This is a genomic window from Cellulosimicrobium sp. EB106-03-01-XG111 (genome assembly GCF_058792115.1).
The window spans coordinates 1-57,671 of record NZ_JBYTEQ010000021.1 but is presented as its reverse complement, the minus strand read 5'-3'; the positions used below and the strand labels follow the sequence as shown (position 1 = coordinate 57,671).

Here is a 57,671-nt window from a genome sequence, read left to right as displayed (position 1 = left end):
CGTCGAGGAGATCGCCGACGCCGCCCAGGTCAGCCGCGCCACCTTCTTCCGCCGCTACGGGTCCAAGGAGGACGTGGTCTTCGCGGACCACGAGCTCCTGCTCGACGAGGTCGTCGTCATGCTCGCCGCGACGCGGCCCGTGCCCGACGCCGAGGGTCATCTCACGCCCGACCCGACGGTCGACCCGTACCTCGAGGTGTGCCGTGCGGCGCGGCTGGTGTTCGACCACCACGTCGGGCAGCGCGAGACGTCCCTGGCCCGCTGGCAGCTCCTCCAGCAGGTGCCGGCGCTGCGCGACCGCGAGCTCGTCACGACCCACCGCTACGAGCGCGCGTTCACCGCGTACCTGCGCGACGCGCTCCCGCCGGACGAGCGTCGCTCGACGGCGTCCATCGCGTTCGCGGCGTCCGTCGTCGCGGTGCACAACGCGCTCCTGCGCCGGTGGCTGCGCTCCCCCGAGCAGGACCTGCGCCCCCAGCTCGAGGAGGCGTTCGCGGACCTGCGCCGCGCCGCCGTCGGCCGGTACGCCGCGCCGGACGGCGCCGCACCGGCCGAGCGCCGCGGCACGGGAGACGCCGCGCCCGCGGCACGCCGCGTCGTCGTGACCGTGGTGGACGCGGGCGCGGACGCGCAGGGCGTCGCGGACGACGTCGCGCGCGCCGTCCGCGACGCCCTGTCCTGAGGACCGCTCCCCGCTACCCGTCCGACCCGTCCTGGGACTCCGGCACGCCCTGCGGATCGAGCGTCCCCGCCGATCCGGGCGTGCTCGAGGGTGCGGGCGTGGGCGTGCCACCCGCGGTCGCGCCGTCCGTCGGGCTGCCCGACCGCTCCAAGATCGTCGGGACGCCCGCCAGCTCCGGGGCCGCGAGGTCGACGTGGCGGACGGTTCTCGCGAGCGCGACGAGCTGGTCGACGTCGGCCGGACCGTGCACCCGGTAGGTCAGGCCTCCGGACCGCCACTGCAGGACCCCGGCCACCTCCTCCCCGCGTGGGCCGAACGCGTGGTACACGGCGCGGGCGTCGCCGACGCGGGCGAGCACGACCGCGTCCGCGGCCCGCGAGGCCACGGCCTCGGCCGGCTCGACCGGGGCTGCCGTGGCGGTGAGCGCCACGCCCCCCTCCTCGACATCCCCGTAGAAGGTCGTCCACTCGATCACCGAGACGTCGTCCGTGCGCGGCGGGAGGTCGACCGACGCGAGCCCGACGGGCACGGACGCGGGGTCGACGTCGCCGTCGGCACCGAACGTCAACCGGTCCAGCACCTCGACGAGCTCGTGGCTCGTGAGTCCGCTGCCCTCCGCGAGCCAGCGGGTGCCGCCCACCTCCCAGGTGAGGACCGCTCCCCCGGCCTGTTCGAGCAGCGCGCCGTCGGCGCCCCGCACCGCGACCGTCACCAGCTCCTCCCCGGAGTACGGGTCCGCGACGTCGGACCAGACGGTGACACCCGCCTGCGGGTCGTCGTCGAGGAGGACCGCCACGGGGCGCACCGGCGGGCACTCTCCCCGGAACTCGTAGGCACCCGCAGCGACCACCGGCTCGCTCGCCCCGTCGAGGACCGCCACGGCGCGGGTGACCGCCGAGTCGCCCGCCCAGCTCGTCCGGTCCGGGTAGAGCCCTTCCCCGGCGCGGCAGTCCCGAGCGTCCGCGCCCTGGGCCGCCGCCGCGACGCCGAGGAACACGGCAGGTCGACCACCCGTCGCGTCGGGGCCGACGGCGGGAAGGAGCACGAGCGCCATCGTCATCGCCCCCGCGAGCCCTCCCGCGGCGACGCCGCGCCGGGCGACGCGAGCGCGGCGGATCTGGCGCGCGCGGTCCTCGATCCGCGCGAGGGAGGGGGCGGGTGCGGCGCCGTCGAGGTGGGCGAGGTGGTCGAGCAGGTCGGAGTTCATCGGACGGTCCTCTCGGCAGGGGGTGAGCTGGAGCGCGAGCTGCTTGCGCGCGCTCGACAGGGTCGCGGCGACGGTGCCGCGCGAGACGCCCATGAGGTCGGCGATCTCCGCCTCGGGCAGGTCGGCGACGTAGCGCAGCGCGACGGCGGTCCGCGCACGCAGTGCGAGCCGCGCGACGGCGCGCCACAGCGCGTCGTCGGGGTCGGGCGGTGGTCCGGTGCTCTCAGCGCGGTGCCGCGCGAGGTAGCGCCTCTCGTGCACGAGCCGACGACGCGTGTGCCGCAGCTCGTTGAGCCCGACGCCGTAGACCCAGCCCGCCGGGGACTCCATGCGCGAGACCTTGCGCCAGTCCGCGAGGGCCCGGGCGAACGCCTCCGCCGCGACCTCCTCGCCGAGCGCGACGTTCCCGGCGGCCAGCCGCAGCGCGCGGCACACCGTCGGGAAGGCACCTCGGTACCAGTCGGCGAAGTCGAGCGCCTCGCCCCGTTCTGCTCTCGTACCCCTCTATGCCCTGGGACCGCCGATGTGTTGAGGCGACTTCGCCCACCGCCCACGACGCTTCGGCACCGAAGTGCGCAGGTCGGCAGCCCAGTGTGCCGAATGCCGTTCCGGGTGCCGAACCGCGTCGGCGCTGCCGAACGGTCCGCGCCGAGCGGGGAATGCGCGAGTAGCATCGGCGGTTGCAGAACGCAGTACGCACGAACGTGCTCCGGGGTCGGTGCAATTCCGAGCCGGCGGTGACAGTCCGCGACCCGCGCCCACGCGCGGTTGACCTGGTGGAACTCCAGGACCGACGGTGACAGTCCGGATGGGAGGAAGCACGTGCGGCGCGGCCGTCCTCGGCCGGGCTCTCGCGAGCCCGCGCGACGGGGCCCGGCCTCGCCGTGGTGAGCGACGCCGTCGGGCCCCCGTGGCCCGGCCCCGCCGCCCGCCCTCACCCCGGAGCGCTCGTGCCCGGGAGGACGAGGACATCCGATGGACCTGATCCACGCGCTGTTCGACGCGCAGCTGACGATCGGCGACCAGCACCTGCTGTGGCGCGAGATCGTGGGCAACGGGTTCGGCCTGGCGTCGGCGCTGGGCGGCATGCGGCGCAAGGTGTGGGCGTGGCCGGTGGGCATCGTCGGCAACCTGCTGCTGCTCACGGTGTTCCTCGGCGCGGTGTTCGCGACGCCCAACCCCGTCAACCTGCTCGGCCAGGCCGGGCGCCAGGTCATGTTCGTCGTCGTGTCGGTGTACGGGTGGGTGCAGTGGCGCAAGACCCAGGCGCGGCTCGGTGACGCCGACGCGGACAGCCACGGCGTCGCCGTCGTGCCGCGCTGGGCGTCGTGGCGCCAGCGCGCGTTCCTCGTCGTCGCGCTCGTGGGCGGCACGGCGCTGCTGACCCCCGTGTTCCGCGCGCTCGAGTCGTACGAGCCCGTCTGGGCCGACGCGTGGATCTTCATGGGCTCGCTGCTCGCGACGTACGGCATGGCGAAGGGCTGGGTCGAGTTCTGGCTCGTCTGGGTCGCCGTGGACATCGTGGGCGTGCCCCTGCTGATCTCGGCCGGCTTCTACGCGTCCGCGTTCATGTACGTGTTCTACGGCGCGTTCACGCTCGTCGGGTTCTTCGTGTGGTGGCGCGTCAACCGCCGCGCGGCCGCCGCCGCCGAGGCGGACGCCGCGGCGGCGGGCGCGCCTGCCTGACCTCCGGCCGCCCAGACCAGCCACCCCGATACCCCGTCTCGATTGACTGAGACGGGGTATCGCTGCACTATGGGAGGGACCGCCGCCGACGCCGGGCCCGCACCCCGGGCAACCGCGTCGAGGACGGTCGACCGACCGCAGCCGCCCTCCCAGGGGAGCACCGATGCCCACCACCCCGATCATGCCCGGCGTCACCGAGCCCACCTACGACCTCGCGACCCCGCTCGACCTCGACTACGCCGGCGCGTTCGCCGACGCGACCGAGGAGGACCGCGCCCACCTGCAGCGCGTCCGGCAGTTCGTCCAGGACGAGGTGCTGCCCGTCATCGACGACTACTGGGAGCGCGCCGAGGTCCCGTTCGACCTCGTCAAGCGCATGGGCGAGCTCGACCTGCTGCGCGACGGCGTCGACGTCGAGGGTCGTCCGCACGTGAGCCAGCTCGCCGCGGGCCTCGCCGCCATGGAGATGTCGCGCGGCGACGGCTCCGTCGCGACGATCTGCGGCGTCCAGGGCGGTCTCGCGCTGCGCAGCATCCAGATGCTCGGCTCCGACGAGCAGCGGGCGAAGTACGCCGAGCCGATGGCGCGCGGGGAGATCCTCGGCGCGTTCGCGCTCACCGAGCCCACCCACGGCTCGGACTCCGTCTCGCTCGAGACGACGGCGCGCAAGGAGACGCGCGACGGCGTCGAGGGCTACGTGCTGAACGGCGAGAAGAAGTGGATCGGCAACGGGTCCTCGGGGCACATCACGGTCGTGTGGGCGCGCCTCGTCGGCAGCGACTCGGCGGACGGCGACAACCAGGTCCACGGTTTCGTCGTGCCGCAGGACACCCCCGGCTACACGGGCACGACCATCACCGGCAAGGTGTCGCTCCGCGCGATCTGGCAGGCGCACGTCGTGCTCGACGACGTGTTCGTCCCCGCCGAGAACGCCCTGCCCGGCGCGCGGTCGTTCAAGGACACCTCGCGCGTCCTCTTCGCGACGCGCCTCGGGGTGGCGTGGGCCGCCGTCGGGCACGCGGTCGCGTGCTACGAGGCCGCGGTCGCGTACGCGAAGCAGCGCGTCCAGTTCGGGCGCCCGCTCGCCGCGAACCAGATGGTGCAGGAGCGCCTCACGCGGATGCTCTCGACGATCACGCAGCTCCAGCTCCTCGTCGCGCAGATGACGCGGCTCGACGAGGCCGGGACGCTCACCGGCCCGCAGGCGTCGCTCGCGAAGTACACGTGCACCCGCGGGGCGCGCGAGGTCGCCGCGAGCGCGCGCGACCTGCTCGGCGGCAACGGGATCCTGCTCCAGAACCGCGTCGCGCGGCACTTCGCCGACATCGAGGCCCTGCACACCTACGAGGGCACCGAGTCGGTCCAGGCGCTCATCGTCGGGCGCGACATCACGGGCGTCTCCGCGTTCGTCTGACGGTCCCGAGGGCGCGCACGCCCTCCCCCCGCTCCCCGGCGCCGCTCGCCCCTCCTCGCGGCGCCGGGGCTCCTTCCTGTCCACCCCGTCTCCCCGCCCTCCCCGGATCGGAGTCCCATGAGCACCGACGCCAGCCCCCTGCCCGACGCCGCAGCCGTCACCCCCGAGGACGAGGTCACCCCGGTCCTCCTGCACGGCGCGCGCACCCCGTTCGCGCGCTTCCGCGGGGCGCTCGCCTCGCTCTCGGCGGCCGAGCTCGGCGCGCACGCGATCCGCGGCGCGCTCGCGGCCGCGGGCGTCGCGCCGGAGCAGGTCGACACGGTGATCGTGGGGCAGGTCGTGCAGGCGGGTGCCAAGCAGGGACCCGCGCGCCAGGCCGCGATCCTCGCGGGCCTCGGCTGGGACGTGCCGACCGTGACGATCAACAAGCTGTGCCTCTCGGGCCTCACCGCGATCATCGACGCGGCCCGGCTGGTCCGCACGGGCGAGGCGAGCGTCGTCGTCGCGGGTGGGCAGGAGTCGATGACGAACGCGCCGCACCTCGTCGTCGGGTCGCGCTCCGGGTTCGCGTTCGGGGACGTGACGATGGCCGACTCGCTCACGCACGACGGCCTGGACGACCCGTTCAGCGGCGAGGTCATGGGCGAGCTCACCGACCGCGGCTGCGCGACGCGCGGCATCGGCCGCCCCGAGCAGGACGCGTTCGCGCTGCGCTCGCACCAGCGCGCCGCCGCCGCGCGCGACGCCGGGCGCCTCGCGGACGAGATCGCGCCGGTCGAGGTGCCGCAGCGGCGGGGCGAGCCGGTCGTCGTCGAGCACGACGAGGGCGTGCGCGCCGACACGACGCTCGAGGCCCTGGAGCGCCTGCGCCCGGCCTTCGTCAAGGACGGGACCATCACCGCCGGGTCGAGCTCGCCGCTGTCCGACGGCGCGGCGGCGGTCGTCGTCGCGAGCCGCGCGTTCGCGAAGCGCAACGGTCTGCCGTGGCTCGCCGAGATCGGTGCGGCGGGGCAGGTCGCGGGGCCCGACAACTCGCTGCACTCCCAGCCGGCGCGGGCCATCGAGGCCGCGGTGAAGCGCGAGTGCATCGCCGCGGCGGACCTCGACCTCGTGGAGATCAACGAGGCGTTCGCCGCCGTCGCGCTGCAGTCGGTCGCGGACCTCGGCATCGACGCGGACGTCGTCAACACCGACGGCGGCGCCATCGCGCTCGGCCACCCCGTCGGCGCGTCCGGTGCCCGGCTCGCGCTGCACCTCGCGCTCGCGCTCCGTCGCCGCGGGGGCGGCGTCGGCGCCGCGGCGCTGTGCGGGGGCGGCGGTCAGGGGGACGCGCTCGTCCTGCGCGCCTGACCCTCCGGGCGGGCCCCGTCGGGGCTCCGCCGCGCGAGCCGACCAACCCTGGTGCACGATGCTGCACCAGGGTTGGCGCGTTTCGGCCGCCGCGGTGTGACGCAGATCGCGCCACGACGGCCGGGTTTCGCGTCATGGATCGCGTCTGACGTGGTCCCTCTCCCTGGAACCGCCCCCCACGAGAGGACCGTCATGACCACCGTGACCGACGCAGCCCGCCGTACCGCGAGCCGTGCGCGCCGCTCGCACCTGTCCGCCGTCGCCGTCGCGCTCGTCGGGCTCGCCGCAGGCTTCGCCGCGGCGCCCTACCTGCTCGGCTGACGCCTCCCGCTCGACGGGCCCGGGACCGCACGGTCCCGGGCTCTCGTCATCCCTCGGTCGTCGCGCTCTGCGCCGGCTCGCGCGCGAGCAGCTCCTCCAGCCGGTCGAGCAGCGGGACCTGGCCCGCGACCACGAGCCCGCGAGCCCGCGCGAGCGGGAACCAGCCGGCCCGGTCGAGCTCGGGGAACTCCTGCATCCGTCCCGAGCGCGGCGGCCACTCGAGTGCGAACGTGTTGCTGGAGATCGCGGTGACGTCGAGGTCCGCCTCCCGCGCCCACGCCGCGACGAGCTTGCCGGCACGCTGGCGCACCGTGCCGAGGTCGAGGTCGGGCGCCTCCGCCGCGGGGGCCGGGACGCCGAGCTCCTCGGCGAACTCGCGCAGCGCCGCCGCGTGCTCGTCCTCCCCCGGCTCCACCTCGCCCTTGGGGATCGTCCAGCCGCCGGCGTCCTTGCGCGCCCACAGCGGGCCGCCCATGTGCCCGAGGAGCACCTCGACGGCGTCGTCCCGGAACCGGTAGAGCACGAGCCCTGCTGACTGCTTCACCCCTCCTTCCTACACAGCCGACGGCGAGACGGCCCGTCGGGACCGGGTCGTCGCGGCGCCGCCCGGCAGGCCGCGAGCCCGGGCCGGGGCGGAGAACCGGTGCGCGCCCGGCCCGGACCGTGTGGGTGGCGCGGCGTAGCGTCGGCCGTCCCAGGACCAGAACGCAGGAGGGGACGACCATGACCACGCCGAGCGTCACGCACCTCAATCCTGCCGGGCTGCACCGCAACCCGGCGTTCTCGCAGGGCACGATCGTCGAGACCGGTCGCACGCTCTACGTCGGCGGCCAGAACGGCACCGACGCGGACGGCGCGATCGTCGAGGGCGGCATCGCGGCCCAGACGGCGCAGGCGCTGCGCAACGTCCTCGCCGTGCTGGCCGAGGCAGGCGCCGGGCCGGAGGACGTCGCGCGGCTCGCCGTCTACCTCGACCCCGAGGCCGACCTCATGGAGGGCTTCGCCGCCGTCGGCGAGGTCTGGGGCCCGCACCCCGCCGCCGTGACCGTCCTGCGGGTCGGGATCGCGCGGCCGGGCGCGCTCGTCGAGATCGAGGCGGTCGCGGCCCTCCCCGCCTGACGCGCGGCACCCGCTCCCGCGCGCGACGTCACGGGGGTGCCGCTACTGTCCGGGGGTGCCAGCCGACCGGACCCCGTACCGCGCCCTGTGGCGGGCCGCGGCGTACGGGGTCGCGGCCTCCCTCCCTGTCCTCGCGCTCGCGTGGCTCGTCCGCGCGGAGTCGGGGGTCGTCGTCGACGCGGACCGCGCCGCCGTCGCCGCGGCGACCCGGTTCGCCGGCGAGCGCCCCGCGCTCGAGCGCGCGCTCCTCGTCGGGCAGGAGGCGCTCGCCGCCCGGTGGATGAACCTCGCCGCGATGGGCGTGTGCGTCTGGGCGTGGCGGCGCCATGCCCTGGGGCCGCGTGCGGCCTGGGCGGCCGGGACCATCTGGGGCGCGTGGGCCCTCGGGCTCGGCGCGAAGGAGGTCGTCGGCCGCGCGCGGCCCGTCCTCGAGGACGCCGTGTCGACCGTGCCGGGCGCGAGCTTCCCCTCGGGTCACGCGATGAACGCGGCGGCCGTCGGGGTGACGCTCAGCGTGCTCGTCTGGCCGCTGCTCGGGCGGCGTGGCCGCGTCGCGGTGGTCGGCGGCGCGACGGCGCTCGCCCTCGTCACCACGGCCGACCGCGTGCTGCTCGGCGCGCACTACCCGTCCGACGTCGTCGGCGGGATCCTCCTCGGCGGCGCGGTCGCGGGGGCGTCCGCCGTCGGCTTCCACGGGTGGACCGCCGCGCGGTCCGGCCGTCCCTCCGGTGACACTCCCAGGAACGAGGTCTGATGCATCCCTTCGTGCACCGCTACGAGCTCGACACGACCCGCCCCACGGCGAAGGAGGTGCTGCGAGACGTCGGCCTGCGGGCGTTCCTCCCGGGAGCGGTGCTGTGGGTGGTCATCGTCGCGACGGGCTTCCTCGTCACCGGGCCGCTCGGCGACCTGCCGGGCGAGGTCGCGATCAACCGGTGGTTCGAGCAACGGCGCACGCCGTTCTGGGACACCGTCACCGACGTGCTCTCCCTCATCGGCACGACCGAGTTCATCATCGGCGGCACGCTGCTCACCGTCGCGCTCGTGTGGTGGCGCACCCGGCAGTGGTGGTTCGCCCTCGTGCCCGCGCTCGCCGTCGCGCTGCAGGCGCTGATCTTCCTCACGTCGTCGATCGTCGTGGGGCGCGAGCGGCCCGACGTCTCGCGGCTCGACGAGGCGCCCCCGACGTCCAGCTTTCCTTCGGGGCACACGGGCGCGTCGGCGGCGTTCTACCTGACCCTCGTCCTGCTCGCGCAGCGCATCACGAACCCGGTCCTGCGCGTCGTCGTGACGGTGCTGTGCTGCCTCGTCCCGCTCGGCGTCGGCCTCTCGCGGCTCTACCGCGGCGCCCACGGACCCGCGGACGTCGTCGTGGGACTCCTCAACGGCATCGTGTGCTGCGTCCTCGCGTGGCACTACCTGCGCCGCGACCTGCGCTCGAAGCGCTGAGAGCACGCGGGTCGCACTCCCGGCGCCGCGCCCACGACGCTCTTCCCCGACCACGACGACGGCGGGCCCGGTCCGAGGACCGGGCCCGCCGTCGTCGTGCGGGGGCGGTCCGGGCGTGCGCGGCGCCCGGACCAGCCGTCAGATCACTCGCACAGACCCACCGGGTCCCACGAGCCCCACGTCACGGAACCGGGGAGCTCGCCCTTCGTCCACCACTGGGCCGTGTAGTTCACGCCCGCACGGGACACGGTCTGCCCGCCGGTGTAGACGGCCTCGCGCGACCAGGACGGGGCGCAGACCGCCGCCTCGACCTCGGGCGCGGTGCCGCAGGGACCGATCTTCTTCCACGCGCCCCACGCCGACGAGCCGGGGACCTCGTTGCGGGTCCACCACTGGGCCTTGTACTCCGCGCCCTCGTGCGAGACGACGTCGCCACCCGAGTAGACGCCGGTGCCGTACCAGGGCACCGCGCACTCCTCGGCCACGCCGGGGCCCGGGGTCGCCGCGCGCAGCGTCGAGCCCAGGGCGTTGCCGAGCTCGTTGCGGTAGTCACCGGAGAGGTCCCACCACATCGCGCCGCCGTAGCCCTGCGTCGCGACGAACTCGGCCTTCGCCGTCACGGACGCCGGGTCGTCGTAGCTCCACCACTGGTCACCGTTGTACAGCCAGCTCGCGCCGATCTTCGGGTCGAAGAACTTCTTCCCGCCGAACGAGCGCAGCTCGGCGTACGTCTTGGTGCCGACGTACCCGGCGGCGGGCTGCCAGCCCTTCGTGCCGTCCTTCACGCCGTACCAGCCGTGGCCGTAGGCCGCGAGGCCCGCGTTGACCTGCGACGGGTCCGCGCCCGCCTTGACGTACATGCCGAGCGCACCGTCGAGGCCGAGGCCCCAGTTCTCCGCGCCGTCGGGGTGCAGGTTGCCCTGGTGACCCGTCTTGTCCGGGACCCAGCCGCCGTGGAAGTCGTAGCCCTGGACGTTGAGGAAGTCCACGACCGCGAACAGGCGCGGGTCGAGCCAGCCGCCCTGCCCCGCGTTCCAGCCGCCCGCGGGCGCGAACGCCGTGAGCAGGTAGTCCTGGCCGGTCGTCGCGCCGCGCGCGTCGAGCTCGGCGCGGAACTCCTCCATGAGGAGCAGGAAGTTCTCCTTGTCCTCCGGGCGGGCGTTCGCCGTCTCGCCGCCGGTGACCGGCCACTCCCAGTCGATGTCGATGCCGTCGAAGATGCCGGCCGCGACGCCGGGGCCGCCCTTGCCGTCGACGACCGGCAGGTTGCCGTCGATGTAGAGGTCCAGGCACGAGTCGACGAGCCGCGTACGGCCCTCGGCCGTGGACGCCGCCTCGGAGAAGTTGTCCGACCAGGTCCAGCCACCGAGGGAGACGAGGATCTTCGTCTCCGGGCTGACGGCCTTGAGCTTCTTGAGCTGGTTGAAGTTGCCGGCGAGCTTCTGGCCGGGCTTGTCGGCCTCGCCGTCGACGGAGTCCGCGGCGGGCACCTCCGCGACGAAGTCGTTGAGGGGGTCGCCCTCGCCGGGGACGTCGGCGATGTCGCACACGAGGTCGGTCGTGACGTTGCCGAACGCGTAGTTGATGTGAGTGAGGTCCTCGATCGCTCCGGTGCGCACGAGGTCGGCCACGTGGAAGTCGCGGGTCACGCGCGAGTCGGCCATGACGTAGCCGACGCTGCGGAACCCGTTGATGTCCGACGGCCCGGCGACGGAGGCCGCCGGCTTCGCCGTGGGCTGGGGCGCCGCCGCGGCGGGCGACGCGAAGGTGGCGGCCGTGAGGGCGAGCGCCCCGACGACGGCGGAGGCCGTGACCACGCGCGAGCGTCGTGGCGAGGTCCTGGCGAACGAGCGGCCGGGGGCAGCCGCGCTGGGTGTCGATCGATCGGTCATGAAGGCCTCGTTGCTCTTCGGCCCGGGCTGGGGATCCCGGGATTTGTTCGGTCTCCTGCAAGATACCCGTGCGCATCCCGGTAACGCCAGGGTCCGAACGAAACTGTTACCGCTGTCGGTGGCAGGGCGCAGAGTAGGGCGGTGAGCTTCGACCGTGCGCCGCACGCCCCCGTGCTGCGCGCCCGTCCGACGATCGCGCACCTCGACGCCGACGCGTTCTTCGCCGCGGTCGAGCAGCACCAGCGCCCGTCGCTGCGCGGGCGCCCGGTGCTCGTCGGCGGCGTGGGGCCGCGCAGCGTCGTCGCGACGGCGTCGTACGAGGCCCGGCAGTACGGCGCCCGCTCGGCGATGCCGATGGAGCAGGCGCGGCGGCTGTGCCCGCCGTCGACGGTCGTCGTCGTGCCGCGGTTCGCCGCGTACTCGGCCTACTCGGCCCGCATCATGGCGGCGCTGCGCGAGGTGACGGACCTCGTCGAGCCCGTGAGCATCGACGAGGCGTTCGCCGACGTCGCCGCGACCGTCGGGCCGGAGACCGACCTCGAGGCGCTCGCCACGGGGATCCGCGAGCGGGCGCGCGAGCTGAGCGGCCTGCCCGTCTCGCTCGGGCTCGGGCGGTCCAAGCTCGTCGCGAAGCTCGCCTCGGAGGCCGCGAAGCCGGGCGGCGTCCGGGTCGTCGGGGCCGACGACGAGGACCCGTTCCTGCTCGACCTGCCTGTGCGGGCGCTCTGGGGCGTCGGCCCGGTGTCGGCCGCGCGGCTCGACGAGCTCGGGGTGCGCACGGTCGCCGACCTGCGCCGTCAGCCGCTCGACACCCTGCTCCTCGTCGCGGGCGAGGCGGGCGGCACCAACCTCTACCGGATCGCGCGCGGCTGGGACGACCGCCCGGTCTCCACGGTCCGCGAGCGCAAGTCCGCGGGCGCGGAGCACACGTTCGACACCGACCTCCACGGCCGGTCCGCGATCGCGGCGGCGCTCGACCCGGTGGTCGACGCCGCGCTCGCCCGCCTCGAGCGGCACGCCGTCGCGGCGCGCACCGTCGTGGTCAAGGTGCGCCTCGCGTCGTTCACGACCCTCACCCGCTCGGTCACGCTCTCCCGCCCGACGACCGACGAGGGCGCCCTGCGCGACGCGGCCCACCGCGCGCTCCGCCTCGCGGACGTCACCGAGCCCGTCCGCCTGCTCGGGGTCGCGTTCCACGCGCTGTCGGAGCACGCGCAGCTCATGCTCCCGCTCGGCGCGGACGTGCCGGAGGACCCTGCTGGTCCGGTCGCTGCTGGGTCGGTGGGTGCTGAGGCGGTGGACGCCGAGGCTCTGGCCGCGGAGCCAGCCGGCACCGAGGCGACCGGCGCGGAGCAGGTGCTACCGCCGTCCGCCCCGGGGCCCGTCCGGGCGACGGTCGCCCTTCTCGCGCCCGGCCTCGACGTCGCCACCCCGGCCGACGGGCGCGGGTGGGTCGTGCGCGTCGGCGACGACGGCCGCGTCGCGGTCCGCTTCGAGACGGCACAGACCGGGCCCGGCTACCAGCGCTGGGTCGACCCGGAGGCGGAGGAGCTCGAGCTCGTCGAGCCGCTCGGCCCGGACGGCGAGCCCGTGCGCACCTCGCCCGCGGACGACGACGCGTAGCCGCGAGCCGTCGCGCCCGCGCGCGTGTCGTCCGCGCTCGTCGCGCCTCTGTTCGCCCTGTCCGTGCTCGCCCTGTCCGTGCTCGTCCTGTCCGCCGTCGTCCCCTCCGTCCCGGTCCTGCCCGACGCCCGGCCATCGGCGCGCTGCGGACCTGGCCCCGCGCCGTCGGGCAGCCGCGGGACCATCCCGGCCGCGACGAAGAGGAACGCCGCGCCCACCCAGAACGCGGCCCGCGGCCCGACGACGTCGCTCAGCCCGCCCGTCGCGAGCGCGCCGACCGCCTGCCCGCCCGTGAGCGCGACGAAGAGGGTCGCGGTCGCGCGCCCGGCGGCGTGCGGGCGCAGCACGGTGCCCCACGCGATGAGGACGCCGCTCAGAGCGGTGTAGGCGCCGCCGAAGAGCGCGCCTGCGACGGCGACGACGGGCACGCTGCCCGGGGCGAGTGCCAGCGCGGCGGTGCCGGCCGCCGTCGCGACGGCCGTCACGACCCACGCGCCGCGCAGGCCGAGCACGCGGACGGCGTCGCCGCTGAGCGCGCCGAGGACCGCCGCTACGCCGAGGAGGCACCAGAGGGCCGCCGTCGTGCGGCCGGGGAGGCCACCGGTCACGGTGACGAGGTCGCGCCCGAACGTCCAGACCGCCGCGCTGCCGATGCCAGCCACCGCGGCCGCGATCCCGGCGCGCCCGAGCGACCGCCCGCCCGCACCGCGGGACGCGGGTGGCGCCTCGGGTGCCGTGGGCCAGCGCGCGCTCCGGTCGACGACCGCCGCCGTGACGACCGCCCCGAGCGCGGCGCAGAACCACGCGGGCCGCCAGACGTCGGGCGCGACGAGCGTCGCGGCGCCGACGAGAGCGACACCCACGCCCGTGCCGGAGTTCACGACGGCCTGCGCGCGCCCGGCCCGGCGGCCGTCGACCGTCGAACCGACCGCGGCGACGAGGGCGGGCGACGCCGCACCGGCGGCGCTGCCCGCGACGAGGACGCCCGCCGCGAGGCTCGCGGACGACCACGACAGCCCGACCAGGACCGCCCCGGCCGCGGCGAGCACCGCTGCGGCCCGGACGACCGCGCGCGGGGAGCGTCGGGCCAGCACGCGCTGGGCCCCGAGCGCGGCGACGCAGTAGGCGGCGAAGCTGCCCGCGGCGATCGCGCCCGCGGTGGCGGACGAGAGGCCGAGCTCGCTCGTGAGCGCCGGGAGCTGGAGGCCGTACCCGTAGCGGACGACGCCGTACGTCACCGCGATGAGGCCGGTCCCCGCGGCGACCAGGCGACCGGGGGCGGGCGCGGCTGGGTGTAACGATCGTTTCAGCATAGTGATCGTTACGCTATCCCCATGCCCCGGACCGACGCACGCCGACCGGCCCGCGACCGCCTGCTCGACGCCGCGGAAGCGCTGTTCGTCGAGCACGGCATCGCGGCGACCGGTGTCGACGCCGTGCTCCGCCGCGCCGAGGTGTCCCCCGCGACCCTGTACGCGCACTTCGCCGGCAAGGACCACCTCGTCGCGGCCTACCTCCAGCGGCGCCACGAGCGCTGGCGCGCCGCGTGGGACGACGCGCTGGACCGCTGCGGCGACGACGTGGACGCGCGGGCGCTCGCCGTCTTCGACGCGCTCGACGGCTTCCCGACCGCGACGAGCACCCGCGGCTGCGCGTTCCTCGCCGCCGCGGTCGAGGTCACCGACCCCGAGCACCCCGCGTACCGCTGGCTCGCCGCCGACACCCGGCTGCTCACCGAGCGCCTGCGCGACCTCGCCGCCGCGACCGGCGCCGCCGACCCCGACGCTCTCGCGGCCGAGCTCCTCGCGCTCTACGACGGCGCGCTCGCGTCCCGCACGCGCCGCACCGTCGCGGGCGACGGCGGCCCCGCCCCGCTCCCCTGGCGCGCGCTCGCTGCGGCAGCGGTCTCCCGCCACCGCGCCTGAGCGTGCCGGCGCCGCGCTGCTGATGCGCTCGCGCGGCTCCCCGGTGATCCTGGACGGACGGCCGCGTCACGACACGAGGGAGGCCCCGTGGGATCCGTGCAGGGGAACGCACCGCAGACGGAACCGCCCGGCGAGGACGACGAGCCGGCCGTCGACCCGAGAGCGCACGCCAACCGGTGGCGCGCGCTCGTCGTCCTGGCCGTCGCGCTGTCCCTCGTCGTGATCGACGGGACGATCGTCGCCGTCGCCGTCCCGGACATCGTCGCCGACCTGAACCTCGGACTGAGCCAGGCGCAGTGGATCAGCGCCTCGTACGCCGTCGTGCTGGCCGCCCTGCTGCTCTCGACCGGCCGGCTCGGCGACCGGTTCGGGCGACGGCGGCTCCTCGTCGTGGGCGTCGTCGTGTTCCTCGCCGGGTCGCTCCTCGCCGCGGCGGCCGACGACGGCGGCTCGCTCATCGTCGGGCGGCTCGCCCAGGGCCTCGGCGCGGCCGCGATCCTGCCCTCGACGCTGTCGACCGTGAACGCGACGTTCCGCGGCAAGGACCGGGCCGCGGCGTTCGGGGTGTGGGGCGCCGTCATCTCCGGGGCCGCCGCCATCGGGCCGCTCGCGGGCGGGTGGATCACGACGTCGTTCACGTGGCCGTGGATCTTCCTCGTCAACGTGCCCGTCGGCCTGCTCGTGCTGGTCGGCGCCTACCTCTGGGTGCCGGAGACCCGGGCGCACGCGTTCGCGCCGGGGCTCGACGTCGTCGGGCTCGTGCTGTCCGCGCTCGGCTTCGGCGCGCTCGTGTTCGGGCTCATCGAGGGCCAGTCGTTCGGCTGGTGGAGCCCGAAGGGGGACATCGAGCTCCTCGGCGCGACCTGGCCGGCGTCCGCGCCCGTCTCGCCGACCCCCGTCTTCCTCGCCGCGGGGCTCCTGCTGCTCGTCCTCTTCGTCGCGTGGGAACGGCACCGCGCGCACGTGCGACGGTCCGCGCTGCTCGACCTCACGCTGTTCCGCATCCCGACGTTCCGGTGGGGCAACGCGACCGCGATGACCGTCGCCGTCGGCGAGTTCGGCATCATCTTCGTCCTGCCGCTCTTCCTCGTGAACGTGCTCGCGCTGTCCACGATGGGGGCCGGGCTCGTGCTCGCGGCGATGGCGCTCGGCGCGTTCCTCTCCGGGGCGTCGGCGCGCCACCTCGCCGCCGCCGTCGGCGCCCCGCTCGTCGTGGTCATCGGCCTCGCGCTCGAGATCGTCGGCGTCGCGGCCGTCGCGCTCACCGTCACCGCGACCGTCTCCCCGTGGCTGCTCGCCGTCCTGCTCGTGGTCTACGGCGTCGGGCTCGGGCTCGCGTCGGCGCAGCTCACGAGCACGACCCTCGTGGAGGTCCCGCCCGAGGAGTCCGGCCAGGGTTCCGCCACGCAGTCGACGGCGCGGCAGGTCGGCTCCGCGCTCGGCACCGCGCTCGTCGGGACCGCGCTCGCCGTCCTGCTGGCGAGCGCCGTGCCCCACGCTCTCGACGGCGAAGGGCTGCCCGACGCCGAGGTCACGCGCCTCACCGACGCGACGAGCGGCTCCGCCGGCGACGTCATCTCCGAGCTGCGCCGCGAGGGCACGCACGGTGAGCTCGGGCCGAGGGAGCCGGAGGTCGTCGACGCGCTCGCGTCCGGGTTCGCCGACGCGACGCGCGGGTCGCTGCTCGTCGCCGGGGCGTTCCTCGTGCTCGGCCTCGCGTCTGCGACGGCCGTCGTGCGGGCGTCGCGCCGGTCGGTGTGAGGGTGGGGCCCGACGCCGGAGCGGGTCACGCCCGACGCGGGGTCGCGCCGAGCACAGGGCCGGGTCGAGCCGGCACGGGTTAAGCCAGGCGGTGCCAGACGCCCACGGACACGACCTCGACCGCGCCGTCGACCACGAACGCGGTCTCGTCGTCGACCGCGTACGCCGGCCCGCCCAGGGCGGCAGCCCACCGCCGCGCCGCGGCCTCCGTGTTGTCGGGCAGGTCCGGGTGGCCCAGGTGGGGGAACATCGAGAAGTCGACGAGCCCCAGCGGCGACGCGTCCTCGCCGTCGGGCGGCTCCCACCCCACGAACTCCTCGCCGATGCGCGCCGTCAGGGCCATGCTGCCGCCGCTCATCCCGACGTAGACCGTCTCGGTGAGCGAGGGCACGAGGTCCGCGAACCCCGACCGCCGCATCCAGTAGGCCAGGTAGCCCGCGTCACCGCCCGCAGCCAGCAGCACGTCCGTCTCCCGGACGAGCGGCACCCAGCGGTCCGCGGGGATGCTCGGCAGCGCCGTCAGCTCCAGCACGCCGACCGACCCCCATCCCAGACCCGCCATGTGGTCCGACTCCCCCGTGATGAAGTCCCGGACGTTGCTCCCCGGCCCCACCCACGGGGCGCCGCCCAAAAACGCCGTGGCAATCGGAGAGCTTCGCAATCCACCGAACTCTATAGAACCAATGAGACTGGCGATTCGCCCACACGGGATCAAATCAGAGCCACAACTGCACGCAGCGGTTCCAAACACAATCGGAGACGACTCTTCTACCTAGCGACGACAAGGGCGGCCCACCGCGAGCAATACTCTGAGCGCGGCAACCGAATCATCAATACGCGGACTACCTGAACATTGCAATCGGCCGAAGGATCATTGCCGGCCCGCGGACCGCGATAGAATCCTCGTCGACGTCAACTCCAATGGACTCCTTAAATGAATCCAACATTGGCGTAACGGCACTCCTTACGGCATCCTCTTCAAGAGGCGTCAGCGGCGCGTCGTCGAGCAACCTAACGGACTGCCAGGCAGACCCCGCGGGGAGCACATCCTCGACTTGCGCGACAAGCGTGAAGGTCCCGTTCCACCGCCCAACGGGTTCAATGATCCAATCCTCCCGAAAAGACGCCCCGACCTTCGGTCCTTCCTCGCCTATCGGGACCATCAGCGCATTCGTTTCGGCCCGCTTCCCGCGCAGAAACATCATGACATGCTCCGCATGCTGAAGCGATTCAATTGAAGTGCCCTTGAAAAGTGGGTTCCCCTCACGCACCTCATTCGCATACCAGAGGAACATCCGAAAAGCAGTATGGATCGCCACGGGCGCTACACGACCGCGAATCTCGACAACCTGGCCAGCGCCGACACCCTCTAGCGCACGCTCGCCCCACCCATCGAACCGGCCCACCGCCTTGCGGTGATCGAGTGCGCTGTACCACAGTTCAAAGATAGAGAACCGGGTACGCCGCCGAATAACTTCCGCCTGCAAAGACTCGGACGCCTTAGAATCAATTCCCGCGTTCGCGCCGGCCCCGCCGGCGCTCATCCTTAAGCCGACGCTCATCCCGCCCTCTTGAGCAAGGTTGATCTTTTCGACCACCTCGTCCACTTTTCCAGACTCGAGAGCGGAAAGACTGTTTATGACGATATCGTCATCCAAATACGCAAAACCGCGGTGCGGCGTGGCCGCGGGGGGAGAGAATATCGCGCCGTGCGGTCTCTTACTCCATGGAAACCTCATTCTTGCGGCACCTTTCCGGACGAACCACTCAGCATGTATTGCACTCGCACCACTGGGAATTCCACTGCGCAACGCTTGAAGGCCCATTCATGTGTGGCGGGCGAAAGGCACACAACTCTTCTCGTCGAGCACCAGATCATGGCCGCTTCAAACCTTCATGGCGATCGTTTCGGTAGAGCGCCCGGGGTTGCCGCTACTCCCGAAGCGGATCGAAAATAGCGCTCTCGGCAACCGCCAAATGCAGTTTGGCGAGCGCACGGCCCGGATCCTCCCGCATTGCAGCCCACGAGACCCGATATCTACTAAGAGCCTGCAGGTGAAGACGATAAAGCGGCCCAGACTTGCTGATAACATCAAGATCAAGAAGAGCGTCGAAAACGGCGCGAAACACTCGATTCCCGCCGATCGCAAACCGCTCAATCTTCTCACCAAGCACACTGGGGTCATCCCCCACGCTCGAGCCGAATGCGGTTAGAATTCGCCGCAAGCCGAGCAAGATCTGGGACGAAATGGCCGTAGAAAGCCGTACATCGCTCGTCGGCACATCGACTAGCCAAGGCTTCCACTGATGCCATGCTTCTGGCCACGTCACGAGCAGGCCATTTTCGGGGTAGGCCGAGACCTTTAGGTCGGCGTTATGAATGGCAACGCCCGCCGACAGGCTCACAACATCGTAGGTCCCGTCGTTTATGGCACTGTAAGCCGCGACTGATTCGGCACGGATATCAATCTCGTCCGCAATCAGGGCAACGCTCGGGCCAATGTCGAGATTTCCGTTGACTCCAGAAAGCACAAGGCCATACCCTGTAACGCAGACGAGGCGGGAGATTGGGCTCGTCAACTGCAGGACGCCGGTCAGCTCATCGACCGCAAACACGAGTTCGTTGTCGAAGTCAAATGACTTCCTGTCCCCAATTAGAAGGAGGCTCGCCCCCCCAGTACCGTGCGCGTAGACCGCATTCCCGTTTCGAGTTCCCAATGAGAAAGAATGTAGCACGTCATTGACGAGGTCCTCCGATACCGACCCAAGATCGTCATTGTTGCTGCTCAGACTGTGGACGAAGTGGGCAAAGAAGGGGCCGACCTTGGGCAGGGATCCAAGGAACTGCTCGCGCGATCCCCCGTACAGGTCCTTCAAAGGGGACGAGGACGCCCAGGCTCGCGCGTAGTCACTAAAGACCACATTGGCGAACAGCTCGCCCGCGAGGAATGGGTGGTCAAGGAGGAAGCTCTCAATATGCTCCTCGTAGACCACTCGTTCATTGGGCATCAGCATCGCCGGCGCTTCCACTGACAAGTTCACCGGACCAGTGTGCGAAAGGAGCCTGACAACCTGTTCGTCACGGGTGTAGAGCACCGAGCGTTGTGCCTCATTCATTCCGAGGGCATCACCAAGGCGTTGCCGCACCTTCGCACTTTCGCGGTCAAGGATGTCCTCCACCACTTTTTGTAGGAGTGCGCCTTGTCTCCTTCGTTGTGCAGATATCCCCCTCGCTGCTCCTCCGGCAAGTTCCGTACTAGGATTCTCGACTGCGAGACGCTCGGCCAATGCCAAGACTACGGGTGGGTAGCCGAGGAAACGGTCCACCCGATCCCACGCATCGACACCATCGGCCTCTTGGTCAAGAGCGCGCGCTATTTCGAACATCACTGCATCGCGCAACTCGCCAAAAGGTCCTGGATGCGTGCGATGCACCCGATACTCTGCCCCATCGCCAGACTTCAGGTCGAGTGCTACATCAATCAAATCGCATGCAGCTGAGTACGAGAGAGGGGAAATCTCGCTGATCGGCGGGTCGAAACCTAGGTCCAGCAAAGCGAGGTACGTGGTATCGATCGCGTCACGCCGCCCGAGGAGAACCACCTGACTCGCCGACATTGCGTCGGACATAAGCCATGCTAGATCCGCGAGAAACGCGATATAATTGTCACGTCCCGCCACAAGCTGAGCCTCATCTGTGCTGTCGAGAACAAGAGAGGCCCGGCCTGCTTTCAAATCTGCCACGAAGGCTGGCGCCTGCTCCCAGCCAAGTACCTTTGTTATCTCTCCTGTGAGAGTGCTAGTCCCGACCTGCATTTGCGATAGGTCGACATATGGCGCACGCAAGCGGGCGGCGATTGCTTTTGCCGCTGCCGACTTTCCCATTGCGCCGGGAGCTGTGACCAGGCGGATGGGCCCTGGCACGCCTTCGTGGGGTTGGTCAGTGTCGGGCCAGATGTACCCGGCCACCTCGGACGCGTCGAGTGCGATGGCGGCGTGCGGGGACTCTGGGGTCATCGTCGGCCCGTCGTACCGAGGCATGACCTCGACAAGCCTGGATAGTGGCTGGCGCATGGCCGCATGATAGCTGCTGTACGAGCGGGTGGCGTGGAGCCGCGAGTATTGCTTCTAACTGGCGGCTCGATCGCCGGGAGCCATATTGGACTCCGCCGCAGGTTCGCGAGACCTCCAGCTCTGACGCAGGCGTGCTGATCTTGAAAGCGGCGGCTCGGCCCCACGGTGTCTTCGTGGCACGAGTTCTAGGAGTGAGTTGAGGGTCGCGGGCTGAGAGCGCGGGCAACCTTCGGGTACACCAAGCACCACCGCTCTTGAGCCCACGGCGCCGCCAAGAACACTCGCATCTTGCAAGTTGACGGCTTGCAGGTTCGGCTGGGGTGCGCCGCCAGGCAGGAGCCCCGCCCCGATGGTCGTAGGTGGGGCAGGTTTCGGCTGGGATCCGGCTCGTTAACGCGCGCCGCATCGAGGGGTCCTGCGAGGCGCTCGCACCGGACGTCGGGTCGGGAGACAACATGGGGTTTCAGTGCTTGCTCAACCACGGCGCGCCATCGAGACCGACGGGCGCCGCGTCGGGGAGCACCTGCAGGGTGCGGCGCTGGGCGGCGCGGATTGCCACGCGATCAACGAAGGGCCCCACAGCCGCGAATCTCGCGGGTGGGACCCTTCGGGTGGCGGTAGCGGTGGGATTTGAACCCACGGTGGACTTTCACCCACACACGCTTTCGAGGCGTGCTCCTTAGGCCGCTCGGACACGCTACCTCGCCGGGATACCCGGCCCAGGAAGGATACCTGGTCACACCCCCGGACACCGAATCGGCCGGTCAGCCGCTCCTGCGACGGGTCACGCACGCCCCGCCCGACCCCGCGCGGAGCCGGACCACCCGGCCCACGCCGCGCCGTCGGACAACACCCGCCGCCGGTCCCCGCCGACGTCGCGCACTCCGCCGGAAAGGCACGGGCGTCACTTCCCAGCGAGCGCCTCGGCGAACAGCGGGGTGACGTTGTCGATCGCGTAGATCACGGCCGTGGGCGTGCCGAGCGAGAAGGCGTTGGAGAGGTCCTCGTCGTCGAACACGACGTAGCGGCCGTCGGCGACGGACGGCACGGTCTGGAAGATCGGGAGGGCCTCGACGTCGGCGGCGGTGAAGCCGATGGGCTGGATGACGGTGAGGTCGGCGTCGAGCAGGTCGACGTTCTCGGTGCCGAGGGTGGCGGAGAACTCCTCGCCGGCGGCCTCGTCGATCTCGGGCTTGGTGTCGAACCCGAGGCCCTGCATGAACTCGCCGCGGCTGGAGGTCGAGACGTAGGCGCCGAAGCCCTCGGCCCAGTAGGACCCGATGACGGCGGTTTTGCCCGCGAACTCGGGGTGCTCGTCGCGCGCGGCGGCGAACGCGTCGTCGACCTGGGCGAGCAGCTCGTCGCCGGCCTCGCTGCGTCCGAGGGCGGCGGCGATCATGCCGACCTGGTCCTCCATGGGCGTGAGGTAGGCCTCGCCGCCCTCGGGGATCGCGACGGTCGGGGCGATCTCGGAGAGCCGCTGGTACCGCTCGGGGTCGCCGGACGACTTCACGTCGAGGATGACGTCGGGGTCGAGCACGGCGATCTGCTCGTACGACGGCTCGAGGGTGCCGATGATCTCGGGCGACTCGTCGTACGCGTCGGCGAGCCACGGGCCGACGCCGTCGCCGCCGAACGCGAGCCAGTCGCTCGCGCCGACGGGCTGGACGCCGAGCGCGAGGGCGGTCTCGGCGTCGCCCCACCCGAGCGCGACGACGCGCTCCGGCTCCTCGGGGATCTCGACGTCGCCGAACGCCGTGGGGATGGTCACCGGGAAGGCGTCGGCGGCGCCGTCGGTGGTCGCGCTGCCCGACGGCGACGCCTCGGCGTCGCCGTCGCCGGACGAGCACGCGGCGAGCGCGAGGACGGCGAGCGCCGACACGGCCGCGAGCGCGCGGCGGGGACGGGTGGTGCTGGTGCGGTGCATGGGACTCCTCAGTCCTCGAAGATCTGGCCGACAGGCTCGCGCTTCTCCGCCTGGAAGCGGTCCTCCGCGCGGCCGTAGGCCCAGTAGCCGGAGAGCGACAGGTCGGAGCGCGGCACGCCGCGCTCCGTGAAGACGCGGCGCAGGGCCTTCATGGCCCCGCGCTCGCCGTGCGCGAAGACGTGGACGCGACCCTCGCGCCACGGGAGGTCGGCGACGGCGTCGGGCAGGAGCGTCGTCGTCCCGGCGGGCGCGTCGCCGCGCAGCACCCAGGTGACCTCGACGCCGTCGGGCGCCTCGAGCGGCAGGCGGTCCGCCTCGGTCCCGACCTCGAGCACGGCGTGCCCGACGGCGTCGCGCGGCATGGCCTCGAGCGCGGCGGCGATCGCGGGGAGCGCGGAGTCGTCGCCGGCGAGCAGGTGCCAGTCGGCGGCCGGGTCGGGCAGGTACCCGCCGCCGGGGCCGGAGAGGACGAGGCGGTCGCCGGGCTTCGCGCGCGCGGCCCACGGCCCGGCGAGGCCCTCGTCGCCGTGCACGACGAAGTCGATCGCGAGCCGCTGCGCCGCCTCGTCGACCCAGCGCACGGTGTACGTGCGGGTGACGGGCACGTCCTCGGGCGCGAGCGTGTCGCGCAGCGCCGCGACGTCGTAGGGCGGCTCGAGGCCGAGCTCGGGCTTGGCGAAGTAGATCTTGACGTACTTGTCGGTGTGCTCGTTCGTCGTGAACGCGGCGAACCCGTCGCCCCCGGCCACGACGCGCACGAGGTGCGGGGAGAGCCACGCGGTCTCGAGGACCTCGAGGACCGTCTGGGGGCGGGCGCGCCGCGGGGCGGGCGCGGTGGTGGTCGACATGACAACCTCTCGTCGGTGACTTAGGTGAGGCTAACATCACCGGCTGGGCGCGAGGTCGTGACGCCGGTCACCACCCCGGCGGGACAGCGTGGATCGCCCGGGCGAGAGGGCCTGAGGGAACTCATACACACGCCCTGTGCCCTCCACAGCGGCCGCACAGGGTCGACCGGCGGAATGGGGACGTCCTCGACCACGGCGCCCAGCGCCCCGGCACCCGGAGGCCTCGTGTCCCAGCCCGTCCTGTACCTCGTCGACCTCGTCGCGGTCACCGTCCTCGCGTTCGGCCTCTACTTCCCCCGGCACCGGCGCCGCGACCTCGTCGTCGCGTACCTCGGCGTCAACGTGGGGGTGCTCGCGGTCGCGGCGACGCTCGCGACGAGCAGCGTCGGCGCCGGTCTGGGGCTCGGGCTCTTCGGCGTCCTGTCGATCATCCGCCTCCGTTCGACCGAGCTCTCGCAGACCGAGGTCGCCTACTACTTCGCCGCCCTCGCGCTCGGCCTGCTCGGCGGCCTCGGCGCGACCACCGGCTGGCTGTCCCTCGCGGGCATGGCGCTGGTCGTCGGGGTGATGGCCGTCGTCGACCACCCGCGCGTCCTGCGCCGCGCGCAGAGCCAGACCGTCGTCGTCGACCGCGCCCTCGCCGACCCGGCCGAGCTCACGCGCTACCTGGAGGGGCTGCTCGGCGCCGAGGTCCGCGGGGTGAGCGTGCAGCGGCTCGACCTCGTCAACGACACGACCTGGGTCGACGTCCGCTGGACCGCGCCCCGCACGGCACGCCGGGGCGCGCGCCCCCTCGTCCTGCCCGACGCCGTCCCCCCGCTCGCGGCCGACGCCGCGCCGCTCCGCGCGGCCGCCACGGCCCCGGACGGCCTCCCCGCGCGGACGGGGGTGCGCGCATGAGCGCGCAGACCCTCCCGGCCGACGACCGCGTGCGCGCCGCCCTGCACCCGCTCGCCGGCGTGGACCTCGACGAGCTCGTCGCGACGGCCGCGCTGCTGACCCGGGTCGACCGCAAGTACGTCCTGCCGGTCGACGACGCGGTCGCCGTGCTCGACGCCCTCGCCCGCACGACCGCCGCGCGCGTCCTGGAGATCGACGGCGCGCGCAGCGCGGCCTACGAGTCGGTCTACTTCGACACGCCCGACCTCGCGTCGTTCCGTCTGACGGCGACGCGCCGCCGTCGGCGGTTCAAGGTCCGCACGCGCACGTACCTCGACTCCGGGACGAGCTTCCTCGAGGTCAAGACGCGCGCCGCGCGCGGCACGACGCTCAAGCAGCGTGTCTCCCACGACTGCCCGACGGCGCTCGACGGCGGGCAGGAGTTCGTCCACCGGACGCTCGTCGCCGAGGGCATCGACGGCGTGCCGGAGCACGCGCTGGCACCCGGCCTCGTGTCGCGGTACCGCCGCACGACGCTCCTGCTCCCCCGGCCCGACGGCGCCGCGCGCGCCACCGTGGACACCGGGCTCACGTGGGAGCTCGACCGGCCCGACGGCGCCCGGCCCCTCTCCTGGCCCGTCACCCACCTGGCGGTCGTCGAGACGAAGGGCGGCTCGACGCCGTCGGACCTCGACCGGCTGCTGTGGCGGCACGGGCACCGCCCCGAGCGGATCTCGAAGTACGGCACCGGGCTGGCGCTGCTGCGCCCCGACCTGCCCGACGGCCCCTGGCGGCGCGTGATCCGCCGCCACCTCACCCCCTCCCCGGGCGGCTCGACGTCCGACGGGACTCCCGCCCACCACCCCGCCCGCACCCCCGGGCACGACGACAGGAGCCTGTGATGCGCATCCGACGACCCCTCACGTACCTCACCGCCGCTGCGGCGGCCGCCGTCCTCGCCGGCTGCTCGGTCCTGGGCAGCGACGCCGCCACGGACGACACGTCCGCGAGCGCGAGCACCACCGGCTCGACCGCCGCGTCCGACGCCGTCGCCGGCCTCACCCCCGACGAGGCGCGCGCCGACAACGCCGAGGTGACGGTCGACGACGCCGACCTCGCGGTCGACGAGGCGTCGGCGACGACCGTCGCGCTCGACGGCGACACCGCCACCGTGGACGGCGACGGCGTGACGGTAGACGGCGCGACCGTCACCGTGACCGCCCCCGGCACGTACGTGCTGAGCGGCGCGCTGGAGGGCCAGGTCGTCGTCGACACCGCCGAGGACGGTCTCGTCCAGCTCGTGCTCGACGGCGCCGACATCACCGCGACGACCAACGCCGCCGTGAACGTGCAGGACGCCGAGAAGGTGGCGGTGGTCCTCGCCGACGGCTCGACGAACAACCTCACCGACACCGAGACCTCCTCCGGCCAGGACGCCGACGGCGAGCCCGACGGCGCGCTGTTCTCGACGGCCGACCTCGTGATCGGCGGCGACGGCGCGCTCAGCGTGACGTCGCACGCGGACGACGGCATCGTCTCCAAGGACGGCCTCGTGGTCGCGGGCGGCGACCTCACCGTCGACGCGGGCGACGACGGCCTGCGCGGCAAGGACTACCTCGTCGTCACGGGCGGGGCGCTCGACGTCACCGCTGCGCAGGACGGGCTGAAGTCGACCGAGGACGGCGACGACACCCTCGGCTTCGTCGACGTGCGCGGCGGGGACGTCACCGTCACGTCGGGCGACGACGGCGTGCAGGCGGTGACGGACGTCGTCGTCTCCGGCGGCACCCTGACCGTCACCGCGGCCGGCGGTGCGGGCGCCGACGTGAGCGAGGACGCCTCCGCGAAGGGCCTCAAGGGCGACGTGGGGGTCCTGGTCGGCGACGACGCGACGGTCACCGTCGACGCCGCCGACGACGCGCTGCACTCGGACGGCGCCGTGTCCGTCTCGGGCGGGAGCGTCGAGCTGTCGTCCGGCGACGACGGCGTGCACGCCGACGGCGACGTCACCGTCTCCGGCGGCGACCTCACCGTCACGACGTCCGTCGAGGGCATCGAGGGCGCGACCCTCACGATCTCCGGTGGTGACGTCGACGTGACGGCGAGCGACGACGGCCTCAACGCGACGGTCGGGTCGACGACCGTCACCGGCGAGAGCGACACGGCAGCGGGCGACCGGTCAGCAGGCGGCTCAGCAGCGGGCGGCTCAGCCGCCGACGGCTCGGCAGCAGACGGCTCGGTCGACGGCACGATGCCGGAGCCACCGGACGGTGCACCCAGCGGCACGACCGGCGGGACGCCCCCGGGGATGCCGGCCGACGGCGAGCTGCCCGAGCCCCCGCAGGGCGGCGACCTGCCTGACGGTGCGGAGCCGCCCGACGGCGCCGACCTGCCGCAGGGCGGCCCCGGCGGCGGGAGTGGCTATGCGGGCGGCGGTGCCGGCGGCATGGACGCCGACGACGGCTCGTCGCTGACCATCTCCGGCGGCACGCTCACGATCGACGCCGGCGGCGACGGGATCGACTCGAACGGCTCGCTCACGGTCACGGGTGGCGAGACGGTCGTCCAGGGCCCGACGAACGACGGCAACGGCGCGCTCGACGTGAACGGTACGTTCACCGTCAGCGGCGGCTCGCTCGTCGCGGCGGGCAGCGCGGGGATGGTCGTCGTGCCGGCCACGGACTCCGAGCAGGGCTGGCTCGCCGCGGACGTCTCCGCGAGCGCCGGCGACACCGTCACCGTCACGTCAGCCGACGGCACCGTCGTCGCCGAGCTCACCGTCACCAAGGAGACGGCGAACGTCGTCGTCTCCTCGCCCGACGTGACGACCGGCGACACCTACACGGTGACCACCCCGGCCGGCTCGGTGACCGCCGTCGCGGGCGACTGGACCGGCGGTGGCATGGGGGGCCGCCCCACCCGCCCGGGCACGCAGGACGGCACCACGGCCCAGGACGGCACGGGCCAGGACGGCACCACGGGCCAGGGCGAGACCACCGAGTCCTGACCGTGCGTCGTCCGGCCGGGGATCCCGGCGCGAGCGCTCTGCCGAGGTAGAGCCCCGGTCTCGCGAGGTAGAGCCGAGGTCCTGCGACGTCGACCCGTTCTCGCACGAGGTAGAGCCCGGCTCTACCTCGCGGGGCCTCGGGGCTCCCTCGGGGTGACCAGGGCTACCTCGGCGGACCGGGGTTTCTGTGCCGCTCCCGTCGTACCGTGGGAGACGTGCCCACCGACCCGACCGCACCGTCCCCGAGCGACCCGACCAGCCCCACGACCGCCTCCCCCGCGCACGTGGCGACGTCGTCCGCCGACCTGCCGTCCGCCGTCCCGACCCTGTCGTCGCGGCTCGCGTGGCGGCCGAGCCAGCCGCCGGCGGGCGCGGAGCCCGCGCCGCGGACGGGGACGGTCGAGGAGGCGGTGGAGCTGCTGCGCGGGCTGCGGGTCACGGCGCTCACGGGCGCGGGCGTCTCGACGGACTCGGGGATCCCGGACTACCGCGGCCCGGACTCCCCGCCGCGCAACCCCATGACGTACCAGCAGTTCGTGCAGGACGAGGCGTTCCGCCGCCACTACTGGGCGCGCAACCACGTCGGCTGGCAGCACGTGCACCGCACGCACCCGAACGCGGGCCACCGCGCGCTGGCGCGGCTGGAGGACGCGGGCGTGCTCGTCGGGCTCATCACGCAGAACGTGGACCTGCTGCACGAGGACGCGGGCAGCCGCAACGTCATCGACCTGCACGGCCGCTACGACCGGGTGATCTGCCTGCAGTGCGGGCGCGTCATCTCGCGCGAGCACCTGGCCGAGCGCCTGACCGCCCTCAACCCGGGGTTCCTGGAGAGCGTCGGCGACGTCGGCGACGTGGAGATCGCGCCGGACGCGGACGCAGTGATCGAGCAGACGTCGCACTTCCGGCCCGCGCCGTGCGAGTTCTGCGGCGGGGTGCTCAAGCCGGAGATCGTGTACTTCGGGGAGAACGTGCCGCGCGAACGGGTCGACCGCGCGTTCGCCATGGTCGACGAGGGCGACGCGCTCCTCGTCGCCGGGTCGTCGCTCACGGTGCTGAGCGGGCTGCGGTTCGTGCGGCACGCGGCGAAGGACGGCAAGCCGGTCGTCATCGTCAACCGCGGCTGGACGCGCGGCGACCCGCTCGCGACGCTCAAGGTCGAGGCCGGCACCACGGAGACCCTCACCGCCCTCGCCGCGGCGCTCACGCGCTGAGGCGACCGACCCACGAGCGGTGGGGAGGAAGGACGGCGCCGGGTCGTGGCGGGCCTGGCGGGAGGCGGCGAGGAACGAGGCGCCGGATGGTAGACCCGGCGCCGTCCTTCCTCCCCACCGCGACCGCGACGTCAGGTGTCGCTCAGCGCTGCGCGCCGAAGAAGTCGCGGAGCAGCCGTGCGCACTCGTCCTCGCGCACGCCGCCGACGACCTCGACCGCATGGTTCGCGCGCTGGTCGCGCACGAGGTCCCACACGGAGCCGGTCGCGCCGGCCTTCGGGTCCCACGCCCCGAGCACGAGCCGCTCGACGCGCGCCAGCACGAGCGCGCCCGCGCACATGACGCACGGCTCGAGCGTGACGACGAGCGTGCAGCCCTCGAGGCGCCACTCCCCCCACGTCGCGGCGGCCTGGCGCAGCGCGAGCACCTCGGCGTGCGCGGTCGGGTCGCCCGTCTCCTCGCGCCGGTTGCGCCCCACGCCGAGCAGCCGCCCGTCCGGCCCGACGACGACCGCCCCCACGGGCACGTCGGCGCTCGCGAGCGCGTGGGTCGCCTCGTGCAGCGCGAGACCCATGAGGGCGTCCCACGTGCGGCGGCGACCCGCGACCGTGTCGGGTGGGAACGCGCCCTCCGTCGCCGGGAGCGCGAACCCGCGAGGCACGGTGCCCGACGCCGGCCCCTCGCCCGGGTGCGCGGGGTCGCCCCGGTGCGCGGGGTCCCCCGAGCGGGCGGGGCCGCCCGGGTGGGACGGCTCGCCGGGGTGGGCGACGTCGTCGGGCACGGGACCTCCGGTCGGTAGGGGCGGGCCGCACCAGGCTAGCGACCGGGCGCCTGCCCGCGCGCGGATCGGTTACCGGCCGGTACGGCAGACGGCCCGCGGTCCGATACCGTTGTCACCATGCGCCTGCACGTCGCCGACCACCCGCTCGTGGCCCACAAGCTGACCGTCCTGCGGAACAAGGAGACGACGTCCTCGACGTTCCGGCTCCTCGTCGACGAGCTGGTCACGCTCCTCGCGTACGAGGCGACGCGGGACGTGCGCGTCGAGCCGCACGAGATCGAGACGCCCGTGACCAGGACGGTCGGCGTCCGCCTCGCGGAGCCGCGCCCCCTCGTGGTGCCGATCCTGCGCGCGGGCCTCGGCATGCTCGAGGGCATGACGCGGCTCCTGCCCACCGCGGAGGTCGGGTTCCTCGGGATGCAGCGCGACGAGGAGACGCTCGAGGCGGTCACCTACGCGAACCGTCTCCCCGACGACCTCACGGGCCGCCACGTGTTCCTGCTGGACCCGATGCTCGCGACGGGCGGCACTCTCGTCGCCGCGATCGACTACGTCTTCGCGCGCGGTGCGCGCGACGTCACGGCCGTGTGCCTGCTCGCCGCCCCGGAAGGCATCCAGGTGCTGGAGAAGGCGGTCGGCGAGCGCGTCGACGTCCAGCTCGTGGTCGCCGCGGTCGACGAGCGGCTCGACGAGAAGGCGTACATCGTGCCCGGGCTGGGCGACGCGGGCGACCGCCTGTACGGCGTCGTCTGACGCTCCTACCTGCGCGAACACCCGCCGGGACGCCCCGGCCCCGCTCGGCACGACCGGAACGCGAGATCGTCGCCGTCCGCATGCTGAGAACTTCCGCGGCTCCTCTTGGCGTGCCGTGCGCTCCGCTGCCATGCTCGCTCCCGTGAGCACCTCGACCCGTCCCGTCAGCGCGCCGTCCGGCGTGCTCCCGGGCGCGGTCGTGTGCGTCTGTTGTCAGGCCTGAACCCTCTCCCGCACCTCGGTTCAGCCCTCGACCCTGCCGACCCGCCGGATGTCCGGCGTCGCCGTCGGCCCGACGCACCCGGAGCCACCCATGACGCTCACCGCTACCCGTCCCGCCCGCCGTACGCCGTCGGCCCGCGTCCCCGCCCCTCGGGCGGCCACGCCGCGCCCCGCGACCCCCCGGCCTGCCTCGGCGCCCCGCCCGGCGGCACCCGAGCCCGCCACCCCGCGGCGCAACCCCGGCTTCGTGCTCTACGTGGGCGTCGACGCCGCGCCGGGCGAGCAGCCGCAGGCGCAGCTCGTCGAGCTCGCCGAGGCCCTGGGCGAGCTCGCGCGCGACTGGCTGCCGAGCGCCGAGACGTACACGGCGCTCGCCCTCGCCGAGCCCACGACCGCGACGACGTCGCCCGTCCAGGACATCGCCGCGTTCCGCGAGCGGCTCGCGACCCTCTCGCCCGTGCCGCGCGTCGTCATCGACCCGGCCGGGCGCACGGTCACCGTCGAGGGCCGCTCGGCGCGCCTGACGTTCCGCGAGCTCGAGCTGCTGTCGTACCTCGCGCGCACGGCGCACCGCGTCGTGACGCGCGCCGAGCTGCTGGAGACCGTGTGGGCCGACCACGAGGTCGCGAGCGGCAGCCGCACCATCGACGTCCACGTGCGACGCCTGCGCGAGAAGCTCGGGCTGGAGCACGTCATCACCACGGTCCGCGGGCTGGGCTACCGGTTCGACCCGCAGACCCCCGTCGTCCTCGGCGGCACGGGGGACGCCGCCTGAGGACCGCGCTGCCGGGCCGCGGTCGACGTGGGGGTACGTGGGGGACCACGCGCCCGGCAGCGCAACCCCTCCTGTGACGACCCTCGCACGCCGCCCGCTCGCCGGGCGCGGACGCCCCCGCGGCGATACGTTCGGCCCATGCGCACAGTCATCGCGGGAGGTCACGGCCAGGTGGGCCGTCGCCTGGCCCGGACGCTGGTGGAGCGCGGGGACGACGTCGTCGCCTTCGTGCGGTCCGCCGCGCAGATCACGGATCTCACGGAGCTCGGCGCGCACGTCGCGCTCGTCGACCTCGAGAAGGACGACGCCGTCGCGGTGTCCTTCGAGCTCGAGGGCGCGGACGCCGTCGTGTTCGCCGCGGGCGCCGGACCCGGCAGCGGCGCGCCGCGCAAGGACGCGGTCGACCGCGCGGGCGCGGCCCTCCTGGCCGACGCCGCCGAGCGCGCCGGGGTGGGCCGCTACGTCCTCGTGTCGTCGCGCGGCGTCGAGGCGGCCCGCGCCGACGAGCGCCCCGACGGCGTCGACGACGTCTTCTGGGCCTACCTGCGTGCGAAGGCCGCCGCGGAGGACGACCTGCGCGCGCGGACCGATCTGCAGTGGACGATCGTCCGGCCCGGCCGCCTCACCGACGAACCGGGCGTGGGCCTCGTGGCGCTCGCCCCCGTGGGCGACGGCGACAAGCCCCGCGGCAAGCGGCGCAAGCCCGGCGCCGCGGTGGGCGAGCGGTCCGACGTGACGCGCGACGACGTCGCGCTCGTGCTCGCGGCGGTGCTCCACGAGCCCCGCTCGGCCGGTCTCGTGCTCGACCTCGTGGGCGGCGACCGCCCCGTCGAGGACGCGCTCGCCGACGTCCTGCCCTGACCGCCGGGCCCGACGACCGCCGTCGGGCGCGTCAGGCCCCGCAGCGCGACCCGCGCTGCCAGATCAGCCCGAGCGGGTCACGGTCCGGCCGCACGAGGATGTTCGCGATCCGCGCCGTGTAGTTCCACCCGTCGTAGGACACCTGGTCCTCGTAGCCGTACCACTCGCCGGACTTCCATGCGGCGTAGCACGGGGGCGTCGCGCTGAACGGGTCGACCGCGAGCTGCTCCGACCAGGACCCGGCATGGAGGACGTACTTCGCGCCCGTCCCGGGGGCCTCGCCCAGCTCGACCGTGCGTCGCTCGCCCGCCGCGAGGTCCCACTGCCCCTTCGCCTGACCTGTGACCCGGAAGGTCAGCGGGACGTTGGAGCCCGCGTTGTCGAGCACCACGGACACCGTGCGGAACGACGCGCCGCGCTGGGCGTCGTAGTACGGGTCACCGAGGACGAGGCTCGCGTCGGGAGCCGCGACCGCGCAGTCGAGCGCGTCGAACCGGGCCGTCACCGTCTCGGCGAACGGGGTGCCGAGGACCGTGCGCGACAGCTCGAACGTGACCGCACCGGGCCGCACCGCGAGCGCGCCCGCCGGCAGGTCGACGCTCGCGCTCGCACCGGGCGCGACCTCACCGAGGTCGCGCGTGCCGAACGGGGTGCGTACGACGACGCGGGTCGGCTCGTCGGCGTCGTTGCGCAGACCGGTCGTGAGGACCACCCCGCCGGCACCGGGCGCGCACTGCGTCGTCGCCGTGAGCGTCGCCGCCCAGTCGGGCACGTACGCCGCGCCCCGGTAGGTGGCCGCGAGGGTGGAGTCCTGGAACCCCTTCCCGAGCACCCAGCGGTACTGGCGGAAGGTCACCTTCCCGGCCTTGACGTCGAGCGCCCCCGTGTCGATCGTGAACGTCGCCGTCTCCCCCGGCCTGATGCCGCTCACCGGGGCCGAGTCACCGACCGCGCCGCCGAGCATCCGGGCGTCGAGCGTCTCCGCCGTGTCGTTCGTCAGGGTGCCGACGAGCCGGATCGAGCCGTCCTGCCAGCGCGCCTCGACCGTCGCCGTGCGCGCCCAGGACGGCGCGTAGGTCGTCGCGGCGTACGACGCGCTCACCGTGCTCCCCGCCAGGCCGGGGGCGTGCGCCCGTTCGACCGCGAACGTGACGGTCCCGGCCGGGACGTCGCGCAGGCGGGTGTCGACCGCGAGCGTCGCGGTCGCGCCCGGGGCGACCTCCACGGGCGCGGCGCCGCCGTAGGGCGTCGTCATCGCGACCCGCAGCGTCGTCGCACCGTAGGGGTTGTGGAAGGTCCCGCGCACGACCGCCGAGCCCGCGCCCGCGCCGTCCGGCACGACCCACGTGGCGGTCGCCGCCGCGGCGCCGTCCGCGGCGGACCAGTCGAAGCAGTCGACACCCGGGACCTCGTGGCTCGCGAGGGCCGCGCCGTCGGCGAGCACGTCCAGCGTCAGCGACGCCTCCCCCACGCCGCCCGGCACGTCGACCACCACGTCCCGGCCGCCGTCGACCGTGCGCGTCAGGTCGTCGCGACCGGCGACGGCGAACACGACCGGGACGGTCGAGCGCGTGTTGTCGTAGCGCAGCGCGACCGGGGCGGACGACCGCTCGGTCGCCGGGTCGAGCACGCACGCCCCGACGGTCGGCGCGCCCACCGCGGGCGCGTGCCGCACGGCGTCGTAGGTGGCGGTCACGACGTGCGACCGGCCCGAGCCGTCGAGCCGCGAGACCCGGAAAGCGACCTCTCCCGCGGCGACCTGCCGCGAACCGGCGTCGAGGGTCAGCACGGCCTCCGTGCCGGGCGCGACGTCGACCGCGCGCGTCGTGCCGAGGTCGCCGCCGTCCAGGACCACGCGCAGCGTCGCCGCCGCGTGGTCGTTGCGGAAGGTCCCGCTCACCACCACGGAGCCGCCGCCCTCGGTGGGCGCCCACTCCGCCGTCGCCGAGCCCTCGACGTCCCACGTGAAGCAGTCGACGCCGTCGACCGTGTGCTGCGCGACGGTCTCGCCGTCCGCGACGACCGTGAACGTCGCGCCCCGCGCGCCGACGCCGCCGGGCACGACGACGTCGCGCACCTCGCCGCCCGCGAGCGTCGCGGTGAGGTCGTCACGACCGACGACGGAGAACGTCACCGGCACGGTCGACGCCCCGTTGTCCAGGTGCAGCGTCACCGGCGCGGACGACGTGTCCGTCGCCGGGTCGAACACGCACTCGCCGACCGTGGGCTCGCGCGACGCCGACGGCGCGTGGCGCGCGGCGTCGAACGACGCACGCACCTGGTGCGGCTCCGCGCCCGGGGCGCCGACGCGCGCGGCACGGAACGTCGCGGACCCCGCCGCGACGTCCCGCGAACCCGTGTCGACGGCGAACGACGCCTGCGCACCCGGGGCGACCTCGACGGTCTCCGCAGCACCGTGCCGGCCTGCGGACAGGGCCACGCTCATCGCCGTCACGGCGTGGTCGTTGCGGAACGTGCCCTCGACGACGAACGACCCGGTCTCCGGGGACCAGCGCGTCGTCGCGGAGCCCTCGACGTCCCAGGCGAAGCAGTCCACGCCGTCGACCACGCGCGAGACGAGCGGGTCGCCGTCCGCTCGCACCGCGTACGTCGCGGACTCGGCGCTCGCCTCGGGGAGCTCGACCTCGGCGCGGGCGTGCGCCGGGACGGTCTGCGCGAGACCCGGGTGCCCGTCGACCGCGAACGCGACCGGGAGGGTCGAGGCCGAGTTGTCGTAGGTCAGCGTCGCACCCGCGGACGACGTGTCCGTCGCCGGGTCGAACACGCACTGCGCGACGGCCGCCTCCGGGACGACCGGCGCGATCGTCTGGCCGTCGAGCGCGAGCGCGACGTCGCTCGACGGCCGTGAGACGACCGCCTCGCCGCCCGACCCGACGAGCAGCCGCTCCTGCGAGAGCACGAGCATGCTCGCGGGCACCGCGGACGCGTTGACGTCGACCACGAGCGAGGCGCTCTCGCCCACGCTCGTGCGCCCGGGGAGGTCGGCCGCGTGCCACGCGGGCGTGTCCGGCGCGGCGAGGCCGACCGTGACGGGCGCACCCGTCCCGTTCGCGACGTCGGCGGTGTACTGCACCGTGCCGTCCGCGTTCTCCGCGCGGACCTGGACGTCGTCGGCCCCGAGCCACGCGAGCGGCACCGCCGCGCTGAGCGTGCGGCTCGCGGTCGCCGCCTGGTCGTCGGCCCCGGCCCGCACCTCGACGGGGACGGCCGCGGGGAGCACGCGGAGCGCGCCGTCGTCGCGCTGCTGGACCTCGGGCACGAACGAGCCGTCCGCGCGGAGCTGCACGGCCAGGTCGACCGCCGGCCCGGCGGACGCGCCGCGCGCCGGCGCGGGCAGCACGGTGTCGCTCGCGCACTCGAGCGCGGCGCCCCGGGCCGGGGTGGTGCAGGTCCAGTCGTCGTCGACAGGGTGGAGGGACAGCCCTTCCGGGAGGGCGGGCACGGTGAAGCGCACGCCGCTGGCGTCGCGGTCGCCGGTGTTGGCGGCCGTGAACGTGAGCGTCGCGGTCCCGGGGTTCGCCGCGAGCGTCACGCGCTCGTCGTCGAGCCGGACCTCCGCGCCGACGTACTTCAGCGGCGGGGGCGTGAGGTTGCGCTCCACCGTCCGCAGCCCCTCCGCCTTCACGCGCGCGGGGAACTCGTAGACGCCGCCGCCGCGGGCCGTGACCGTGACGACGAGGTCGCGCGCCTCACCCGGCGCGAGCACGCCCACCGCGCACGCGAGCGTGCCGCCCGCCGCGGCGGGACCGCACGGGAGCGCGGCCGTGCGCAGCACGGGGGCGACCGACGCGCCTCGCGCGACGACCGTCGACGTGACGGCCTCCACGCCGGCCGGCAGGTCGACCTCGACCGTGACGTTCTGCGCCGCCCTCCCGCCCGAGTTCGACACCGTCAGGCGCACGTCGGCGGGCTGCCGCGGGACCAGCTCGACGCCGGACCCGAGCGCGACGTCGAGCGCCGCGGGCGGCGGCTCCGGGGTCACCGGGTCGACGGGCGTCGGCTCGCCGGTCCCCGGGTCGGTGGGGCCGACGGGGGCCGGGTCGACGGGTGCGGGATCGACGGGGGCGGAGCCGACCGGGCTCGTGCCGCCGGGTGCCGCTCCGCCGGCGGGCGGGGTCGCCCCCGCGTCGGGGGTGGTCGGGTCCGTCGGCGCCGGCGGGATGTTGGTGGGCGACGTCGGGTCCGTCGTGGGGTCGGGCGTCGGGGCGGTCGTCCCCGCGCTCGGCGAGGGCGACGGAGACGGCGACGAGCCGGACGGCGACGGGGACGACTGCGACGACGGCGACGGCGTCGGCTCGGGGGTGAAGGCCCCCAGCGCGCCCGCGACGCCCAGCCCTGCGACGGCGAGGACGCCCACGGTGACCGCCGCCGCGGCGATCGGCGCGGACGCGACCAGCGCGAGCAGTCCCCCGGCCCCGGCCGCGGCCAGCGCGCCACCGCCCGCGGCAGCACCGCCGACGGCCGCCGCGCCGCCCACCGCCGCGGCCCCGGCACCTGCACCTGCACCGGCACCGGCACCGGCGGCGCCTCCGGCGACACCGCCCGCGGCGCCGACGGCTCCCGCCGCCGCGCCGGCGCCACCGATCACCCCGGTGCCGGCGGCACCCGCGCCGCCGCCGCCGACGCCCGCACCGGCTCCGGTGGCCGCACCGGACCCGCCCGCCGCACCCGAACCACCCGCCGCACCCGAACCGCCGGCCGCGCCGGACCCGCCGGCGCCCGACCCGCCCGCGCTGCCCGACCCACCGGCGCCGGAGCCACCGGCACCCGCGCCGCTCGTCGACGCGGTGCCGGACGCACCCCGGAGCGCGGCTGCGACGCCGCCGGCGACGGCTGCGCCACCCGTGGTGGGCAGCGCCGTGCCGACGAGACCGAGCGCGCCCACGCCGAGCACGAGCGGGGCGATGACGGCCCGCATGCCGTGGGAGACGTCGCCCAGCTCGAGCACGAGCCCCCGGCAGTCGTCGCAGCCCTCGAGGTGCGACTCGACGCGCGCCGTCTCGCGCTTCGCGAGGCCGCCACGCACGTACGAGCCGAGGAGCGCGTTGACCGTGCGGCACTCCTCGGCGGGCACGGACGTCAGGTGCTGCTGGAGGTACGCCTGGCGCAGCCCCTCGCGGGCGCGGTACGCGAGCGCGGAGACGCCGTTCGCGGTGAGACCGAGGAGCGGGGCGATCTCGGCCGGGGTCAGGCTCTCGACCTCGGTGTACCAGAGCACGGCACGCCACCGCTCCGGCAGGTCCTGGTAGGCGCGCGTGACCGTCGAGCGCTCGAAGCCCTCGAGCGTCGGGTCCTCCGTCGAGGCCATGGGGCCGAACGCGGACTCGAACGTGCGCTCGTCGTCGGTCGGGTGCGTGCGACGGGCGCCGCTCACGAGGTCGTACGACAGCCGGCGGACGACGGTGAAGAGGTAGGCGCGGAAGGTGACGTCCGGGCCCCCGCCGCTCTGCAGCACGGAGAGCGTGCGGGCGAACGCGTCCGACACCACGTCGTCGGCGTCGGCGCTCGAGCGGACGTACTGGCGCGCGACCGTGCGCGCGGCACCGGCGTGCCGCTCGTAGAGCACCCCGTAGGCGCTCGTGTCCCCCGCACGTACGGCGGTGATGAGCTCGGCGTCGCTGAACGCCTCGCTCTCCACCCGTTCCTGTGCCTGCGTCATCGTCACCCGCCCCGGAGACCGCCCCGAACCGAGGCTACGGTGGCCATAGTAGACGCCTGTCCATCTCACGGGCAGAGGGATCCCGCCACCGGAACGAAGAGGGCCGCACTTCTGCCGGTTCGCCCCTTTTCACCCGGGACGCGAGGTCCTGGAAACTTCCCGCGGTTCTCGCGTCATGGATCCCGCGCCCGCACGTCTCATCTACATGGACCACCTCCCGGGGTACGCCGTGCCCGCGACCGACGCCGTGCGCGAGCGGTGGCGGCGTGCGAGCGCCGACAGCGTCTGGCTACGGCCGGGCGACTGGTACCACCCTGCCGTCGACGCGCTCGTCGAGGCGTTGTGCGAGGAGCGGGACACGACGCCCGCCGCCGAGCGGCTCGGCCGCGTCCGCGCGGAGGCCGGGGTCGGGATCGGCGAGGCCATCGACGACGTCGTCTGCCTGTACCGCGCGCACGACCGCGAGCCGGTCGTCGACCTCGTCCGCGGCGTCGCGGTCGGCTGGTCCGAGGGATACGAGGCCAACCCCGTGGCGCCCGAGGTCCTGGACCCGGAGTCCGGTCTCGCCACGACCCAGTACCTGGTGCACCGGCTCCGCGAGACGTACGGTGCGGCCGAGCGCGCGGGCCTCGACGCGACCCGGACCCACGGGCTGCTCGTCGTCGACGTCGCGCTCGACGACCTCACGGGGTGGCAACGGTTCGCACGGTCGGCCGCGATGGGCCGCGCGCTCACCCACACGTTCGGCGAGGGCCACCCCATGGCGTCGATCGGCAACGGGCTCTTCGTCGTGCTCGGCGAGCGGGACGCGGACGACGACGTCCTGCGCACCGTGCTCCGCCACAACATCGAGCGCACCGGCCTCGCGCTGGGGGTCACGGCCATCCTGCGCCGGCCGCCGCGCGTCTGGCTCGAACCGCTCCCCCGCACGCACACGGCCGCCGTCCAGCTCCTCGACACGCTCCAGCGCTGACACGACGACGCCCCGTCCCACGCGGGCGAGCACGTGGTCCGGGGCGTCCGGGGGCGTCTGCGGCCGGCAGGTGACCGACCGCCTGCGAGCAAGGCGGCGACCGCGTGTCAGCGCGGCGTGAAGGTGAGGCAGTCGGCCCGGTCCTCGCCGGACGCGCCCGCCCCGACGCGGATCGACGGCGCGGAGCACTCGAGCGAGGCGTTGTGGACGCACTCCGTGCGCTGGCAGGCCCCGACGTGCGCGAGCACCTTCTCCAGCCCGCCCTTGGTGCCCAGCGGGATGAAGGTCGCGCACTCGGCGTCGCCCGTGTGACCGGCGATGGTCACGGCGCCCGCGTGGCACCCGTGGTCGTGGTTGTAGCCGCAGCCGTCGATGGAACACTCGACGACCTGGGGCATCTCCGTGAGGCTGCTCATCGCGATCTCCTGTCTCCGAGGACCCCTCGTGGGTCGGTCTCCGCGTTCCACGATATTCCGGGAATTCCTCGGTGTATAGCAAGGAAGGCCTTGCTCAGAAATACAGGAATGCGCAGCAATTAGGGCACGGCATTCTTGCGGAAATGCCGCGCCGCCGCAGGTCAGTTGTCCGCGCCGTCGTACCGCGGGCGCCAGATGACGAGCGCCCGCGCCTCGCCGTGCTCGACGAGCGTCTCGCGCAGCGCCTCCTCGACCCCACGCCGCACGCTGCGCCCGCGGGGCACCACGACGACGTCGCCGCTCGCCGCGGCGGCGAACACGCGGCCGCCCGGCTCGACGCGCGCCGAGAGCGCCTCGATACGCCGCTCGAGCCGCTCGACCTGGGACTCGAGGGCCAAGATCCGCTGGATGCCGGCGAGGTTGATGCCCTCGTCGTGGCTGAGGCGCTGCACCTCGAGCAGCTTCGCGACGTCGCGCAGCGAGTACCGCCGCCCCCGGCCCGCGGTGCGGCGCGGCACCACGAGGCCGAGGCGGTCGTACTGGCGCAGCGTCTGCGGGTGCATGCCCGCGAGCGCGGCGGCCTGCGAGATGACGAGGACGGGCGCGTCCTGGTCGACGTCGCTCGCGGGAGCGCGTCCGACGCCGCCCGAGTCCCCACCGATCGAGAGATTATGAGTTTCCTGCTGGGGCATCACGCTCGCCCCCTCACTCCGCGGCCTGGCGGACCAGGTCGGCGCGCACGTCCTGGCCGTCGGTCGCGGCGGCGAACGTCTCGACCGCCTCGCGCGCGGCCTTCGAGAGCTTCTGCGGCACCGCGACCTGGACCGTGACGAGCAGGTCGCCGGTCGACCTCGCGGTCTTCACACCCCGGCCCCGGACGCGCAGCGTGCGCCCCGACGGCGTACCGGCCGGGACCTTCACCTTGACGGTCGAGCCGTCGAGCGTCGGCACGGCGATCGTCGCGCCGAGCGCGGCCTCGGGGAACGTCACCGGGACCGTGATCCGCAGGTTGTCGCCGTCGAGCGAGAACACCGGGTGCGGGGTGACGTGCACGGTGACGACGAGGTCGCCGTCGGGCCCCCCCGCCGTGCCCGGGCGGCCCTTGCCACGCAGGCGGATCTTCTGGCCGTCGCGGACGCCCGGCGGGATGCGCGTCGTGACCGTGCGGCCGTCGACGGTGAACGTCACGGTCGAGCCCTCGACCGCCTGCCGGAAGGGCAGGGTCGTGGCCGCCGCGAGGTCCGCGCCGGCGCGGGGCCGGGGGCCGCCGAACTGCTGGCCTGCCCCGCCACCGCCGAACATCGAGCCGAGGATGTCCTCGAAACCGCCCGCGCCCTGGCCGCCGGTCGAGTAGCGGACCCGGGTGCCGCCCGGGCCCCCGCCGCCGAACATGCCGCCGAAGACGTCCTCGAAGCCCGCTCCCCCGGCGCCGCCGGGGCCCGCGGAGAAGCGCGCGCCCCCGCCCGCCATCGCCCGGATCGCGTCGTACTGCTCGCGCTCCTTGGGGTCCGACAGCACGGCGTACGCCTCGCCGATCTCCTTGAACTTCGCCTCGGCGCTCGCGTCACCCTGGTTCTGGTCGGGGTGGTACTTGCGGGCGAGCTTGCGGTAGGCCTTCTTGATCGCGGCGTCGTCGGCGTCCTTGGGGACGCCGAGCGCGGCGTAGAAGTCCTTCTCCATCCAGTCCTGTCCGGTCACGGCGCCTCCCTCCTGTCGGTGGTCGTGGTCCTGGTCCTTCGTTCCATGGCTGCTGCCGGTGGGTCTGCTGCTGGTGATCCTCGCGTGCCCGACGGCGGAGCGCACCTCCGCGCGGGAGGTGCGCCCGCGCCGTCGGGCACGAGGGAGGGGTGGCTACTGCGGGCCGACGACCGAGACGCGCGCGGCGCGCACGACCCGCTCCCCGATCCGGTAGCCGGTCTCGATGACGAGGTTCACCGTGGTGGCGGTGGCCTCGGGGTCGGGCTGGTGCATGAGCGCCTCGTGGACGGTGGGGTCGAACTCGTCCCCCACCGCGCCGTAGCGCTCGATCCCGAACTTCTCGAGCGACGCGTCGAGCTTGTCGGCGATGGCCGCGAACGGCCCCGTCAGCTCGCCGTGCTGCCGCGCGCGGTCGATGTCGTCGAGGACCGGGAGGAGCGCGGTGAGCACGTCCTCGATCCCCTTCGTGCGCGCGGCCTCCTGGTCGCGCAGCGACCGGTTGCGGTAGTTCGTGAAGCTGGCCCGCTCACGCTGGAGCGCGTCGAGGTGCTCGGCGGCCTCGGCCTTCGCGGCGAGGACCGCGGCGTCGACCCCGGCCTCGTCGGACGGCTCGAAGTCGAGGCCCGCGAGCGGGTCCGTCTCCGCGTCGTCGCCCGCGGAGCCGCCGGCCTCGCCCTCGGGGCGGGGCCGACCGCTCTCCGGGTCGACCTTGCGCTTGTCCGTGAACTGGAAGGGCTTGTCGTCGGAGCCCTGGCCGGGCTCCCGCCCGGCCTGCTCCTCGGGGCCCTGCGGGTCGGTCGGTCCGTCGGCCGTCACTTGCGCTCGTCCTCCTCGTCCACGATCTCGGCGTCGACCACGTCCTCGTCCGGGGCGGACGTCGCGCCCGCCGCGGCGGTGGCGTCGTCCTGCGCGGCACCGGGGTTGCCGGCGGCCTGCTCCTGCTCGGCCGAGGCGTAGAGCGCCTGGCCGATCTTCTGCGAGGACGAGACGAGCTTCTCGTGCGCGGTCTTCACGGCGTCGGCGTCCTCGCCCTCGAGCGCGGACTTCACCGACGCGATGTCGGCCTCGACCTCGGTGACGACGTCGGCGGGGAGCTTCTCCTTGTTCTCGGAGACGAGCTTCTCGGTCGAGTAGACGAACGCCTCGGCCTGGTTGCGGGTCTCCGCGTCCTCGCGACGCTTCTTGTCCTCGGCCGCGTGCTCCTCGGCCTCCTTGACCATGCGGTCGATGTCCTCCTTGGGCAGCGCCGAGCCACCCGTGATGGTCATCTTCTGCTCCTTGCCGGTGCCGCGGTCCTTCGCGCCGACGTGGACGATGCCGTTCGCGTCGATGTCGAAGGTGACCTCGATCTGCGGCACGCCGCGCGGGGCCGGCGCGATGCCGGTCAGCTCGAACGTGCCGAGCGGCTTGTTGTCGCGCGCGAACTCGCGCTCGCCCTGGAACACCTGGATGAGCACCGACGGCTGGTTGTCCTCGGCCGTCGAGAAGATCTCGCTGCGCTTGGTCGGGATGGCCGTGTTGCGCTCGATGAGCTTGGTCATCACGCCGCCCTTGGTCTCGATGCCGAGGGACAGGGGGGTGACGTCGATGAGCAGGACGTCCTTGCGGTCACCGGAGATGACGCCGGCCTGCAGGGCCGCGCCGACGGCGACGACCTCGTCCGGGTTGACGCCCTTGTTCGGCTCCTTGCCGCCCGTGAGCTCCTTGACGACGTCGGTCACGGCCGGCATGCGGGTGGAGCCACCCACGAGCACGACGTGGTCGATGTCGGAGACGGAGACGCCCGCGTCGGAGATGACCTTGTGGAACGGGGCCTTCGTCCGGTCGAGGAGGTCCTGCGTCATCTGCTGGAACTGGGCGCGCGTGAGCTTCTCGTCCAGGTGGATGGGGCCGTTCTCGCTCATCGAGAGGTACTGCATCGAGATGGTGGTGCTCGTCGCGGACGAGAGCTCCTTCTTCGCCTGCTCGGCGGCCTCGCGCAGACGCTGGAGCGCGATCTTGTCCTTCGACAGGTCGACGCCCGAGCTGTTCTTCACCTGCTTGATGAGGTGCTCGACGATGCGGTTGTCCCAGTCGTCGCCACCCAGGCGGTTGTCGCCCGAGGTCGCGCGGACCTGGATCGTGGAGAAGTCGTCCTCGTCCTTGCCGACCTCGAGGAGCGAGACGTCGAACGTGCCGCCGCCCAGGTCGAAGACGAGGATGAGCTCGTCCTCCTTGCCCTTCTCCAGGCCGTAGGCGAGCGCGGCCGCGGTGGGCTCGTTGACGATGCGGGTCACGTTGAGGCCCGCGATCTGCCCGGCGTCCTTGGTCGCCTGGCGCTCGGCGTCGTTGAAGTACGCCGGGACGGTGACGACCGCGTCGGTGACGGGCTCGCCCAGGTACTCCTCGGCGTCGCGCTTGAGCTTGCCCAGGATGCGCGCGGAGATCTCCTGCGCGGTGTACTTCTTGTCGTCGATCTCCACCGACCAGTCGGTGCCCATGTGGCGCTTCACCGAGCTGATGGTGCGGTCGACGTTCGTGACCGCCTGGCGCTTGGCGACCTCGCCGACGAGGACCTCGCCGGTCTTGGAGAAGGCGACCACCGACGGCGTCGTGCGCGACCCCTCGGCGTTCGCGATGACCGTGGGCTCTCCGCCCTCGAGGACGGCGACCACCGAGTTGGTGGTGCCGAGGTCGATCCCGACTGCTCGTGCCATGTGTGTGCCTCCGTCGTTCTGGGTGCCCGACGGCGCTGCTGCGCCTCGGCACACCGGGTTGAGTCTGCTTCACTCAAGGTAGATCCGTGGTCGGTGCTCGCGCAACCTCACCCGGCTCAACTTGAGTCCATCAGGCTCAACCTTCACGCGACCCGCACTATTCCCCGCTCGCGGCCGCCCGGGACCGCGCCTGCTGGCGCACCCGCTGCTGCGCGTAGCCCTCCTGCCAGTCGGCGGCGAGAGCCATGTCGCGGCGGCGGACCTCGTCGACCGCCAGCTCGACGGGGAAGCCCCAGGTGTCGGCGAGCACGAACAGGTGGTCGCCCGTGACGGTCGTGCCCCGGAGCCTCTCGAGCTCTCGGAGGCCCCGGTGCACCGTGCGCCGGAAGCGCGACTCCTCGTCCCGGAGCACGCCGCTCAGCTCCTCGCGCTGCTCGACCAGGCCCGGGTAGGCGTCGCGGTACGACTCGGCCACGACGGCGACGAGGTCGTCGACGAACCGGTCCTCCAGGCCGAGCCCGAGCGCGCGCACCACGGCCCGACGCACGAGCCGCCGCAGCACGTACCCGTGGGCCTTGTTGCTCGGCCGCACGCCGTCCGCGGCGAGGAACGTCGCGGCGCGCACGTGGTCCGCGATCACGCGGAACGGGCGCGGGTCGTCCTCGTACGTGCGACCGCTCAGGTCCTCGAGCCGGTCGATCAGGGGGCGCAACAGGCTCACGTCGAACACGTCGGGGGTCGCCGTCGCGGCGGCGGCGATGCGCTCGAGCCCGCCCCCGAAGTCGATGCTCGGCTCGTCGAGGAGGACGAAGCCCTCGCTCGTGCGGCGGTAGCGCATGAACACCTGGTTCCCGATCTCGACGAACCGTCCCCCCTCGCTCGCCGGGTGCGGCTCGCCGGAGGACGGGTCGTGGAGCTCCGGGCCCAGGTCGTAGAAGACCTCCGAGTCCGGCCCGCACGGGTCGCCCACGGGCGTGCCCTCCAGGCCGCCGCCCCGGCTCCACCAGTTCTCCTCGGCGTCGTAGAGGAAGACCCGGCCGCCGCGCATGCCGTCGCGGTCGCCGTCCGCGCGGGACCCGACGTCCACGACCGCCGCCTCGATGCCGTGCTCGGCGAACACCGTCACCCAGGCCTGGGCCGCCGCCTCGTCCCGAGGGATCCCGTGCTCGGACGACCCGCGGAAGCACGTGACGTAGAGGCGCGGGAGGTCGACGCCGACGAGCGCGAGGAAGTCGGCGAACCACCGGACCTGCCGCTCGACGTCGGCCGACCCCAGGCTCCAGTTGCCCAGCATCTCGAAGAACGTCGTGTGCCGTCGGTCGCCGACCTCGTCGATGTCCTGCGACCGCAGGCACGGCTGCGAGTCGACCAGGAGCCGCCCGGCGGCGTGCGGTCGCACGCCGAGCAGGTAGGGCATCAGCGGCTGCATGCCCGCGCCCGTGAACAGGGTCGTCGGGTCCTCCCGCAGCACCAGGGGCGCTCGCTCGATCACGGCGTGCCCCCGGGAGGCGAAGAAGTCGAGGTAGGCCGAGCGGATCTCCTGGGCGTCCATCCGTCGACCCTAGGGACGCGGACCACCGACTTCCAGGGCAATCCCCCGGGACCCGGCGAGGACGACCGCGCCCCGCCGCGGTGGGGCGCACCGGGGCGGGGCGGGCAGGGTGGCGCGGCGGGCGGGACACACCGGGACGAGGTGGCTCGACGGGAGCCGCGCCGCTCCTCGCTCAGATCAGCTCGACACCGTCGGCCTGCGGCCCGCGGTCGCTCTGCCGGATCTTGAACCGGACCCGGTCGCCCTCCTCGAGCTCCTCCCCGCCGCGCACGACGGACACGTGCACGAACAGGTCCTCGCCGCCGGCGTCGGGCGTGATGAAGCCGAAGCCGCGGTCGGCGTCGTACCGCGCGACCGTGCCCTCGCCGCCGCGCACGCGTCCGCCGGACGCCGGACGACCGCGGTCCGAGCCCGGACGGCCGCGGTCCGAGCCCGGTCGGCCGCGGTCCGGCCCCGGGCGCCCGGAGCCGCCCACCAGCTGCACGTTCCGGGCGTTCGGCCCCTTGTCGCCCTCGACGACGTCGTACGTCACGCGCGCGCCCTCGGCGAGCTCGGTGAGCCCGCGGCCCAGGGCGCTGACGTGCACGAACACGTCGTCGCCGCCGCCGTCGGGAGCGACGAAGCCGAAGCCCTTGACGTCGTCGTACCAGGACACGGTGCCGTCGGCGCCGTCCGCCGCGGGCTGCGCGGCCTGCGCGCCGAGCGGCAGCAGGTGGTCCGCCTGCGGGCCCTTCTCGCCCTCGACGACGAGGAACGCCACGCGCTGCCCCTCCGTGACGACGCCGCCCCCGACGATCGCCGAGCTGTGCAGGAAGATCTCGTCGCTGCGCCCGTCGGGCGTGACGAAGCCGTAGCCCTTGGCCGGCTCGTACCAGACGACGGTGCCGAGCACGCCCAGGGACGCGTCGGCGGCGCGGTCGCCCGTCACGCGGACGCGCCGCGCCTGCGGGCCGCGGTCGCCGGTGCCCATCTCGAACTCGACGACCTGCCCCTCGCGGAGCTGCTTCGGGCCGTCGTCACCGACGATCTCGGACGCGTGCACGAACAGGTCCTCGGCCTCGTTCCCGAGGTCGATGAAGCCGAACCCTCGGTCGGCGTCGAACCATCGGACTGTTCCCTGGGGCACCTAGGACTCCTTGCATCGACAGACAGTGCTGCTCCTAGTGTCCCCGACGACGCCGCGCCCCGGCGCCGCGGGACCGCTCGGCAGGCCTCAGCGGCCGGTGCCCGGCGCGCCGGCGCCCGGCTCCGTGCCCGGGTCGTCGACGTCGTCGCCGCTCCAGCTCCGCTCGTCGCCCGGGTCGACGTCGGTGGGGACGGCGGGGTCCTTCGGCAGCGAGTCGTTGGCGAGCGCGGGGAACGCGCCCGCGGTGCCGATGTCCGGCTCGCCCCGGGCCGGTTCCTGCTCGTCCCGCCGGTCCTGCTCGTCGCCGGTGCCCCGGCGGTCCTGCGGCTGCGACGCGGTCATGAGCGGGCCCTCCTGGTCTCCGTCCCGGCCGCCTGGTCGACCGGGCGCACTCCCTCGACCGTACGTCGCCCCGCCGGGCTCACCACCCGGACCGCGGGCTACGGCGCCGCGGCGGGGACGGCGGGCTTCCCCTCGTCCGCCGGGTCGCCCGTCTCGTCGTCCGTCGAGCCGACTCCCGGGTCGTCCGTCGAGCCCGCCCCCGGGTCGGGCACGGTCGGGCTGTCCGGCCCGGCCGCATCCTGCTCGACGGCCGGGTCCTGCTCCACCGCCGGGTCCTGCCCGAGGGCCGGGTCCGCGTCCGGCGCGGCAGGCGCGGCGTCCGCCGCCGCACGACGGCCGCGCACCACGAGCACGACCGCGCCGGCGAGCGCCGCGACGACGAGCAGCACCGCGCCGATCCCCACCCACGGCGCGACGGCGGCGCGCGACGACGCGTCGTCGGCCGCGGCGGCGGCGTCGTCGAGGCGCCCGGCGTCGAGCGCCGCGCGCGCGTCCGCGGTCGAGCCGCCGACGTCCAGCAGGAGGCGGCCGAGGTCGGCGAACGGGCCGCCGCCGGTGCTCGCGGCGACGGCGTCGCCGACCGTCCCGACGACCTCGACGGTGCGCGGCAGCACGGTCGCGAGGGCCGCGTACTCCTCGGCGCTGCGGGCGCCCTCGTACTGCGCGCGGACGGCGGCCGGGTCGGGCAGGCCCGCGTCGTCGGCGGCCTGCTGGACCTGGCCGGCGGTCGCGGCGGCGTCGGGCCCGATCGCCTCCCGCGCCGCGTCGGCGTCCGCGAACGCCCAGTCCGTCATCGCGGTGCGCAGCCCCGCGGGCGGGAGCCACGCGCCGTCGGCCGCGTCGAGGGCGACGTAGGCCTCGCGGGCCGGGCCCCGCGCGTCGAGCAGGGCGGTCTCCTCGGCGTCGGCGACCCAGGTGCGGTACGCCGCCTGGGCGTCGGGGACCTCGCCGCGCACCTCGACGAGGTCGAGGAAGCGACGACCGTCGGTGAGGCCGGGGCGCCCGGGCTCGCCGGGGGCGTCGTACGCGCTCTCCCCCGCGTACGCGGCGGCGACGAGCGTCCCGAGCGCCTCGTCGTCGAGCCCGCCGACGAGCGCGGACACGGCCGTCCACGCCGCGGCGTACGCGTACTCCTCGGTGGCGTCGGCGCCGTCCTGCACGTCGACGTCCGCCCAGGCGACGAGCGGGAGCGCGTCCGCCGCGTCGCGCGCGGGAGCCGGGAACGTCTCGGTCGGGCCGCCGGTCTGCGCGGCGACGCGCTCCCCCACGACCTCGGCCAGACCCTCGGACACCCACCGGTCCACGAACCGGTCCCCGGCGAGCCACGCGTGCGAGAGCTCGTGGAAGAGCAGCCCGGCGTCGAGGTCCTCGGGGATGACGATCTCGCCGGAGCCGCGGTCGAACCACGCGTACCCCAGCACCTCGGGCGACACGTCCTCGCGGATGCGCTCGAGGTTCCCCGGCCAGGGCATCCCGACCACACGCTCGAGCGTGGGCAGCCCGGCGGCGACCTGCTCCGCGACGAAGGCGCTCCACTCGGCGTCGCCCGGGAAGCTCTCGAGCACGAGCTCCGTCCCCGCCGCGTCGACCGTCGTCGTGTCCACCTGCGCCGGGTCCCGGAGGGAGACGAACGACCACGTGCCGAGGTCGTCGGTGCTCTCCGTCGCGCGGTGCGTCCGCGTCGTGCCCTCGAGGATCGGGGTGAACCCGTCCCACGTGCTGTCGAAGTCCATGGAGGTCGGGGTGACGATCTCGACGGTGACCTGGCCCGGGTCCCCGGGCGCGCCGACGGCGAACGTCGCGTACCCCGGCCCGACGCGCGTGTACCCCTCCGAGCGGATCGGCTCCCCCGGGATCGTGTAGGCCCACTCCACGGTCCGCTCGCGGCCGTAGTTGAGCGGTGAGAACGAGACCCGCGCGGCGCTCGTGGCCGGGTCCTCGGTCGGCTCGAGCGTCACGGGGAGCGTGGCGCCGCCGCTCGTCGCGGTGACGTCCGTCGCGCCCGCCGGCACGGGGATGCCGTACGCGTCCCAGTAGTAGTAGTACTGGCCGCTGTCGGGCTGCTCGTTGCGCAGCGTCGTCGTCACCCGGACCCGGACCGGGCCGGTGCCGTCCACCTCGTAGCGCGTGTGCGACGTCTCGGACAGCCCGTCGGCCGGGTCCGCGCTCGCGACCGCCGGCACCCCCACCACGACCGCGCCCGCGAGCACGCCGACGAGCACGGCGCACGACGCCGTCCGCCCCGCACGCCGCCCGTCGCCGGACCCTCCTGAGACCACCCCTGCACCGCCGTCCTCGCCGAAGCGCACAGCCCGTCGCCCCCCGCTCGTCGGGACCGGTCGACGACGACCGGGACGGGGCACCGGCGGGAACTGTACCGGCTCCCGGGGACGCTCCGGGCCACGCCCCGGGCCGGTGCCGAGGGCCGCCGTCGGACACCTCGTGGACACCTGGTCCTGGCACGCTGTGCAGGTGACCACCGCTCCCGGCCAGCCGTCGCTCGCCCGCCGTCTCGGCACGACGGACGCCGTCGTCGTCGGGCTCGCGTCCATGGTCGGCGCGGGCGTGTTCTCGGCGTTCGCCCCGGCGGCGGCCGCGGCGGGGACGGGCCTGCTCGTCGGGCTCACCCTGGCCGCCGGCGTGGCATACGCGAACGCGACGTCGTCGGCCCAGCTCGCCGCGCAGCACCCGACGTCCGGCGGCACGTACGTGTACGGGCGCGAGCACCTCGGCCCCTGGTGGGGCTACGTCGCGGGGTGGGGCTTCGTCGTCGGGAAGACGGCGAGCTGCGCGGCCATGGCGCTCGTCCTCGCCGCGTACGCCGCGCCGCCCGGGTGGGAGCGTCCCGTGGCCGTCGCGGCGGTCGTCGTGCTCACCGCGGTCGGGTACCGCGGCGTGACGCGCACGGCCCGCCTCGCGCGCGGGATCGTCGCGGTCGCGCTGCTCGCGATCGCGGCCGCGGTCGTCGCGAGCCTCGCGGGGACGACGCCGCGGTGGTCCGCCGTCCTCGACCCCGACGGCGCGCACGGCGGCTGGTACGGCGTCCTCCAGGCCGCCGGGCTGCTGTTCTTCGCGTTCGCCGGGTACGCGCGCGTCGCGACGCTCGGCGAGGAGGTGCGCGACCCGCGCCGCACCATCCCGCGCGCGGTCCTCGCGTCGCTCGGGACGGTCGTCGTGCTCTACGCCGTCGTGGCGGTCACGCTCCTCGCCGTGCTCGGGCCCGCCCGGCTCGCCGCGTCCGCCGCGCCGCTCGCCGACGCCGTCGCCGCCGGGTCGTGGTCGTGGGCGGGACCGGTCGTGAGCGTCGGCGCGGTCGCCGCGAGCGCCGGCGCGCTCCTCGCCCTCCTGGCCGGGGTGAGCCGCACGGGGCTCGCGATGGCCCGTACCGGCGACCTGCCGGGGTGGTTCGCCGCGGTGCACCCCGTGCACCGGGTGCCGCACCGTGCTGAGCTCGCGGTCGGGGCGGTGGTCGTGCTGCTCGTGCTCACGACGGACCTGCGCGGCGCGATCGGGTTCTCGTCGTTCGGGGTGCTCGTCTACTACCTCGTCGCGAACCTCTCGGCGCTGCGCCAGACCGCGCCGCACCGCCTCTACCCGCGCGCGCTCCCGGTGCTCGGCGCGGTCGGGTGCGTCGCGCTGGTCGTCACGCTCCCCGTCCCGAGCGTGGTCGCGGGGGTCGTGGTGCTCGCGGTCGGCGTCGTCCTCCGAGCCGTGCGCGTCCGGTCCTAGCCGCGAGGTCGGCCCGCGCGGCCGAGATCGACCGTCGGGGGTTCGACGGGGCGACGGGCGGGCCGACCTCGGCCTCAGGACCCGGGCTCGGGCTCCGGGGGCGCGCCGGTGGCGTCGTCGGACTCGACGACGCGTGACGACTCGCCCTCCTCGCCCGCGGGCGGCAGGCCGCGCTCGTCGGGCTCGTAGTAGCGGCCGCTGTAGCGGGGGCGCAGGAAGTTCTCCGTGGTCAGCACGGCGTCGACCTGCTCCGGCGTGAGCAGGCCGCGCGCGACCACGACGTCGCGCACCGAGGCCCCGGTCCGGGCGGCCTCCGCGCCCACGAGGTCGCCGTTGCGGTGGCCGATGATCTCGTTGAGGTAGGTGACGATGCCGATGGAGTCGAGCACGTGCCGGCGGCAGACCTCGACGTTCGCCGTGATGCCCGTGACGCACTTGGTGCGCAGCGCGACGCACGCGTTGGTCAGCAGGTGCAGCGACTCGAACATCGACTGCGCGAGCCCGGGCTCCATGACGTTGAGCTGGAGCTGCCCGGCCTCGGCGGCGTGCGTGATCGTCACGTCGTTGCCCATGACCTTGAAGCAGACCTGGTTGACGACCTCGGGGATGACCGGGTTCACCTTGGCGGGCATGATCGACGACCCGGCCTGGAGCTCGGGCAGGTTGATCTCGCCGAGGCCCGCGCGCGGCCCCGACGACAGCAGGCGCAGGTCGTTGCAGATCTTCGACAGCTTGGCCGCGAGCCGCTTGAGCGCGGAGTGGACGGCGAGGTAGGCGCCGTTGTCGTAGGTCGCCTCGACGAGGTTCTCGGCCGGGACGGTGTGCAGGCCGCTCACCTCGGCGAGCCGGCGCGTCGCGACCTTCGGGTAGCCGGGCGGGGTGTTGAGCCCGGTGCCGATCGCGGTCGCGCCGAGGTTGACCTCGAGCAGCAGCTCGCCCGCGACCTCGAGCCGGCGGATCTCCTCCCCGACGTTCACGGCGAACCCGGCGAACTCCTGGCCGAGGCTCATGGGGACCGCGTCCTGAAGCTGGGTGCGGCCCATCTTCAGGACGTCGGCGAACTCCGACGCCTTCTCGTCGAACGCGCGCTCGAGCCGCCGCACCTCGTGCTGGAGCCGCACGACGAGCTCGTGGACCGCGAGCCGGAACCCCGTGGGATAGGCGTCGTTCGTCGACTGCGAGCGGTTGACGTGGTCGTTCGGGTTGATGACGTCGTAGCGGCCCTTGTCGAACCCGGTGAGCTCGAGCGCGAGGTTGGCGACGACCTCGTTGGTGTTCATGTTGACGCTCGTCCCGGCGCCGCCCTGGAACACGTCGACCGGGAACTGGTCGAGGCACCGCCCGTCGCGCAGGATCGCGTCGCACGCGGCGACGATCGCGTCGGCGACGTCGCGCTGGATGGTGCGCAGCTCACGGTTCGCGAGCGCCGACGCCTTCTTGACCATCACCATGCCGCGCACCATCTCGGGGACGTCGCTCACCGTCGTCCCCGAGATGCGGAAGTTCTCCATGGCGCGGACCGTGTGGACGCCGTAGTAGGCGTCCGCCGGGACCTCCTTCGGTCCCAGCAGGTCCACCTCGGTGCGTGTCCGTTCGCTCGACATGCCCCGACCGTAGCCCGGCCGCACGCTCCCGCACGCCCGGGCGGCGCGTCAGCCCGCCGGCTCGTGCACGAACCGCTCGACGCGCACGACGGACGCGCTCGGGCGGCCCTCGCTCGTCGCGTGCACGCCGAACCAGAGCCCGAGGAACCCGCCCGCGGCGGCGCTGTCGAGCGTGCGCCCGTCGACCGTCGCGACGTCCACGACCGGCCCGCCCGCCGTCCCGGCGACGAGCCCGTAGTCCTGCCCGCGCACGCGCAGCCCGACGACGACCGGCTCCCCGGGGGCGGCGGTCACCGTCGTCTCCCCGACCACCGCGTCCGTGCCGCCGCGCCGGTGCACGGTGACGACGCGCCGCTCGTCCCCCGGGCCGCCGTCGACGAGGAGCCGCACGTGGTCGTCCTCGGACTGCCGCACGACGACGCCCGCGCGCTCCCCCGCCACGGCCGGGGCCTGCAGGGTGACCGTCACGTCGACGTCGCGGTGCTGCTGGCGCACGCCGAGGAACGCGGGCGCGCCCGGCTCGGCGAGCGTCGTCGGGCGCACCGGGAGGTCCCAGCCCTCGCCCGCCGGGGTCGCGACGTCGCGCGGCAGGGCGCGCACCGCCGTCCAGCGCGGGTCGTCGGGGCGGACGACGCCGCTCGCCCCGCCCTGGACCTCCGTCCGGGGCGCGGGGCTCGCGAACGGGACCTCGACGGCGTCGGGCACGCGGCCCTCTCCGGGCGCGAGGACGGGCCAGCCGTCCTCCCACACGACCGGGACGAGGAACGTCTCGCGGCCGAGCGGGTAGTGGTAGCCGCCGTAGACGCGCATCGCGAGCAGCACGGCCCACCACGAGCCGTCGGGCGCCTCGACGAGGTCCGCGTGGCCCACGCCGACGACGTCCACCCCCCGCCCGAGGTGGCGGTGCGTGAGCACGGGGTTGGCCTTGTTGCCCTCGTACGGCCCCGTGACCGACGACGCGCGCGCGACGGACACCGCGTGGTGGAAGTCCGTCCCGCCCTCGGCCGCGAGCAGGTAGTACGTGCCGTCGACCTTGTACAGGTGCGGGCCCTCGGCCCACACGGCACCACGCACGGCCCCCGTCCACACCACGTGCTCGGGGCCCACGAGCGTGCACGTCGCGGGGTCGAGCTCGCGCACCCACACCTCGGTCTGGTGGAACCACTCCGGCTCGGGCGCGAGGCGCGTGCCGTGCAGCCAGACGCGGCCGTCGTCGTCGAAGAAGATCGACGGGTCGATCCCCGCGACCCGCTCGCCGTCCTCGTCGCGCAGCCACACCGGGTCGGACCACGGCCCGGCCGGGTCGGTCGCGGTCATGACGAAGTTGCCGCCGCGGGTGTCGTCGTCCGGGTCCACGAGCGTGCACACGAGCCAGAACGTGCCGTCGTGGTGCCGCAGCGTCGGGGCGAACAGGCCGCCCGACGACCGGATGCCGTCGTAGTCGAGCTGCCCCGACCGGTCGACGACGTCCCCGACGTGCTCCCACGTCGCGAGGTCGCGGCTGCGCAGCACCGGCAGGCCGGGCAGGTACTCGAACGTCGAGGTGACGAGGTAGAAGTCGTCGCCGACGCGGCAGACCGACGGGTCGGGGTTGCACCCGGGCAGCACCGGGTTCTGGACGAGCGTCATGCGCGCTCCCCCGCCTCGACGCGTGCGGACACCTCGACGGCGACGAGCCGCTCGTCCGCGGCGGTGACCTCGTGCACGGGGCCCGTGACGGCGAGCGTCGCGCGCGCGGTCGCGGCGCCCGGCACCACGTGCCGCGCGGCCGGCGCGGACTCGTTGACGATCGCGCCGCCGGTCGTCGACCCGAGGTCGCCCGCTCCGGGGGCGGAGTCGACGGCCGCCGCGTGCGCGCCGACCCAGACCTCGACGTCGCCCGGCTCGACCACGCGCACGAGGCGGCGGTCGGAGAACGCGAGGCGCGTCGTCGGGACGCGGAACGTCACGCGGCGCGACTCGCCCGCCGCGAGGTCGACGCGCGCGTAGCCGAGGAGCTGCGCGACGGGCCGCGGCACCGAGCCGACGACGTCGCGCGCGTAGAGCTGCACGACGTCCGTCCCTGCCACCGCGCCCGTGTTGGTCACGGTGACCGCGGCGCGGAACGTCCCGCCCGCCGCCACGGCCGCGTCGACCTCGAGGTCCGCGTACGCGAACTGCGTGTACGACAGCCCGAACCCGAACGGCCGCACCGGCGTCGGGTCGGTGGACGTCACGTCGGACGGCCCGCCGAGCACCGGGTGGAGGTAGGAGTACGGCTGCGCGCCGCCCGCGCGGGGCAGCGACACGGGCAGGCGGCCCGACGGGTTCACCGCGCCGACGAGCACGTCCGCCACGGCGCGCCCGCCCTCCTCGCCGGGGAAGAAGCCCTGCACGACGGCGGCCGGCACGCCGCCGCGCGACGACGCCGCGTCGAGGGCCCAGCCGATCGCGTAGGGGCGGCCGGTGAGCAGCACGAGCACGACCGGCGTGCCGGTCGCGACGACCTCCTCGACGAGCCGCCGCTGCACGCCCGGCAGCTCGAGCGACTCGACGTCGTTGCCCTCGCCGACGGTGCCGCGCCCGAACAGCCCGGCCTCGTCCCCCACGACGACGACCGCGACGTCCGCGTCCCGCGCGGCGTCGACCGCGGCCGGGATCTCCGTGACGTCGTCGCCCTCGACCGCGCACCCGCGCACGTACGTGACGTCGGCGCCCGCCCCGGCGAGCGCGTCGCGCAGCGACTCGAGCACCGTCGGCAGCTCGATGCCCGCCGGGGTGCCCGGGTGGTGCGCGAGCACGTGGTTGACGAACGAGTAGCAGCCCATGAGCGCCTCGGCCGAGTCGGCGTCCGGCCCGACGACGGCGACGCGCCGCGGGGCGGCCGGCGCGCCGTCGGCCCCGGGTCGCACGAGCGGGAGCACGCCGTCGTTCGCGAGCAGCACGAGCGACTCCTGCGCGAGGCGGCGCGCGGTCGCGCGCTGGCGCGGGGTGTCGAGGTCGACGGCGGTCGGCGGCTCGTCGGCGTAGGCGCCGGGGTCGAGCAGGCCGAGCTCCTCCTTCTGGGTGAGCAGGCGCAGCACGGCGCGGTCGACCCACGCCTCGTCGAGCGCCCCCGACCGCACGCGCTCCGCGAGCGGCGCGAGGTACGCGTCGCCCGTCGGCAGCTCGACGTCCAGGCCCGCCCGGAGCGCCTGCGCCGCCGCCTCGCCGCGGTCGGCCGCGACGCGGTGCATCACCTCGAGGAACGCGACGCCGAAGTAGTCGGCGACGACGACGCCGTCGAACCCCCAGCGCTCGCGCAGCACCTCGGTGAGGTGCTCGGTGCTCGCGTGCAGCGGGACGCCGTCGACGTCGACGTACGACGCCATGACGGACCGGGCGCCGCCGTCGCGCACCGCCATCTCGAACGGCGGGAGGTAGACGTCGGCGAGCTCGCGCGGGCCCGCGCTCACGGGTGCGTGGTTGCGTCCCGCGCGGGAGCCCGAGTACCCGACGAAGTGCTTCAGCGTCGCGTGCACGCCCGCGTCCTGGAGACCGCGCACGTACGCCGTGCCGACCGTGCCGACGAGGTACGGGTCCTCGCCGACGCACTCGTCGACGCGCCCCCAGCGCGGGTCGCGCACGACGTCGAGCACGGGCGCGAGGCCCTGGTGGACGCCGAGCGTGCGCATCGACTCCCCGACCTCGCGCGCCATCTCCTCGACGAGGTCCGGGTCGAACGACGCGCCCCACGCGAGCGGCGTCGGGTACGTCGCGGCCTGCCACGCGGCGAGGCCCGTGAGGCACTCCTCGTGCACGATCGCCGGGATCCCCAGCCGTGTCTCGGTCCGCAGCCGCCGCTGCTCCGCCCACAGCCACGCCGCGCGCTCCGCCGGGTCGACGGGGCGCGTGCCGTACACGCGCGTGTAGTGCCCGATCCCGTGCCGCGTGATCTCCGCGAGCCGGCCGCCGTCGGCCTGGCCGGCCGTCATCTCCGACTGCATCGGGGCGACGGTGCCGTTCTGGTCGAGCCAGTAGCCGACGAGCTGCGCGAGCTTCTCGTCGAGCGTCATGCGCGCGTGGAGGGCGCGCACGCGCTCGGAGACGGTGGGCATCTGCGGGGGTGCGGGGCGCGGGGTCGGCGCGGGGTCGGCGCCCGGGGTCGGGCTGCCGAGGGGTGCCGTCGGGACGGCAGGGACGACGTCGGTCACGGGACCGTTCTCCTTCGGTGGTGGCCCCGTCCCGCGCACGGCGCGGGACGGGGCAGGGTGCGGACGGGCGCGGGTCAGCCCTTCACGGCGCCGGTGAGGCCGCCGACGATGCGCCGCTCGAACAGCGAGAAGAAGACGAGCGCGGGGATCATCGACAGGGACGTGAAGGCGAGCACGCGGGCGGTGTCCACGGAGTACTGCGACGCGAACGCCTGCACGCCCAGCGGGAGCGTGTACGACGTCTCGTCGTTGAGGATGAAGAGCGGGAGCATGTAGCTGTTCCAGCTCGCGACGAACGCGAGGATCCCGACGGTGATGACGCCCGGCAGGGACAGCGGTACGACCATCCGGAAGAAGAAGCCGAGGCGGCTCGCGCCGTCGATCGACGCGGCCTCCTCGATCTCGCGCGGGATGGCGCGCAGGAACGGCACGAGGATGATGACGGTCGTCGGGAGGGCGAACGCGATCTGCGGGAGCACGAGGCCGCCCACGGAGTTCATCAGCCCGAGCGAGCGGATCATGATGTAGAGCGGCGTGATCGCGACCGTCATGGGGAACATCAGGCCCGCCGCGAACAGCGCGTAGAGCGCCCCGCGCCCCACGAACGAGTAGCGCGCGATGACGTAGCTCGCCATGAGGCCGAGCACCACGACGCCGAGCGTCGTGAGGAGCGCCGCGACGAGCGAGTTCCCGAGCTGCTGCCAGAACAGCGAGCTCGACAGGACCTCGACGTAGTTGACGACCTGCCACGGGTCGGGCAGGCCCGACGGGTCGGCCGTGATCTGCGCGTTGGTGCGGAACCCGCCGACGACGATGTACGCGATCGGCGCGAGGCACACACCCACGAGCAGCCACGCGACCACGTAGGTCAGCGGGCCGCCCCGGCCGATGCCGGAGCCGCGCGGCTCCTTCGGGGTCTTGACGCCGGCGGCACGCTCGGGCGCGGGTGCGGCGGTGACGGTGGCCATCACTTCTTCCCTTCCGTGATCGCGCCCTCGGTGTCACGGCGCAGGACGTACCGCTGGTACACGAGCGCCACGGCGAGGGAGATGAGGAACAGGACGACCGCGACCGCGCTGCCGAACCCGTAGTTCCCCGCGTTGCGGCCGTTCGCGACCATGTAGGTCGCCATGGTCGACGTGCCCGCCGTCGAGGCCACGTACTGGCCCCAGATGATGTAGACGAGGTCGAACAGCTGGAGCGAGCCGATGATCGACAGGAACGCCCAGATGCGGACCGTCGGGCCCAGCAGCGGGAGCGTGACGTAGCGCTGCGCCTTCCAGTACGACGCGCCGTCGATCGCGGCGGCCTCGCCCAGCTCGTCGGGGATGCCCTGGAGGCCCGCGAGGAAGAGGATCACGGCGAAGCCGATGTACTTCCACGTGATGATGAGCAGCAGGGTCCAGATCGCGACGTCGGGGTCGGCGAGCCAGTCGACCGAGAGGAACCCGAGGCCGATCTTCTCCAGCAGGTCGTTCACGGCGCCGGTCGTCGAGAGCATGAGGCTGAACCCCGTGCCGACGATCACCTCGGACACCACGTACGGCACGAACACCAGCACGCGGACCACCGAGCGGCCGCGCATGCGCCGGTTGAGCATGAGCGCGACGACCACCGCGACCGGGCCCTGGAGCACGAGCGACATGAGCACGATGAACCCGTTGTGCCGCAGCGCCGCGAGGAACTCGGGGTCCCGGAAGATCGTGAGGTAGTTCTCGAACCCCACGAAGTCCGTCGGCGGGCCGAAGCCCTTCCACTTGAAGAACCCGTAGTACGCCGCCATCAGCACGGGCACGATGACGAACGTGAGGAAGACGACGAGCGCCGGCCCGGCGAGCACCGCGATCTCGGCTCGCTGGCCCCAGCGGCCGCGGCGCGGGCGGCGGGCCCGGGGGGGGGGGGGGGGGGGGGGG

Annotated in this window: 45 protein-coding genes, 1 tRNA gene and 1 riboswitch (1 of these 47 running past the window's edge); of the genes, 20 read left to right on the top strand and 26 right to left on the bottom strand. The window is 74.2% G+C overall.

Annotation, left to right across the window (positions count from 1 at the left end; genetic code table 11):
- A protein-coding gene (locus AC3WT4_RS16085) for a TetR/AcrR family transcriptional regulator (protein ID WP_400110529.1) crosses the window boundary here: on the top strand, positions 1-682 show its 3' portion. The gene continues 86 nt to the left of window position 1, outside the view; 682 of the gene's 768 nt are visible here — the last part of the coding sequence; the start codon falls outside the window, past its left edge; its stop codon occupies positions 680-682.
- A gap of 13 nt (positions 683-695) precedes the next feature.
- Here AC3WT4_RS16085 and AC3WT4_RS16080 read toward each other — a convergent pair whose 3' ends face one another.
- Entirely contained in the window at positions 696-2,324 is a 1,629-nt protein-coding gene (locus AC3WT4_RS16080) for an RNA polymerase sigma factor (RefSeq protein ID WP_492315918.1), read from the bottom strand.
- Positions 2,325-2,590: 266 nt separating this feature from the next.
- Positions 2,591-2,714, top strand: a riboswitch (FMN riboswitch).
- A gap of 150 nt (positions 2,715-2,864) precedes the next feature.
- Between AC3WT4_RS16080 and pnuC the strand changes: the two genes are divergently transcribed.
- From pnuC to AC3WT4_RS16060, 4 genes are all read left to right on the top strand, one after another.
- Positions 2,865-3,575: a nicotinamide riboside transporter PnuC gene (gene pnuC / locus AC3WT4_RS16075; protein ID WP_074803181.1), complete on the top strand. Its 711-nt coding sequence runs from the start codon at positions 2,865-2,867 to the stop codon at positions 3,573-3,575.
- 163 nt (positions 3,576-3,738) lie between these two features.
- Positions 3,739-4,989, top strand: coding sequence for an acyl-CoA dehydrogenase family protein (locus AC3WT4_RS16070; RefSeq protein ID WP_492315917.1), 1,251 nt, complete (start codon positions 3,739-3,741; stop codon positions 4,987-4,989).
- Positions 4,990-5,106: 117 nt separating this feature from the next.
- The gene (locus AC3WT4_RS16065) at positions 5,107-6,339 is read left to right on the top strand and encodes an acetyl-CoA C-acyltransferase (RefSeq protein ID WP_492315916.1); all 1,233 of its coding nucleotides are present in this window, start codon (positions 5,107-5,109) and stop codon (positions 6,337-6,339) included.
- A 192-nt stretch (positions 6,340-6,531) separates the two neighbouring features.
- Positions 6,532-6,660, top strand: coding sequence for a hypothetical protein (locus AC3WT4_RS16060; RefSeq protein WP_255179672.1), 129 nt, complete (start codon positions 6,532-6,534; stop codon positions 6,658-6,660).
- A gap of 46 nt (positions 6,661-6,706) precedes the next feature.
- On the opposite strand, the gene AC3WT4_RS16055 is transcribed toward AC3WT4_RS16060, so the two are convergent.
- Complete coding sequence (locus AC3WT4_RS16055; RefSeq protein ID WP_074803190.1) at positions 6,707-7,204, bottom strand: NUDIX hydrolase; 498 nt, start codon at positions 7,202-7,204, stop codon at positions 6,707-6,709.
- A 179-nt stretch (positions 7,205-7,383) separates the two neighbouring features.
- Between AC3WT4_RS16055 and AC3WT4_RS16050 the strand changes: the two genes are divergently transcribed.
- Genes AC3WT4_RS16050 through AC3WT4_RS16040 form a run of 3 tightly spaced genes read left to right on the top strand, consistent with a single transcriptional unit; the run spans position 7,384 to position 9,228 of the window.
- Positions 7,384-7,779 (top strand): RidA family protein, encoded by a 396-nt coding sequence (locus AC3WT4_RS16050; RefSeq protein WP_074803194.1) that lies wholly within the window; start codon positions 7,384-7,386, stop codon positions 7,777-7,779.
- Positions 7,780-7,834: 55 nt separating this feature from the next.
- On the top strand, positions 7,835-8,533 hold the full coding sequence (locus AC3WT4_RS16045; protein ID WP_492315915.1) for a phosphatase PAP2 family protein: 699 nt from the start codon (positions 7,835-7,837) through the stop codon (positions 8,531-8,533).
- Positions 8,533-9,228, top strand: coding sequence for a phosphatase PAP2 family protein (locus tag AC3WT4_RS16040; protein ID WP_492315914.1), 696 nt, complete (start codon positions 8,533-8,535; stop codon positions 9,226-9,228). Before AC3WT4_RS16045 ends, AC3WT4_RS16040 begins: the two co-directional genes overlap by 1 nt.
- Before the next feature lie 143 nt (positions 9,229-9,371).
- On the opposite strand, the gene AC3WT4_RS16035 is transcribed toward AC3WT4_RS16040, so the two are convergent.
- On the bottom strand, positions 9,372-11,045 hold the full coding sequence (locus AC3WT4_RS16035) for a glycosyl hydrolase family 18 protein (protein ID WP_492315913.1): 1,674 nt from the start codon (positions 11,043-11,045) through the stop codon (positions 9,372-9,374).
- A 216-nt stretch (positions 11,046-11,261) separates the two neighbouring features.
- Between AC3WT4_RS16035 and AC3WT4_RS16030 the strand changes: the two genes are divergently transcribed.
- The gene (locus AC3WT4_RS16030) at positions 11,262-12,743 is read left to right on the top strand and encodes a DNA polymerase IV (protein ID WP_492315912.1); all 1,482 of its coding nucleotides are present in this window, start codon (positions 11,262-11,264) and stop codon (positions 12,741-12,743) included.
- Here the strand turns inward: AC3WT4_RS16030 and AC3WT4_RS16025 are convergent.
- Positions 12,638-14,056: an MFS transporter gene (locus AC3WT4_RS16025; RefSeq protein ID WP_492315911.1), complete on the bottom strand. Its 1,419-nt coding sequence runs from the start codon at positions 14,054-14,056 to the stop codon at positions 12,638-12,640. The genes AC3WT4_RS16030 and AC3WT4_RS16025 overlap by 106 nt on opposite strands.
- A 21-nt stretch (positions 14,057-14,077) precedes the next feature.
- Here AC3WT4_RS16025 and AC3WT4_RS16020 point away from each other — a divergent pair, with 21 nt between their 5' ends.
- Positions 14,078-14,668 carry a TetR/AcrR family transcriptional regulator gene (locus AC3WT4_RS16020; RefSeq protein ID WP_492315910.1) on the top strand — a complete coding sequence of 197 codons (591 nt, stop codon included), beginning with the start codon at positions 14,078-14,080 and terminating at the stop codon, positions 14,666-14,668.
- 87 nt (positions 14,669-14,755) lie between these two features.
- Positions 14,756-16,429, top strand: coding sequence for a DHA2 family efflux MFS transporter permease subunit (locus AC3WT4_RS16015; protein ID WP_492315909.1), 1,674 nt, complete (start codon positions 14,756-14,758; stop codon positions 16,427-16,429).
- A 79-nt stretch (positions 16,430-16,508) separates the two neighbouring features.
- Here AC3WT4_RS16015 and AC3WT4_RS16010 read toward each other — a convergent pair whose 3' ends face one another.
- The 6 genes from AC3WT4_RS16010 to AC3WT4_RS15985 all read right to left on the bottom strand — a co-directional run bounded on the left by AC3WT4_RS16010 (position 16,509) and on the right by AC3WT4_RS15985 (position 23,278).
- Positions 16,509-16,991 carry a Type 1 glutamine amidotransferase-like domain-containing protein gene (locus tag AC3WT4_RS16010; protein WP_492315908.1) on the bottom strand — a complete coding sequence of 161 codons (483 nt, stop codon included), beginning with the start codon at positions 16,989-16,991 and terminating at the stop codon, positions 16,509-16,511.
- A 280-nt stretch (positions 16,992-17,271) separates the two neighbouring features.
- Positions 17,272-18,168, bottom strand: coding sequence for a DUF6414 family protein (locus AC3WT4_RS16005; protein ID WP_492315907.1), 897 nt, complete (start codon positions 18,166-18,168; stop codon positions 17,272-17,274).
- A gap of 193 nt (positions 18,169-18,361) precedes the next feature.
- A complete protein-coding gene (locus AC3WT4_RS16000) occupies positions 18,362-20,446 on the bottom strand; it encodes a hypothetical protein (RefSeq protein ID WP_492315906.1) in 2,085 nt (694 codons plus the stop codon).
- 669 nt (positions 20,447-21,115) lie between these two features.
- Positions 21,116-21,205: transfer RNA gene (locus tag AC3WT4_RS15995), tRNA-Ser, on the bottom strand.
- A 202-nt stretch (positions 21,206-21,407) separates the two neighbouring features.
- Positions 21,408-22,430 carry an iron-siderophore ABC transporter substrate-binding protein gene (locus tag AC3WT4_RS15990; RefSeq protein ID WP_492315905.1) on the bottom strand — a complete coding sequence of 341 codons (1,023 nt, stop codon included), beginning with the start codon at positions 22,428-22,430 and terminating at the stop codon, positions 21,408-21,410.
- Positions 22,431-22,438: 8 nt separating this feature from the next.
- On the bottom strand, positions 22,439-23,278 hold the full coding sequence (locus AC3WT4_RS15985) for an SIP domain-containing protein (RefSeq protein ID WP_175009292.1): 840 nt from the start codon (positions 23,276-23,278) through the stop codon (positions 22,439-22,441).
- A gap of 225 nt (positions 23,279-23,503) precedes the next feature.
- Between AC3WT4_RS15985 and AC3WT4_RS15980 the strand changes: the two genes are divergently transcribed.
- From AC3WT4_RS15980 to AC3WT4_RS15965, 4 genes are all read left to right on the top strand, one after another.
- Positions 23,504-24,178 carry a DUF4956 domain-containing protein gene (locus tag AC3WT4_RS15980; RefSeq protein ID WP_492315904.1) on the top strand — a complete coding sequence of 225 codons (675 nt, stop codon included), beginning with the start codon at positions 23,504-23,506 and terminating at the stop codon, positions 24,176-24,178.
- Positions 24,175-25,059: a polyphosphate polymerase domain-containing protein gene (locus AC3WT4_RS15975; protein WP_492315903.1), complete on the top strand. Its 885-nt coding sequence runs from the start codon at positions 24,175-24,177 to the stop codon at positions 25,057-25,059. The genes AC3WT4_RS15980 and AC3WT4_RS15975 overlap by 4 nt, the downstream gene beginning before the upstream one ends.
- Positions 25,059-27,164 (top strand): carbohydrate-binding domain-containing protein, encoded by a 2,106-nt coding sequence (locus AC3WT4_RS15970; protein WP_492315902.1) that lies wholly within the window; start codon positions 25,059-25,061, stop codon positions 27,162-27,164. Before AC3WT4_RS15975 ends, AC3WT4_RS15970 begins: the two co-directional genes overlap by 1 nt.
- Positions 27,165-27,574: 410 nt before the next feature.
- A complete protein-coding gene (locus AC3WT4_RS15965; protein ID WP_492315937.1) occupies positions 27,575-28,378 on the top strand; it encodes an NAD-dependent protein deacetylase in 804 nt (267 codons plus the stop codon).
- Positions 28,379-28,520: 142 nt separating this feature from the next.
- Here the strand turns inward: AC3WT4_RS15965 and AC3WT4_RS15960 are convergent, their stop codons facing one another.
- On the bottom strand, positions 28,521-28,952 hold the full coding sequence (locus AC3WT4_RS15960) for a nucleoside deaminase (RefSeq protein WP_074804208.1): 432 nt from the start codon (positions 28,950-28,952) through the stop codon (positions 28,521-28,523).
- Positions 28,953-29,276: 324 nt separating this feature from the next.
- Here AC3WT4_RS15960 and upp point away from each other — a divergent pair, with 324 nt between their 5' ends.
- From upp to AC3WT4_RS15945, 3 genes are all read left to right on the top strand, one after another.
- On the top strand, positions 29,277-29,912 hold the full coding sequence (gene upp, locus AC3WT4_RS15955) for a uracil phosphoribosyltransferase (RefSeq protein WP_021482058.1): 636 nt from the start codon (positions 29,277-29,279) through the stop codon (positions 29,910-29,912).
- A gap of 313 nt (positions 29,913-30,225) precedes the next feature.
- A complete protein-coding gene (locus AC3WT4_RS15950; RefSeq protein WP_257418636.1) occupies positions 30,226-30,909 on the top strand; it encodes a winged helix-turn-helix domain-containing protein in 684 nt (227 codons plus the stop codon).
- 138 nt (positions 30,910-31,047) lie between these two features.
- A complete protein-coding gene (locus AC3WT4_RS15945) occupies positions 31,048-31,770 on the top strand; it encodes an SDR family oxidoreductase (RefSeq protein ID WP_074803240.1) in 723 nt (240 codons plus the stop codon).
- A gap of 31 nt (positions 31,771-31,801) precedes the next feature.
- Here the strand turns inward: AC3WT4_RS15945 and AC3WT4_RS15940 are convergent, their stop codons facing one another.
- Positions 31,802-37,450, bottom strand: a complete 5,649-nt coding sequence (locus tag AC3WT4_RS15940) for a sigma-70 family RNA polymerase sigma factor (RefSeq protein WP_492315901.1) — start codon at positions 37,448-37,450, stop codon at positions 31,802-31,804.
- A 175-nt stretch (positions 37,451-37,625) separates the two neighbouring features.
- Here AC3WT4_RS15940 and AC3WT4_RS15935 point away from each other — a divergent pair, with 175 nt between their 5' ends.
- Positions 37,626-38,423 carry a hypothetical protein gene (locus AC3WT4_RS15935; RefSeq protein WP_400110590.1) on the top strand — a complete coding sequence of 266 codons (798 nt, stop codon included), beginning with the start codon at positions 37,626-37,628 and terminating at the stop codon, positions 38,421-38,423.
- A gap of 107 nt (positions 38,424-38,530) precedes the next feature.
- Here the strand turns inward: AC3WT4_RS15935 and AC3WT4_RS15930 are convergent, their stop codons facing one another.
- The 9 genes from AC3WT4_RS15930 to AC3WT4_RS15890 form a co-directional block, all read right to left on the bottom strand.
- Positions 38,531-38,839 carry a DUF1540 domain-containing protein gene (locus AC3WT4_RS15930; protein ID WP_021482763.1) on the bottom strand — a complete coding sequence of 103 codons (309 nt, stop codon included), beginning with the start codon at positions 38,837-38,839 and terminating at the stop codon, positions 38,531-38,533.
- Between the two features lie 161 nt (positions 38,840-39,000).
- Positions 39,001-39,402: a heat shock protein transcriptional repressor HspR gene (locus AC3WT4_RS15925; protein ID WP_492315936.1), complete on the bottom strand. Its 402-nt coding sequence runs from the start codon at positions 39,400-39,402 to the stop codon at positions 39,001-39,003.
- 142 nt (positions 39,403-39,544) lie between these two features.
- Positions 39,545-40,537, bottom strand: coding sequence for a DnaJ C-terminal domain-containing protein (locus AC3WT4_RS15920; RefSeq protein ID WP_108050383.1), 993 nt, complete (start codon positions 40,535-40,537; stop codon positions 39,545-39,547).
- A 153-nt stretch (positions 40,538-40,690) separates the two neighbouring features.
- Positions 40,691-41,353 carry a nucleotide exchange factor GrpE gene (grpE, locus tag AC3WT4_RS15915; RefSeq protein WP_492315900.1) on the bottom strand — a complete coding sequence of 221 codons (663 nt, stop codon included), beginning with the start codon at positions 41,351-41,353 and terminating at the stop codon, positions 40,691-40,693.
- On the bottom strand, positions 41,350-43,233 hold the full coding sequence (gene dnaK, locus AC3WT4_RS15910; protein WP_492315899.1) for a molecular chaperone DnaK: 1,884 nt from the start codon (positions 43,231-43,233) through the stop codon (positions 41,350-41,352). Before dnaK ends, grpE begins: the two co-directional genes overlap by 4 nt.
- 157 nt (positions 43,234-43,390) lie before the next feature.
- On the bottom strand, positions 43,391-44,785 hold the full coding sequence (locus tag AC3WT4_RS15905) for an alanine--tRNA ligase-related protein (protein ID WP_492315898.1): 1,395 nt from the start codon (positions 44,783-44,785) through the stop codon (positions 43,391-43,393).
- Positions 44,786-44,957: 172 nt separating this feature from the next.
- Positions 44,958-45,911, bottom strand: coding sequence for a cold-shock protein (locus AC3WT4_RS15900; protein ID WP_492315897.1), 954 nt, complete (start codon positions 45,909-45,911; stop codon positions 44,958-44,960).
- A gap of 87 nt (positions 45,912-45,998) precedes the next feature.
- On the bottom strand, positions 45,999-46,253 hold the full coding sequence (locus AC3WT4_RS15895; protein WP_074803254.1) for a hypothetical protein: 255 nt from the start codon (positions 46,251-46,253) through the stop codon (positions 45,999-46,001).
- 98 nt (positions 46,254-46,351) lie between these two features.
- Positions 46,352-48,532, bottom strand: coding sequence for a hypothetical protein (locus tag AC3WT4_RS15890; RefSeq protein ID WP_492315896.1), 2,181 nt, complete (start codon positions 48,530-48,532; stop codon positions 46,352-46,354).
- 193 nt (positions 48,533-48,725) lie between these two features.
- Here AC3WT4_RS15890 and AC3WT4_RS15885 point away from each other — a divergent pair, with 193 nt between their 5' ends.
- Positions 48,726-49,982, top strand: a complete 1,257-nt coding sequence (locus AC3WT4_RS15885; protein ID WP_492315895.1) for an APC family permease — start codon at positions 48,726-48,728, stop codon at positions 49,980-49,982.
- A gap of 74 nt (positions 49,983-50,056) precedes the next feature.
- Here the strand turns inward: AC3WT4_RS15885 and aspA are convergent, their stop codons facing one another.
- The 5 genes from aspA to AC3WT4_RS15860 all read right to left on the bottom strand — a co-directional run.
- Positions 50,057-51,586, bottom strand: coding sequence for an aspartate ammonia-lyase (aspA, locus tag AC3WT4_RS15880; protein WP_492315894.1), 1,530 nt, complete (start codon positions 51,584-51,586; stop codon positions 50,057-50,059).
- Between the two features lie 48 nt (positions 51,587-51,634).
- The gene (locus AC3WT4_RS15875; RefSeq protein ID WP_492315893.1) at positions 51,635-53,215 is read right to left on the bottom strand and encodes a glycoside hydrolase family 43 protein; all 1,581 of its coding nucleotides are present in this window, start codon (positions 53,213-53,215) and stop codon (positions 51,635-51,637) included.
- A complete protein-coding gene (locus AC3WT4_RS15870; protein WP_492315935.1) occupies positions 53,212-55,662 on the bottom strand; it encodes a beta-xylosidase/alpha-l-arabinosidase in 2,451 nt (816 codons plus the stop codon). The genes AC3WT4_RS15875 and AC3WT4_RS15870 overlap by 4 nt, the downstream gene beginning before the upstream one ends.
- A gap of 170 nt (positions 55,663-55,832) precedes the next feature.
- Positions 55,833-56,726: a carbohydrate ABC transporter permease gene (locus AC3WT4_RS15865; RefSeq protein ID WP_108050373.1), complete on the bottom strand. Its 894-nt coding sequence runs from the start codon at positions 56,724-56,726 to the stop codon at positions 55,833-55,835.
- On the bottom strand, positions 56,726-57,671 hold a 946-nt coding region (locus AC3WT4_RS15860; protein WP_492315892.1), incomplete at its 5' end, for a carbohydrate ABC transporter permease. The genes AC3WT4_RS15860 and AC3WT4_RS15865, both read right to left, overlap by 1 nt.

Bases quoted from the DNA above. Each gene is read 5' to 3' on its own strand.
- pnuC (WP_074803181.1), top strand. From the start codon at position 2,865: ATGGACCTGATCCACGCGCTGTTCGACGCGCAGCTGACGATCGGCGAC.
- AC3WT4_RS16070 (WP_492315917.1), top strand. From the start codon at position 3,739: ATGCCCACCACCCCGATCATGCCCGGCGTCACCGAGCCCACCTACGAC.
- AC3WT4_RS16065 (WP_492315916.1), top strand. From the start codon at position 5,107: ATGAGCACCGACGCCAGCCCCCTGCCCGACGCCGCAGCCGTCACCCCC.
- AC3WT4_RS16060 (WP_255179672.1), top strand. From the start codon at position 6,532: ATGACCACCGTGACCGACGCAGCCCGCCGTACCGCGAGCCGTGCGCGC.
- AC3WT4_RS16050 (WP_074803194.1), top strand. From the start codon at position 7,384: ATGACCACGCCGAGCGTCACGCACCTCAATCCTGCCGGGCTGCACCGC.
- AC3WT4_RS16040 (WP_492315914.1), top strand. From the start codon at position 8,533: ATGCATCCCTTCGTGCACCGCTACGAGCTCGACACGACCCGCCCCACG.
- AC3WT4_RS16025 (WP_492315911.1), bottom strand. From the start codon at position 14,056: ATGCTGAAACGATCGTTACACCCAGCCGCGCCCGCCCCCGGTCGCCTG.
- AC3WT4_RS16020 (WP_492315910.1), top strand. From the start codon at position 14,078: ATGCCCCGGACCGACGCACGCCGACCGGCCCGCGACCGCCTGCTCGAC.
- AC3WT4_RS16010 (WP_492315908.1), bottom strand. From the start codon at position 16,991: ATGGCGGGTCTGGGATGGGGGTCGGTCGGCGTGCTGGAGCTGACGGCG.
- AC3WT4_RS16005 (WP_492315907.1), bottom strand. From the start codon at position 18,168: ATGAGGTTTCCATGGAGTAAGAGACCGCACGGCGCGATATTCTCTCCC.
- AC3WT4_RS16000 (WP_492315906.1), bottom strand. From the start codon at position 20,446: ATGACCCCAGAGTCCCCGCACGCCGCCATCGCACTCGACGCGTCCGAG.
- AC3WT4_RS15990 (WP_492315905.1), bottom strand. From the start codon at position 22,430: ATGCACCGCACCAGCACCACCCGTCCCCGCCGCGCGCTCGCGGCCGTG.
- AC3WT4_RS15985 (WP_175009292.1), bottom strand. From the start codon at position 23,278: ATGTCGACCACCACCGCGCCCGCCCCGCGGCGCGCCCGCCCCCAGACG.
- AC3WT4_RS15975 (WP_492315903.1), top strand. From the start codon at position 24,175: ATGAGCGCGCAGACCCTCCCGGCCGACGACCGCGTGCGCGCCGCCCTG.
- AC3WT4_RS15970 (WP_492315902.1), top strand. From the start codon at position 25,059: ATGCGCATCCGACGACCCCTCACGTACCTCACCGCCGCTGCGGCGGCC.
- AC3WT4_RS15960 (WP_074804208.1), bottom strand. From the start codon at position 28,952: ATGGGTCTCGCGCTGCACGAGGCGACCCACGCGCTCGCGAGCGCCGAC.
- upp (WP_021482058.1), top strand. From the start codon at position 29,277: ATGCGCCTGCACGTCGCCGACCACCCGCTCGTGGCCCACAAGCTGACC.
- AC3WT4_RS15950 (WP_257418636.1), top strand. From the start codon at position 30,226: ATGACGCTCACCGCTACCCGTCCCGCCCGCCGTACGCCGTCGGCCCGC.
- AC3WT4_RS15945 (WP_074803240.1), top strand. From the start codon at position 31,048: ATGCGCACAGTCATCGCGGGAGGTCACGGCCAGGTGGGCCGTCGCCTG.
- AC3WT4_RS15940 (WP_492315901.1), bottom strand. From the start codon at position 37,450: ATGACGCAGGCACAGGAACGGGTGGAGAGCGAGGCGTTCAGCGACGCC.
- AC3WT4_RS15935 (WP_400110590.1), top strand. From the start codon at position 37,626: ATGGATCCCGCGCCCGCACGTCTCATCTACATGGACCACCTCCCGGGG.
- AC3WT4_RS15930 (WP_021482763.1), bottom strand. From the start codon at position 38,839: ATGAGCAGCCTCACGGAGATGCCCCAGGTCGTCGAGTGTTCCATCGAC.
- AC3WT4_RS15925 (WP_492315936.1), bottom strand. From the start codon at position 39,402: ATGCACCCGCAGACGCTGCGCCAGTACGACCGCCTCGGCCTCGTGGTG.
- dnaK (WP_492315899.1), bottom strand. From the start codon at position 43,233: ATGGCACGAGCAGTCGGGATCGACCTCGGCACCACCAACTCGGTGGTC.
- AC3WT4_RS15905 (WP_492315898.1), bottom strand. From the start codon at position 44,785: ATGGACGCCCAGGAGATCCGCTCGGCCTACCTCGACTTCTTCGCCTCC.
- AC3WT4_RS15895 (WP_074803254.1), bottom strand. From the start codon at position 46,253: ATGACCGCGTCGCAGCCGCAGGACCGCCGGGGCACCGGCGACGAGCAG.
- aspA (WP_492315894.1), bottom strand. From the start codon at position 51,586: ATGTCGAGCGAACGGACACGCACCGAGGTGGACCTGCTGGGACCGAAG.
- AC3WT4_RS15875 (WP_492315893.1), bottom strand. From the start codon at position 53,215: ATGACGCTCGTCCAGAACCCGGTGCTGCCCGGGTGCAACCCCGACCCG.
- AC3WT4_RS15870 (WP_492315935.1), bottom strand. From the start codon at position 55,662: ATGCCCACCGTCTCCGAGCGCGTGCGCGCCCTCCACGCGCGCATGACG.
- AC3WT4_RS15865 (WP_108050373.1), bottom strand. From the start codon at position 56,726: ATGGCCACCGTCACCGCCGCACCCGCGCCCGAGCGTGCCGCCGGCGTC.